This is a genomic window from Arthrobacter sp. Soil_C_60, assembly GCF_057656375.1.
On sequence record NZ_JBDGKM010000011.1, the window covers coordinates 1 to 57,671 of the forward strand.

General features: G+C 63.8%; 50 protein-coding genes and 1 tRNA gene (1 of these 51 running past the window's edge). 38 read left to right on the forward strand and 13 right to left on the reverse strand.

Features of this window, described 5'->3' with window-relative positions; all coding sequences use genetic code 11:
* The first annotated feature begins 322 nt into the window (after window positions 1–322).
* The 11 genes from AC3A4M_RS18645 (at window position 323) to AC3A4M_RS18695 (ending at window position 11,207) form a co-directional block, all read left to right on the forward strand.
* A complete protein-coding gene (locus AC3A4M_RS18645; protein ID WP_498737616.1) occupies window positions 323–1,393 on the forward strand; it encodes a hypothetical protein in 1,071 nt (356 codons plus the stop codon).
* Between the two features lie 158 nt (window positions 1,394–1,551).
* A complete protein-coding gene (locus AC3A4M_RS18650) occupies window positions 1,552–2,349 on the forward strand; it encodes a hypothetical protein (RefSeq protein ID WP_498737617.1) in 798 nt (265 codons plus the stop codon).
* Window positions 2,350–2,353: 4 nt separating this feature from the next.
* Complete coding sequence (locus AC3A4M_RS18655) at window positions 2,354–3,337, forward strand: HAD-IIA family hydrolase (RefSeq protein ID WP_498737619.1); 984 nt, start codon at window positions 2,354–2,356, stop codon at window positions 3,335–3,337.
* A gap of 44 nt (window positions 3,338–3,381) precedes the next feature.
* On the forward strand, window positions 3,382–3,603 hold the full coding sequence (locus AC3A4M_RS18660) for a hypothetical protein (protein ID WP_498737620.1): 222 nt from the start codon (window positions 3,382–3,384) through the stop codon (window positions 3,601–3,603).
* A gap of 7 nt (window positions 3,604–3,610) precedes the next feature.
* Window positions 3,611–4,465, forward strand: coding sequence for a TlyA family RNA methyltransferase (locus AC3A4M_RS18665; protein ID WP_498737622.1), 855 nt, complete (start codon window positions 3,611–3,613; stop codon window positions 4,463–4,465).
* Window positions 4,462–5,454: an NAD kinase gene (locus AC3A4M_RS18670; protein ID WP_498737623.1), complete on the forward strand. Its 993-nt coding sequence runs from the start codon at window positions 4,462–4,464 to the stop codon at window positions 5,452–5,454. The genes AC3A4M_RS18665 and AC3A4M_RS18670 overlap by 4 nt, the downstream gene beginning before the upstream one ends.
* Window positions 5,451–7,175 (forward strand): DNA repair protein RecN, encoded by a 1,725-nt coding sequence (gene recN, locus AC3A4M_RS18675; protein WP_498737625.1) that lies wholly within the window; start codon window positions 5,451–5,453, stop codon window positions 7,173–7,175. The genes AC3A4M_RS18670 and recN overlap by 4 nt, the downstream gene beginning before the upstream one ends.
* Window positions 7,176–7,299: 124 nt before the next feature.
* A complete protein-coding gene (gene pyrG, locus AC3A4M_RS18680; RefSeq protein WP_498737626.1) occupies window positions 7,300–9,006 on the forward strand; it encodes a CTP synthase in 1,707 nt (568 codons plus the stop codon).
* 2 nt (window positions 9,007–9,008) lie between these two features.
* A complete protein-coding gene (locus tag AC3A4M_RS18685) occupies window positions 9,009–9,692 on the forward strand; it encodes an NUDIX domain-containing protein (RefSeq protein WP_498737628.1) in 684 nt (227 codons plus the stop codon).
* Between the two features lie 6 nt (window positions 9,693–9,698).
* On the forward strand, window positions 9,699–10,679 hold the full coding sequence (gene xerD, locus AC3A4M_RS18690) for a site-specific tyrosine recombinase XerD (protein WP_498737630.1): 981 nt from the start codon (window positions 9,699–9,701) through the stop codon (window positions 10,677–10,679).
* Window positions 10,680–10,718: 39 nt separating this feature from the next.
* Entirely contained in the window at window positions 10,719–11,207 is a 489-nt protein-coding gene (locus tag AC3A4M_RS18695; protein ID WP_498731714.1) for an 8-oxo-dGTP diphosphatase, read from the forward strand.
* 92 nt (window positions 11,208–11,299) lie between these two features.
* Here the strand turns inward: AC3A4M_RS18695 and AC3A4M_RS18700 are convergent, their stop codons facing one another.
* Genes AC3A4M_RS18700 through AC3A4M_RS18715 form a run of 4 tightly spaced genes read right to left on the reverse strand, consistent with a single transcriptional unit; the run spans window position 11,300 to window position 15,566 of the window.
* Window positions 11,300–12,442 carry a bifunctional 2-methylcitrate synthase/citrate synthase gene (locus AC3A4M_RS18700; RefSeq protein ID WP_498737631.1) on the reverse strand — a complete coding sequence of 381 codons (1,143 nt, stop codon included), beginning with the start codon at window positions 12,440–12,442 and terminating at the stop codon, window positions 11,300–11,302.
* 30 nt (window positions 12,443–12,472) lie between these two features.
* Window positions 12,473–13,378 carry a methylisocitrate lyase gene (gene prpB / locus AC3A4M_RS18705; protein WP_498636915.1) on the reverse strand — a complete coding sequence of 302 codons (906 nt, stop codon included), beginning with the start codon at window positions 13,376–13,378 and terminating at the stop codon, window positions 12,473–12,475.
* A complete protein-coding gene (locus tag AC3A4M_RS18710; RefSeq protein WP_498737633.1) occupies window positions 13,378–14,913 on the reverse strand; it encodes an MmgE/PrpD family protein in 1,536 nt (511 codons plus the stop codon). Before AC3A4M_RS18710 ends, prpB begins: the two co-directional genes overlap by 1 nt.
* On the reverse strand, window positions 14,910–15,566 hold the full coding sequence (locus tag AC3A4M_RS18715) for a GntR family transcriptional regulator (protein WP_498731720.1): 657 nt from the start codon (window positions 15,564–15,566) through the stop codon (window positions 14,910–14,912). The genes AC3A4M_RS18710 and AC3A4M_RS18715 overlap by 4 nt, the downstream gene beginning before the upstream one ends.
* 167 nt (window positions 15,567–15,733) lie before the next feature.
* Between AC3A4M_RS18715 and AC3A4M_RS18720 the strand changes: the two genes are divergently transcribed.
* Window positions 15,734–17,650 carry a propionyl-CoA synthetase gene (locus AC3A4M_RS18720; protein WP_498737816.1) on the forward strand — a complete coding sequence of 639 codons (1,917 nt, stop codon included), beginning with the start codon at window positions 15,734–15,736 and terminating at the stop codon, window positions 17,648–17,650.
* A 17-nt stretch (window positions 17,651–17,667) separates the two neighbouring features.
* Here AC3A4M_RS18720 and AC3A4M_RS18725 read toward each other — a convergent pair whose 3' ends face one another.
* Window positions 17,668–18,381 carry a response regulator gene (locus AC3A4M_RS18725; protein ID WP_498737635.1) on the reverse strand — a complete coding sequence of 238 codons (714 nt, stop codon included), beginning with the start codon at window positions 18,379–18,381 and terminating at the stop codon, window positions 17,668–17,670.
* Window positions 18,374–20,068, reverse strand: coding sequence for a sensor histidine kinase (locus tag AC3A4M_RS18730; protein WP_498737637.1), 1,695 nt, complete (start codon window positions 20,066–20,068; stop codon window positions 18,374–18,376). The genes AC3A4M_RS18725 and AC3A4M_RS18730 overlap by 8 nt, the downstream gene beginning before the upstream one ends.
* A gap of 124 nt (window positions 20,069–20,192) precedes the next feature.
* On the opposite strand from AC3A4M_RS18730, the gene AC3A4M_RS18735 reads away from it, so the two are divergent.
* The 14 genes from AC3A4M_RS18735 (at window position 20,193) to AC3A4M_RS18800 (ending at window position 32,349) form a co-directional block, all read left to right on the forward strand.
* Window positions 20,193–21,602: a cation:dicarboxylate symporter family transporter gene (locus tag AC3A4M_RS18735; protein WP_498737639.1), complete on the forward strand. Its 1,410-nt coding sequence runs from the start codon at window positions 20,193–20,195 to the stop codon at window positions 21,600–21,602.
* Between the two features lie 263 nt (window positions 21,603–21,865).
* Window positions 21,866–22,753, forward strand: a complete 888-nt coding sequence (locus AC3A4M_RS18740) for a ParA family protein (protein WP_498731725.1) — start codon at window positions 21,866–21,868, stop codon at window positions 22,751–22,753.
* Window positions 22,753–23,673, forward strand: a complete 921-nt coding sequence (locus tag AC3A4M_RS18745; RefSeq protein WP_498737641.1) for a segregation and condensation protein A — start codon at window positions 22,753–22,755, stop codon at window positions 23,671–23,673. Before AC3A4M_RS18740 ends, AC3A4M_RS18745 begins: the two co-directional genes overlap by 1 nt.
* Window positions 23,666–24,298, forward strand: coding sequence for an SMC-Scp complex subunit ScpB (gene scpB, locus AC3A4M_RS18750; RefSeq protein ID WP_498737643.1), 633 nt, complete (start codon window positions 23,666–23,668; stop codon window positions 24,296–24,298). The genes AC3A4M_RS18745 and scpB overlap by 8 nt, the downstream gene beginning before the upstream one ends.
* Window positions 24,299–24,329: 31 nt before the next feature.
* On the forward strand, window positions 24,330–25,442 hold the full coding sequence (locus tag AC3A4M_RS18755; RefSeq protein ID WP_498737645.1) for a pseudouridine synthase: 1,113 nt from the start codon (window positions 24,330–24,332) through the stop codon (window positions 25,440–25,442).
* A 3-nt stretch (window positions 25,443–25,445) separates the two neighbouring features.
* Window positions 25,446–26,564: a prephenate dehydrogenase gene (locus AC3A4M_RS18760; RefSeq protein WP_498737647.1), complete on the forward strand. Its 1,119-nt coding sequence runs from the start codon at window positions 25,446–25,448 to the stop codon at window positions 26,562–26,564.
* Window positions 26,561–27,265, forward strand: coding sequence for a (d)CMP kinase (gene cmk / locus AC3A4M_RS18765; protein WP_498737648.1), 705 nt, complete (start codon window positions 26,561–26,563; stop codon window positions 27,263–27,265). Before AC3A4M_RS18760 ends, cmk begins: the two co-directional genes overlap by 4 nt.
* 126 nt (window positions 27,266–27,391) lie before the next feature.
* The gene (gene der / locus AC3A4M_RS18770) at window positions 27,392–28,948 is read left to right on the forward strand and encodes a ribosome biogenesis GTPase Der (protein WP_498737649.1); all 1,557 of its coding nucleotides are present in this window, start codon (window positions 27,392–27,394) and stop codon (window positions 28,946–28,948) included.
* An 88-nt stretch (window positions 28,949–29,036) separates the two neighbouring features.
* Window positions 29,037–29,110 (forward strand) — tRNA-Pro (locus tag AC3A4M_RS18775).
* Window positions 29,111–29,314: 204 nt separating this feature from the next.
* Window positions 29,315–29,701 (forward strand): glycine cleavage system protein GcvH, encoded by a 387-nt coding sequence (gcvH, locus tag AC3A4M_RS18780; protein WP_498731734.1) that lies wholly within the window; start codon window positions 29,315–29,317, stop codon window positions 29,699–29,701.
* Window positions 29,702–29,783: 82 nt separating this feature from the next.
* Window positions 29,784–30,266, forward strand: coding sequence for an FHA domain-containing protein (locus AC3A4M_RS18785; protein ID WP_498737651.1), 483 nt, complete (start codon window positions 29,784–29,786; stop codon window positions 30,264–30,266).
* A gap of 21 nt (window positions 30,267–30,287) precedes the next feature.
* A complete protein-coding gene (gene ftsR, locus AC3A4M_RS18790) occupies window positions 30,288–31,019 on the forward strand; it encodes a transcriptional regulator FtsR (protein ID WP_498636946.1) in 732 nt (243 codons plus the stop codon).
* Window positions 31,020–31,030: 11 nt separating this feature from the next.
* Window positions 31,031–31,537 carry a bifunctional nuclease family protein gene (locus AC3A4M_RS18795; RefSeq protein ID WP_169994510.1) on the forward strand — a complete coding sequence of 169 codons (507 nt, stop codon included), beginning with the start codon at window positions 31,031–31,033 and terminating at the stop codon, window positions 31,535–31,537.
* 221 nt (window positions 31,538–31,758) lie between these two features.
* Window positions 31,759–32,349, forward strand: coding sequence for a MerR family transcriptional regulator (locus tag AC3A4M_RS18800; protein ID WP_498731736.1), 591 nt, complete (start codon window positions 31,759–31,761; stop codon window positions 32,347–32,349).
* 100 nt (window positions 32,350–32,449) lie between these two features.
* On the opposite strand, the gene AC3A4M_RS18805 is transcribed toward AC3A4M_RS18800, so the two are convergent.
* The gene (locus tag AC3A4M_RS18805) at window positions 32,450–33,289 is read right to left on the reverse strand and encodes a ParA family protein (protein ID WP_498737652.1); all 840 of its coding nucleotides are present in this window, start codon (window positions 33,287–33,289) and stop codon (window positions 32,450–32,452) included.
* 305 nt (window positions 33,290–33,594) lie between these two features.
* On the opposite strand from AC3A4M_RS18805, the gene AC3A4M_RS18810 reads away from it, so the two are divergent.
* Window positions 33,595–37,020 (forward strand): pyruvate carboxylase, encoded by a 3,426-nt coding sequence (locus tag AC3A4M_RS18810; RefSeq protein WP_498737654.1) that lies wholly within the window; start codon window positions 33,595–33,597, stop codon window positions 37,018–37,020.
* A gap of 179 nt (window positions 37,021–37,199) precedes the next feature.
* Window positions 37,200–38,615, forward strand: a complete 1,416-nt coding sequence (locus AC3A4M_RS18815) for a mycothione reductase (protein ID WP_498737656.1) — start codon at window positions 37,200–37,202, stop codon at window positions 38,613–38,615.
* A 26-nt stretch (window positions 38,616–38,641) separates the two neighbouring features.
* Here AC3A4M_RS18815 and AC3A4M_RS18820 read toward each other — a convergent pair whose 3' ends face one another.
* The 3 genes from AC3A4M_RS18820 to AC3A4M_RS18830 all read right to left on the reverse strand — a co-directional run bounded on the left by AC3A4M_RS18820 (window position 38,642) and on the right by AC3A4M_RS18830 (window position 41,882).
* Entirely contained in the window at window positions 38,642–40,456 is a 1,815-nt protein-coding gene (locus AC3A4M_RS18820) for an AMP-dependent synthetase/ligase (RefSeq protein WP_498737658.1), read from the reverse strand.
* Between the two features lie 174 nt (window positions 40,457–40,630).
* The gene (locus AC3A4M_RS18825) at window positions 40,631–41,116 is read right to left on the reverse strand and encodes a hypothetical protein (protein ID WP_498737660.1); all 486 of its coding nucleotides are present in this window, start codon (window positions 41,114–41,116) and stop codon (window positions 40,631–40,633) included.
* A complete protein-coding gene (locus tag AC3A4M_RS18830) occupies window positions 41,109–41,882 on the reverse strand; it encodes an alpha/beta hydrolase (protein WP_498737661.1) in 774 nt (257 codons plus the stop codon). The genes AC3A4M_RS18825 and AC3A4M_RS18830 overlap by 8 nt, the downstream gene beginning before the upstream one ends.
* A 149-nt stretch (window positions 41,883–42,031) precedes the next feature.
* On the opposite strand from AC3A4M_RS18830, the gene AC3A4M_RS18835 reads away from it, so the two are divergent.
* Both AC3A4M_RS18835 and AC3A4M_RS18840 read left to right on the forward strand, forming a co-directional pair.
* A complete protein-coding gene (locus tag AC3A4M_RS18835) occupies window positions 42,032–42,988 on the forward strand; it encodes a lysophospholipid acyltransferase family protein (protein ID WP_498737663.1) in 957 nt (318 codons plus the stop codon).
* A 103-nt stretch (window positions 42,989–43,091) separates the two neighbouring features.
* Window positions 43,092–44,477 carry a class II 3-deoxy-7-phosphoheptulonate synthase gene (locus AC3A4M_RS18840; RefSeq protein WP_498731746.1) on the forward strand — a complete coding sequence of 462 codons (1,386 nt, stop codon included), beginning with the start codon at window positions 43,092–43,094 and terminating at the stop codon, window positions 44,475–44,477.
* A 27-nt stretch (window positions 44,478–44,504) separates the two neighbouring features.
* Here the strand turns inward: AC3A4M_RS18840 and pknB are convergent, their stop codons facing one another.
* Window positions 44,505–46,559, reverse strand: coding sequence for a Stk1 family PASTA domain-containing Ser/Thr kinase (gene pknB / locus AC3A4M_RS18845; RefSeq protein ID WP_498737665.1), 2,055 nt, complete (start codon window positions 46,557–46,559; stop codon window positions 44,505–44,507).
* 103 nt (window positions 46,560–46,662) lie between these two features.
* Window positions 46,663–48,216, reverse strand: coding sequence for a LysM peptidoglycan-binding domain-containing protein (locus AC3A4M_RS18850; RefSeq protein WP_498737667.1), 1,554 nt, complete (start codon window positions 48,214–48,216; stop codon window positions 46,663–46,665).
* 218 nt (window positions 48,217–48,434) lie between these two features.
* Here AC3A4M_RS18850 and AC3A4M_RS18855 point away from each other — a divergent pair, with 218 nt between their 5' ends.
* Window positions 48,435–48,788 (forward strand): Rv2175c family DNA-binding protein, encoded by a 354-nt coding sequence (locus AC3A4M_RS18855; protein ID WP_498731751.1) that lies wholly within the window; start codon window positions 48,435–48,437, stop codon window positions 48,786–48,788.
* A 59-nt stretch (window positions 48,789–48,847) separates the two neighbouring features.
* Here AC3A4M_RS18855 and AC3A4M_RS18860 read toward each other — a convergent pair whose 3' ends face one another.
* Entirely contained in the window at window positions 48,848–49,951 is a 1,104-nt protein-coding gene (locus AC3A4M_RS18860; protein ID WP_498737819.1) for a polyprenyl synthetase family protein, read from the reverse strand.
* Between the two features lie 113 nt (window positions 49,952–50,064).
* On the opposite strand from AC3A4M_RS18860, the gene dinB reads away from it, so the two are divergent.
* From dinB to AC3A4M_RS18895, 7 genes are all read left to right on the forward strand, one after another.
* The gene (gene dinB, locus AC3A4M_RS18865; protein ID WP_498737669.1) at window positions 50,065–51,390 is read left to right on the forward strand and encodes a DNA polymerase IV; all 1,326 of its coding nucleotides are present in this window, start codon (window positions 50,065–50,067) and stop codon (window positions 51,388–51,390) included.
* 182 nt (window positions 51,391–51,572) lie between these two features.
* Window positions 51,573–51,953 carry an SCO2097 family morphological protein gene (locus AC3A4M_RS18870; RefSeq protein ID WP_498731753.1) on the forward strand — a complete coding sequence of 127 codons (381 nt, stop codon included), beginning with the start codon at window positions 51,573–51,575 and terminating at the stop codon, window positions 51,951–51,953.
* 323 nt (window positions 51,954–52,276) lie between these two features.
* Window positions 52,277–52,708: a division/cell wall cluster transcriptional repressor MraZ gene (gene mraZ, locus AC3A4M_RS18875; RefSeq protein ID WP_498732001.1), complete on the forward strand. Its 432-nt coding sequence runs from the start codon at window positions 52,277–52,279 to the stop codon at window positions 52,706–52,708.
* A 199-nt stretch (window positions 52,709–52,907) separates the two neighbouring features.
* Entirely contained in the window at window positions 52,908–53,897 is a 990-nt protein-coding gene (rsmH, locus tag AC3A4M_RS18880; protein ID WP_498731754.1) for a 16S rRNA (cytosine(1402)-N(4))-methyltransferase RsmH, read from the forward strand.
* On the forward strand, window positions 53,894–54,622 hold the full coding sequence (ftsL, locus tag AC3A4M_RS18885) for a cell division protein FtsL (RefSeq protein WP_498737672.1): 729 nt from the start codon (window positions 53,894–53,896) through the stop codon (window positions 54,620–54,622). Before rsmH ends, ftsL begins: the two co-directional genes overlap by 4 nt.
* A gap of 36 nt (window positions 54,623–54,658) precedes the next feature.
* Window positions 54,659–56,437 (forward strand): peptidoglycan D,D-transpeptidase FtsI family protein, encoded by a 1,779-nt coding sequence (locus tag AC3A4M_RS18890; RefSeq protein ID WP_498737674.1) that lies wholly within the window; start codon window positions 54,659–54,661, stop codon window positions 56,435–56,437.
* Window positions 56,437–57,671 carry the 5' portion of a UDP-N-acetylmuramoyl-L-alanyl-D-glutamate--2,6-diaminopimelate ligase gene (locus AC3A4M_RS18895; protein WP_498737676.1) on the forward strand. Its footprint extends 412 nt past the window's final position, so only the first 1,235 of its 1,647 coding nucleotides appear in the window; its start codon is at window positions 56,437–56,439; its stop codon lies beyond the right edge, outside the window. Before AC3A4M_RS18890 ends, AC3A4M_RS18895 begins: the two co-directional genes overlap by 1 nt.

Here is a 57,671-nt window from a genome sequence, read left to right on the forward strand (position 1 = left end):
GGAGAGTAGGTCACCGCCGGACATCTTTTGAGCGTGAAGGGCTCCACCATGACGGTGGAGCCCTTCACCCATTTAAGGCCGTTGACGGAAACCATGCCCGGTCGCTGAAGCCATGGCCCGCCGTCGTAAGTGGTATCACAGCCCAGTCAGCCTGCCGTGTCCATGGTCTGCACTAGACTGGTCTGGTGGCACATGTCGTGCTGCGTTCTGATCAATAGATCAACACAAATCACCAGATAAATAGAGATGGCGGCTGAAGGCTCCTTTGAGGGGTGCCAGGCCCGCACTGAGAGGAGCTCCGGCATGGCTGATTTCCGTGGTCGTGGGGAACGAGACGACAAGGGCGGTGCCGGACGGGGCAACTTCGGCGGCCGCTCAGGATCTGACAAACCTGCTGGACGTGGCGAGGGTCCGCGTCGGGACAGTGAAGCACGCCGGCAAAGCGGCGCCTATCGCGGCACAAGCAATTCGGGTGGAGACCCCCGCGGCTTCCGGGCACGCGACGATCGCCGCGGCGGCAGCGGTGAAGGTGCAGCAGGCCGGGAACGATCCGGTCCTCGCCGTGAGTATGGCGACCGTCCGCGTCAGGACCGTACCGATGGTCCTCGCCGCGAGTACACCGATCGTCCACGCCAAGATCGCGATGACTCTCGTGGGGCTGAAGGTTACAAGCCCCGCCGTGAGTACGGGGACCGTCCGCGTCAGGACCGCACTGACGGTCCGCGGCGGGAGTACACCGATCGTCCGCGTCAGGACCGCACTGACGGTCCGCGGCGGGAGTACACCGATCGTCCGCGTCAGGACCGCGGCGCCCCTCGCGGCTCCGGCCAGGGAGGCGAGGGGTATAAGCCTCGCCGTGAGTACGGGGACCGTCCGCGCCAGGACCGCACCGATGGTCCTCGCCGTGAATACACCGATCGTCCACGCCAAGACCGTGGCGCCGAGGGGTATAAGCCTCGCCGTGAGTACGGCGATCGTCCGCGTCAGGACCGCACCGATGGTCCTCGCCGCGAGTACACCGATCGTCCGCGCCAAGATCGCGATGACTCTCGTGGGGCTGAAGGTTACAAGCCCCGCCGTGAGTACGGGGACCGTCCGCGTCAGGACCGCACCGATGGTCCTCGCCGCGAGTACACCGATCGTCCGCGCCAAGATCGCGATGACTCTCGTGGGGCTGAAGGTTACAAGCCCCGCCGTGAGTACGGGGACCGTCCGCGTCAGGACCGCACCGATGGTCCTCGCCGCGAGTACAGCGACCGTCCGCGCCAGGAACGCGGCGGCCCCCGTGGCTCCGACCGTGGCGCGGCGGGATTCAAGCCGCGCCGCGACGGAGAAGAGCGCTTCGGCGAACGGAAGTATGGGGCTGACAGAGGCGCTGGTCAGCCTCCTCTGAAGAATGCACAGGATCTGCGCAGCTCCAACCGGGCTGATCGTCCGCGCTCTCCCCAGATCGACGATGACGTTACCGGGCAGGAACTGGACCGGGTTATCCGTGCACAGCTGCGAACGCTGGAATCAAAGAGCGCGGAGTGGGTTGCCAAGCACCTGGTGATGGCCGCGCGGCTGATGGACGAGGAGCCCGAGCTCGCGTTCCAGCATGCCCTGGCTGCCAGCCGCCGTGGCGGCCGGATGGCTCCGGTCCGCGAGGCTGTTGGACTGACTGCCTATGCTGCCGGCCACTACGGTGAGGCGCTGCGGGAATTCCGTACCTACCGTCGTATCAGCGGCTCCAATGCACACCTGCCCGTAATGGCAGACTGTGAGCGCGGACTTGGGCGCCCTGACCGTGCCCTCGAGATGATCCGTTCCGAGGAAGCTACGGACCTGGACGCTGCCGGCAAAGTGGAACTGGCGATTGTGGCGTCTGGTGCCCGGATGGATCTGGAGCAGTATGACGCTGCCGTGGCCGCGCTTGAGATTCCGCAGCTCGACAAGAACCGGGCATTCTCATACAGCCCCAGGTTGTTCCGGGCCTACGCGGACGCCCTTGAGGCCGTGAGCCGTGCCGAAGAAGCCGAGCAGTGGCGTCGCCAGGCGCGACTGGCAGAGAGCGCGTTGGGCGTAGGAGAGTTTGCCGAGCCTGAAATCTTCGACCTCGTTGATGAAGATGAGGAGCCGGAAGCCCGGCGTCCACGCGACGTGTCCAGTGGAGACGAAGCGGCTCCGGGTGAGGCAGCAGGCAGCGCCGAACCAGATGAAGTGCCATCAGGTCTCGCGGAAGGCGACACCGCGGGCAACGACGGTCAACCGCGTCTTTCCGAGGCAGCGCTTGAGGACGAAGACCTCCATGAAATCGCGGACCCGGCTACAGGCGAACAGGACGTCAAGCGACCCGGTGACGAAGACTGAACCGATGTTGATTGATGGGTATGACGCTCTGCTCTGCGATCTGGACGGGGTGGTTTACGCCGGTGCCGGTGCCATAGCAGGAGCCACTGAGGCACTCGACAGGTTGCCGGCGGCCGGCGTCAGACTGGGCTATATCACCAACAACGCGTCCCGGTCCTCCGAGCAGGTTGCGGCCCATCTTCGCGAACTGGGCGCGCCGGCACGGGCCGACCAAGTGTTTGGTTCCGCCCGTGCCGGCGCCGCACTGCTGGCAAAGCATGTGGCGCCGCGAGCCAAAGTTCTGGTGACCGGCAGCCGGACCTTGGTCCACGAGATTGAAGCCTTGGGTTTTATCCCCGTGGACTCCGCTGCCCAGCGGCCCGACGCTGTCATCCAGGGCTTTGATCCTGCGGTGAGCTGGCTGGATCTGGCCGAGGCATCGTATGCCATAGCAGCCGGTGCATTCTGGGTAGCCACCAATACGGACCTGACGATTCCCCGCGCCGAGGGGATAGCACCGGGAAACGGGTCGCTGGTGGCTGCCGTCCAGACAGCCACTGGGGCGACGCCGCTGGTGGCGGGTAAGCCTGAGGCGGCTCTCTTTACGACGGCGGCGGAAAGCCTCCAGGCGAAGACACCGCTTGTCGTCGGAGACCGTCTGGACACCGACATCCTTGGCGGCAACAACGCGGGCATGCATACGGCGGCCGTGCTGACCGGCGTCGATACGGTGGAAACGATCCTCGCCGCCCGGACAGCCGAACGGCCGCGCTACCTGCTGGCCAACCTGGGCGATCTGTACCAGCCGTATCCGCAGGTAATTTCTGCCGCTGGAATTTTCACCTGTGGCCGCTCGAGCGCTACGGTCGAGAACGGCGTGGTCCGTTATAGCGGTGACCGCAACGAGCTCGACACCTGGCGGGCCGCCTGCGCCGCATGGTGGAACGCCCACCCTGAAACGCCAGCCGCGTTCTTGCCGGAACTGGCCGCACACACGTCGATAGACTGAAGCAGGCCGGGCGAACAGCCCCTGATGGTGGAAGGAACTGACCGATGGATCCGATGACTGACCCGATCACTTCCGCTGGACAGCCTTCGCCGGAATCAGCCGCTACGCAGTGGCCGGTCTCGGTTGCGTCCACCGAGGACGAGAGCGTGGACGAAATCATCGAGCCGTTGACTTCGCTGCCGCAAGTCCCGATAACCGGACATGCTGCCGTCTTTACCTACATGCATGATGGCCTGCTGGCTGATCTGGATGCTGGAGCAGACTGAGGCAGGAATGACGAGACTGGATCAGGAACTGGTAGCCCGCGGACTGGCAAGATCCCGGACCCATGCCGCAAAGCTTATCTCCGCCGGCTTGGTGAGCCGCGGGGGGAACATCGTACGGAAGGCCTCCGCCGTTGTGGCAGCCGACGACCAGCTGGAGGTGGCGGCAGCGGGCGAGCCTGAATATGTCAGCCGGGCCGGGCACAAACTGGCCGGCGCGCTCCGTGCCTTCCCGGCCGTAGACCCCGAGGGCCGCCGCTGCCTGGACGCCGGGGCGTCCACCGGCGGCTTCACCCAGGTGCTCCTTGAAGCCGGCGCGCGGGAGGTAGCCGCCGTCGACGTCGGCCATGGCCAGATGGTGCCGCAACTGAGCGCCGATGAGCGGGTTCATCTCTTCGAGGGCATGAACGCCCGGTACCTCAACAGTGCCGATATCGGCGGTCCGGTCTCGCTGACGGTTGCGGATCTGTCCTTCATCTCGCTGACCTTGGTGATGGCGGCCCTCAGCGCGGCCACAGAGCCCGACGGCGACATGGTGCTGATGGTGAAGCCCCAATTCGAGGTGGGACGTGAGTCATTGGCGAGCACCGGCGTCGTCAGTTCGGAAGCCGAACGGCGAAGGGCGGTGGAAAAGGTGGTACGCAGCGGGCTGGAGCACGGACTGCACATCAAGGGGCTGGCCCGCAGTCCGCTGCCCGGCCAGGACGGTAATGTTGAGTTCTTCCTGTGGATGAAGGTGCCCGCTATCCGGGCCCCGGCTAGGATCGGAACTGAGCTTGATGCCGCCGTCCGCAATGCCATGGAACAGTATCCGGAACCGCCGGATGCGGAACAGCCCAACAAACTACCGGGAGTAAACGCATGAGCAGACGGATTCTGGTTCTGGCCCACACCGGGCGCCACGACGCTCTGGCCGCCGCCCAGGAAACGTGTGCCCAGCTCCATGCCTCCGGGCTGGTTCCGGTGATGCGGCGCAAAGAAGCGGAGCATATCCGCCAGGTTTATTCCCACCTGGCAGCTCCCCTCGAGATCCTGGACGAAGATGTGAAGCTCAAGGACGTGGACCTGGGCATGGTGCTCGGCGGGGACGGCACCATACTGCGCTCCGCCGAACTGGTCCGGGACTCCGATGTGCCCCTGCTGGGTGTCAACCTGGGCCACGTGGGCTTCCTGGCTGAAAGCGAACGTGCGGACCTTGCCCAGACCGTCCATTGGGTGGTGGAGCGCCAGTACACCGTTGAGGAACGGATGACCATCGACGTGCAGGTCTGGCTGGACAAGCGCAAGATCGGCCACACCTGGGCGCTGAACGAGGCCACCGTGGAAAAGGGGGACCGCCAGCGGATGGTCGAGGTCGTCGTCGAAGTCGACGCGCTGCCCATCAGCTCTTTCGGCTGTGACGGGGTGGTGATGGCCACGCCCACCGGTTCGACGGCGTATGGTTTCTCGGCCGGGGGACCGGTGGTCTGGCCCGAGGTGGAGGCCCTGCTGATGGTCCCGATCAGTGCGCACGCGCTGTTTGCCAAACCGCTGGTGGTGGCCCCGGACTCGGTCATGGCCGTGGAATTGCTGAACCGCACGGATGCCAATGGGGTGCTCTGGTGCGACGGCAGGCGCAGCCTCGACCTGCCGCCCGGTTCCCGTGTCGAGGTAACGCGCTCGGACAAGCCGGTGCGGCTGGCCCGGACCAGGCGCACTCCTTTTGCCGAACGGCTGGTACGCAAGTTCGAGTTGCCGACCAAGGGCTGGCGCGGTCCGGTCAGTGCGGACGAGGCGCAGCCGCAGACAACGCCGCTGGATACCATCCGGACGGTCGAACCGCACCACATCCCGCCCGAGGAGGAGCGTCGATGATTGAGGAAATCCGAATCAGCAACCTCGGTGTCATTACCGAGGCCGTGTTGCCGCTGGGCCCCGGGCTATCCGTAGTCACGGGTGAAACCGGCGCCGGAAAGACCATGGTGGTGACCGCGCTGGGTCTGCTGCTTGGCGCCCGTTCGGACGCCGGGGCGGTGCGCACCGGTGCTTCCTCCGCCGTCGCCGAAGCCGTGGTCCGGCTTGCTCCGGACAGTCCCGCCATCGCCCGCGCGCAGGATGCCGGCGCGGACATTGAAGAGTACGACGGCGAAGCGGAGCTGATGCTCGCCCGTACCGTTAACGCGGACGGCCGCAGCAGGGCGCATGTCGGCGGCCGTTCGGCTCCGGTGGGTACGCTGGCTGAGATCGGCGAACAGCTGGTGGCGGTCCATGGCCAGTCGGAACAGCTGCGGCTGAAGAGCCAGAGCGCCCAGCGGGAGGCCCTGGACAAGTTCGGCGGGCCCAAGCTGGCCAAGGCGCTGACGGCGTTCCGCCAGTCCTACGAGCGCTGGCGGCAGGCGACGGCGGAGCTGCAGTCGCTGCGGACCGAGGCCCGTGAACGGCTGCGCGAAGCGGAGTCCTTGCAACTGGCACTGGAGGAAATCGACGGTATCGACCCGCAGCCTGGTGAGGACCTGGTGCTCAAGGCGGAGGCCACCAAGCTGGCCAACGTGGAGCAGCTGCGCGCTGCCGCACAGCTGGCGCACCAGGCGCTGATCGCGGAGGAATTCGCCGACTCCGGCGATGCCACATCGCTGGTGGACGCGGCGAAACGATCCTTGGAGCAGGTCCAGGCGGATGACCCGGAACTGGGCAAGGCCGCAGGCCGGCTCGCAGAAGTCGGCTACATCCTGGCCGACGTTGCGGCCGATCTGGCCAGCTACTCTGCTTCGCTGGACAACGAAGGGCCGGAACGGCTGGCGGAGCTGGAGGCGCGCCGGGCCAGTCTTGCCGGTCTGGTGCGCAAGTATGCGCCGAGTATCGACGAGGTGCTGGACTGGAGCGCAATCGCCCGCCAGCGCCTGGAAGAGCTGACCGACGATTCCAGCCGGATCGAGGCGCTGGAAGCGGAAATCGCCGCGCTCGAGACCGAACTCACCGAAACCGCCGGCAAGATCACCGCCATGCGCGGCAAGGCCGGCGGCGAACTCGGCCGCAAGGTGGGCAAGGAGCTGGCGGCACTGGCCATGCCGGACGCCGAACTGCATATCCAGCTCGAGCCTGCCGAGGAGCTGGGACCGCACGGGGCGGACAACATCGCGTTCCTGCTGAAGCCGCACCCGGGAGCACCGCCGCGTCCGCTGGGCAAGGGTGCCTCCGGCGGCGAGCTCTCCCGAGTCATGCTCGCCATCGAAGTAGTGTTGGCTGCGGTGGATCCGGTGCCGACGTTTGTCTTCGACGAGGTTGATTCCGGCGTCGGCGGTAAAGCCGCGGTGGAGATCGGGCGGCGGCTGGCCATGCTGGCCAAGTACGTCCAGGTCATCGTGGTTACCCATCTGCCGCAGGTTGCAGCCTTCGCCGACCAGCACATCCGCGTCTACAAAACCTCCGGCGCCGCAGCCAAGAATTCCGAAGGCGTGACGGCCAGCGACGTCACCTTGCTCTCGGATGAAGAGCGGGTGACGGAGCTCGCCCGGATGCTGGCCGGCCAGGAGGAATCCGAGCTGGCCCGTGCCCATGCACAGGAACTGATCGAAGGGGCCAAAGGAAGCCGCTAAGCTGTACGATCGGCTGGAGGAACAGACTCCCGCCGCCGCGATATTGGCGGCGGGCAGCTGAGGCTGTGTCATCCAACACGAACGGGTGGCCGTAGCGGTTCTGGCAGTCGGAGCCGCTGGAAAGGTGATAGGCTCGAATTCCGTGGTGCAGCGAACAAATTCCCGGTTTTCCAAGTCGTCCAAGACGACCAAACATATCTTCGTCACCGGTGGCGTGGCGTCTTCTCTCGGGAAGGGTCTGACAGCTTCCAGCCTCGGACACCTGCTCCGGGCGCGTGGACTCTCCGTGACCATGCAGAAACTGGATCCCTATCTGAACGTGGATCCTGGCACGATGAACCCCTTCCAGCACGGCGAAGTCTTTGTCACCGACGACGGCGCCGAAACGGATCTGGACATCGGACACTATGAGCGTTTCCTGGACGAGAACCTGGACGGGCTGGCCAACGTAACAACGGGCCAGATCTACTCCACGGTCATCGCGAAAGAGCGCCGCGGCGAGTACCTCGGGGACACCGTACAGGTCATTCCCCATATCACCGATGAAATCAAGCGCCGGATGCGCCTGCCCGCCGAGGGCAAGAAGGCGCCGGACGTCATCATCACTGAAATTGGCGGCACCGTCGGCGACATTGAGTCCCAGCCGTTCCTCGAGTCCGCCCGCCAGGTGCGGCAGGATGTCGGGCGCAATAACGTCTTCTTCCTGCATGTCTCGCTGGTGCCCTACATTGGTCCGTCCCAGGAACTGAAGACCAAGCCGACGCAGCACTCTGTGGCGGCGTTGCGCTCCATCGGCATCCAGCCGGATGCCATAGTCATCCGCTCGGACCGCGAAGTCCCGGAGGCCATGCGGGAGAAGATCGGCCGCATGTGCGACGTGGACGCGGATGCCGTGATCGGCTGCCCGGACGCCCCGAGCATTTACGACATCCCGAAGACCCTGCATGCCCAGATGCTCGACGCCTACATCGTCCAGCACCTGGATCTGAAGTTCAAGGACGTGAACTGGACAAAGTGGGATCGGCTGCTGGAGGCCGTCCACAATCCCAAGCACGAGATCGAGATCGCCCTGGTCGGAAAGTACATCGACCTGCCGGACGCCTACCTTTCTGTGACGGAAGCGCTGCGCGCGGGCGGCTTCGCCAATCAAACCAAGGTCAAGATCCGCTGGGTGCCTTCCGATGACTGTGCCACAGCAGAAGGTGCGGCCAGGTCGCTGGCCGGCGTCCACGCCATCTGCGTGCCGGGAGGCTTCGGCATCCGCGGTCTGGAAGGGAAACTGGGCGCGCTGAAATACGCCCGCGAACGCAAGCTGCCGACGCTGGGCCTGTGCCTGGGCCTGCAGTCCATGGTGATGGAATACGCGCGCAACGTGGTCGGTCTGGAGGACGCCTCGTCCACCGAATTCGACCCCGATACCAAGCACCCGGTGATCGCCACGATGGAAGAACAGCTGGAGATCGTCGAGGGCAAGGGCGATCTTGGCGGCACGATGCGGCTGGGGCTTTACGAGGCCGCGCTCAAGGGCGGCTCCGTGGTTGCCGAGACCTACGGCTCCACCAAGGTCAGCGAACGCCACCGCCACCGCTATGAGGTGAACAACAAGTACCGGGAGCAGCTGGAAGCGGCGGGCCTCGTGTTTTCCGGAACGTCGCCTGACGGCAAGCTGGTGGAATTCGTCGAGCTGCCCAAGAAGGTGCACCCGTACTACGTGTCGACCCAGGCGCACCCGGAACTGAGCTCCCGTCCGACGCGGCCGCATCCGCTGTTCGCCGGCCTGGTCGCCGCGGCGCTCAACCACGGCAAGCCGGTCTCGAAAGCCGGAGCCTAGCCATGTCCGACGCCGGTCCGAAGGTGTTTGCCGATCAGCCTGATCCGCGCACGCTTGTTGCTTCCGAGACGCTGTACGAGGGCCGGATCTGGAACGTCGTCAGCGATACCTTCAGTCTCTCCGGCGACGCCGAGGACGTTCTGGTCCGCGACTACATCGCCCACCCGGGTGCGGTAGCCGTCGTGGCCATGGACGACAACGGCCGCATCCTGCTCCTGAAGCAGTACCGGCAGCCGGTCCGGATGTCCCTGTGGGAGATCCCGGCCGGCCTGCTGGATGTTGAGGGCGAGGACTTTGTGGTTGCGGCTGCCCGGGAGCTGGCCGAGGAAGCGGACCTCGCGGCTGGCCGCTGGGACGTGCTGGTGGACTTCTTCAATTCACCGGGCTCGTCGAGCGAAGCCATCCGCATCTACCTGGCCAGAAACCTGACTGAAGTTCCCGAAGCTGACCTGCACACCCGGACGGACGAAGAAGCGGAAATCGAGCACCTGTGGGTGGATCTCGACGACGCCGTGCAAGCCGTGATGGCAGGCCGTCTGCACAATCCGTCGGCCGTGGCCGGCGTCCTGGCTGCCGCCGAAGCATCACGGCGCGGCTTTGAAGGGCTGCGTCCGGCCGACGCACCTTGGCCGGAGCATCCCTCGCAGCGGCACCACCCGGCGCCGGCCGCCGGGACGGGGCAGTGACGTTGCATGGCCGGAAGCGTGCAGGCCGCCACCACGGCCGGTGATCTAGGAACGACGGCGCTGGGCTGCGCCATATCGGACTACCTGCAGCACATGGCCGTTGAACGCGGACTGGCGGCCAATACGGTGGCCGCCTACCGCCGGGACCTGAAGCGGTACTTGCACTTCCTGGAACAGCGGTCGGTCGATGACCCGGCGAAAATCAGCCGGCATGACGTCACTGCGTTCGCGCAGGTTCTCTCCGATGGATCGGACGGCGCGTCGGCCCTGAGCATCCGTTCCGCGGCACGGACCGTCGTGGCGGTGCGCGGCCTGCACAAGTTCTGGAGCCTGGAGGGGATCACCGCCACGGATCCGGCCACCGACGTCCACCCGCCGATGCCGGGCAAACGACTGCCCAAAGCCATCTCGGTCGGCGAAGTTACCCGGATTCTGGAAGCGGTCAGTACCGAAACGCCTACCGGCCAGCGTGACCGTGCGCTGCTCGAATTCCTCTACTCAACCGGCGCGCGGATCAGCGAGGCCGTCGGTCTCGACGTCGATGACGTGAGCGTCGAAACAATCGACGAGGGGCCCGCCGTCGTACGTCTGCTGGGCAAGGGTTCCAAGGAGCGGCTGGTGCCGCTGGGATCCTATGCGGCCAAGGCCGTGGACGACTATCTGGTCCGCGCCCGTCCGGGCATCGCTGTCAAAGGCCGCGGCACACCCGCGCTTTTCCTGAACGCCCGTGGCGGACGGCTGAGCCGGCAGAGCGCATGGACCATCCTGAAAACGGCGGCAGAGAAGGCCGCCATTGGCCGGGACGTCTCGCCGCACACGCTGCGGCATTCATTTGCGACCCACCTGCTTGAAGGCGGCGCGGACGTGCGGGTGGTGCAGGAGCTGCTGGGCCACGCGTCGGTCACCACCACGCAGGTGTACACGCTGGTCAACGCAGACACGTTGCGCGAGGTTTACGCCGCGGCCCATCCCCGGGCGCTGGGTTAGCACGCCTTGCCGGCAGGTCAGGAAGGATAGACTCGGCTCATGACTGAAGTGGCCGTGGCTTTGTGCTTCCTGGTACAGGAAAAGGACGGCGGACTTGCGGTACTGCTGGGCCACAAGAAATCCGGTTTCGGTACCGGCAAGGTCGTCGGGGTCGGCGGAAAGCTTGAGCCGGGGGAGACCGCACCGGAGGCTGCCTGCCGCGAGGTCATGGAAGAGACGGGCGTGACGGTCCGGCAGGAGGACCTGGAACCTGCGGGACGGATCCTGTTCGACTTTCCGTCACAGCCGCTGTGGAACATGGATGCCGCGCTTTTTGTCGCGCGCCGCTGGTCCGGCGAACCGGCAGAATCCGAGGAAATTGTCCCGGAATGGTTCGGGCTGGACGCGCTGCCGCTGGCGCTCATGTGGCACGACGCCGGCACGTGGCTGCCCCTGGCACTCACCGGGGCGATGCCCAACTTCCGCATCGTGCTCAACGACGACAATGAAACCGCGGCCAGGTTCGATCCGCTGGAGCCGCTTTCGTAAAGCCGGCGCTCTGCCGCAAGCCATGGAACTGCCCGCAACGCAGGATGCCCGCCGGAAGTACGGCGGGCATCCTGCGTTGCGGCTGTTCTCGGTCAGAGCGAACGCTGGTCCGGTCCGTTGTACTCGCTCAGCGGGCGGATCAGGGAGTTGGCTTCACGCTGCTCCATGATGTGTGCCGTCCAGCCGGTGATGCGGGCGGCGACGAACAGCGGAGTGAACGTCTGGGTGTCGAAGCCCATCAGGTGGTACGTCGGGCCGGCCGGATAGTCCAGGTTCGGCTTGATGTTCTTCTTCTCGGCCATGGCCGATTCCAACGCCGTGTACAGCTCGGCAAGGTCCGGGCGGTTGTAGTACGCGATCATCTTGTCCAGGGCGGCCTTCATGGTCGGGACGCGCGAGTCGCCCTTCTTGTAGACACGGTGCCCGAACCCCATGATCTTCTTCTTGGTGGCCAGGGCATCCTCCAGCCACGCCTGCGCGCGCCGGGTGATGTCGCCGCCTTCGGTGCCGATCTCTTCGAAGGTGTCCATGACGGCCTCATTGGCGCCGCCGTGGAGCGGGCCCTTGAGCGCGCCGATGGCCCCGGTGACCGCGGAATGAAGATCCGCCAGGGTCGAGGTGATGACGCGCGCCGTGAAGGTCGAGGCGTTGAACGAGTGCTCGGCGTAGAGGATCATCGAGACGTTGAAGGCCTCGATCACCTCAGGTGCAGCTTCCTCGCCGAAGGTCATGTAGAGGAAGTTGGCCGAGTAGTCCAGGTCTTCGCGGGGCTCCACGACGTCCTGGCCGCGCCGTCGGCGCTGGTCATAGGCAACCACGGCGGGGAATGCGGCGAAGAGGTCCTTGGCCTTGGCCAGGTTGGCTTCGGGCGACGAGTCCTCCGAGCGCGGATGCCGTGCCCCGATGACGCTCGCCGCAGTCCGGCACACGTCCATGGGGTGGGACGACGTGGGCAGCATATCGATGACGGACTTGACCACCGGGTCCAGTGACCGCCCCGAGCGCTCGTGTGCGGTGAATTCCGCCAGCTCCGCATTGGTCGGAAGTTCGCCGTGCCAAAGCAGGTAGGCGACCTGCTCGAAACTGCACTGGGCGGCCAGATCCTGGACCGGGTAACCGCGGTAGAGCAGGGAATTGGTGTCCGCGTTGACTTTGGAAATGCGGGTAGTATCGGCGACGACGCCGGCAAGTCCCTTGTGGATCTGCGGTGCTTCTGTGGTTGCTTCGCTGGTCATAGCGACTCCTTTATCAAGACAGCGATGCCGTCAGTGTTGTCCGGGTACCTGGAAGTTGAAGACCGAAGTGTCGAAGTGGTTATAAGCTTCATAATCCACCAATTCGTACAAACGTGCACGGGTCAACATGTTTTCCACGTCCGTTTGCTGCGAACCCTTGGCCTTAATGGTGTCCAAGGTGCGTTCCGCGGCGCCCATGGCACTGCGTAGCAGCGTGACCGGATAGATGACAATGTTGACGCCGGCTGAGGCCAGCTGCTCGGTGGTGAAAAGCTCGCTCTTGCCGAACTCCGTCATGTTTGCCAGCACCGGTACATCCACCGCGTCGCGGATGGCCTGGAACTCCTCCAGGTTGCGCATTGCTTCCGGGAAGATGGCGTCGGCACCGGCGTCGACCAGGGCCTTGGCACGGTCCTGCGCTGCCTCGATGCCGTCCACGGCCCGGATATCGGTCCGGGCCATGATCAGGAAGTTCGGGTCGCGGCGTGCATCGGCCGCGGCGCGGATGCGTTTGGTGGCGGTCTCCAGATCCACCACGTTCTTGCCGTCCAGGTGGCCGCAGCGCTTCGGATTGAACTGGTCCTCGATATGGCAGCCGGCCAGCCCGGCGTTTTCGAGTTCCTGGATGCTGCGGGCCACGTTCATGGGCTCGCCGAAGCCGGTGTCGGCGTCGACGATCGCCGGCAGCTCGGTCATCCGCGCGATCTGTCCTGCCCTGGTAGCCACCTCGGTAAGCGTGGTCAGCCCGATATCGGGCAAGCCCAGGTCGTTGGCCAGAACGGCGCCGGAAATGTAGACGCCGTTGAAGCCCTTCTCCTCGATCAGCCGTGCCGAAAGCGGGTTGAACGCACCGGGGAACTGCTGGATGGTGCCCGAGGCCAGGCCTTCGCGCAGCGCTACGCGCTTCTGCTCGGGGGTGGTTTTCGCGTACAGCATTAGAAAATCCCCTTCGGTCCGGCGCTCAGGTCGATGACGCCGTCTGCCGCTGCAATGTTGAGCTGGTCCAGTTCGCCCGCGCCAAGTTTGGGCAGACGTTCGACGGCGGCGAGGAACCTGTCGATTTCGGCCTCCTCCACCAGGCGGTTGCCGTTCTGGCCGGCAGCCAGCGTGCGCAGTTTGTTGATGTACTGCTCGCGGGCAAACGGGCGCCCACCCAGCGGGTGGGCGTCGGCAACGGCAATCTCATCCACAATGGTGCTGCCGTCCTTGAGCGTAATCTCCACGCGGCCGCCGAAGGCTTTTTCGCTGATGTCCAGCGAATGGTAGCGGCGGGTCCATTCCTGGTCTTCTTCCGTGGCCACCTTGTGCCAGAGGTCCACGGTATCGGCACGTCCGGCTCGCTCCGGGCTGTAGGAATCGACGTGGTGCCACTTTCCGTCCTGCAGCGCAACAGTGAAGATGTACGGGATGGAGTGGTCCAGCGTTTCCCGCGAGGCCTTCGGATCGTACTTCTGCGGGTCGTTCGCACCGGAGCCAATGACATAGTGCGTGTGGTGCGAGGTGTGGATGACGATCTTGTCCACGTTCGCCGGGTCGGTGGCTTCCGGGTGCTCGCCGTGCAGCTTGCGGGCCAGATCGATCAGGGCCTGGGCCTGATATTCGGCGGAGTGCTCCTTGGTGTAGGTATCGAGGATGGCTCGCTTGGCTTCCCCGTCGGCGGGCAGCGGCACCTCGTAGGCGGCCTCGGGTCCGTCCAGCATCCAGGCGATGACGCCGTCTTCGCCTTCGTAGATGGGCACCGGCGAGGTCTGCCCGCGCATGGCCCGGTCAACGGCTTCCACGGCCATCTTGCCGGCGAACGCCGGTGCATGGGCCTTCCACGTGGAGATCTCGCCCTTGCGGGACTGGCGGGTCGCCGTCGTCGTATGCAGTGCCTGGCCCACGGCCTGGAAGATGGTTTCGACGTCGAGACCCAGCAGGGTGCCGATGCCGGCCGCGGCGGACGGGCCGAGGTGGGCGACGTGGTCGATCTTGTGCTTGTGCAGGCAGATCGCCTTCACCAGATCCACCTGGATTTCGTAGCCGGTGGCGATCCCGCGCACGAGGTCGCGGCCGTTGGCGCCGGTGTGCTGTGCGACGGCGAGAATGGGCGGAATGTTATCGCCCGGGTGGGAGTACTCGGCGGCGAGGAAGGTGTCGTGGTAGTCCAATTCGCGCACGGCGACACCGTTGGCCCAGGCAGCCCACTCCGGCGAGGTCTTGCCGGCAACGCCGTAGATCCCTGCCCCGTTGCCGTTCGCCGAGACCGGGTGGCTCATCGCCTGTGAACGGGCCGCCACGATCGGGCCGCGGTTCAGCGACGCAACCGCCACGGAGGCGTTGTCGATAATGCGGTTGATGACCATATCGGTCACGTCGTCGCTGACTTCCACCGGGTCGACGGCGACCTTGGCGATCTTGTAGGCAAGCTGGTCCTGCCGCGGAAGGTTCTCTTCACTGCGGTAGACACGGACTTTGTGGTTGACGGTCATGAGGCTGTCCTCTCGGCTGACGGTTGGGTGGTTTTGAGATGTTCAAGGCTTTGGTAAAGATGTACTGCGGTGGCCGCCGCAGCGAGCTGGCCGTCCCCGGCGGCGATGGCCCCGGCGATGTTGGCGTGCTCCGTGGCTGCTGCCAGCAGGCGTTCGGGATTGTCTTTGGCCAACCGGCGGATCCGGACCAGATGCACCCGCAGGTTCTTCAGCGCCTGCAGCAGGTAGGCGTTGTCGATGGCCTCGTCGATGGCCCGGTCCAGCCGGCCCACGAGAGCGTAGTAGTCATGGCGGGCCGGATCATCTCCGCGCAGCAGCTGGGCCGCCGAGGCGAACTCCTGCTGCAGGCGCTTGAAGACTGCCGGGTCCCCGCGCCGTGCCGCCAGGGACGCGGCCTGGCACTCCAGCGCGGTGCGCAGTTCGAAGAGTTCGGCAGCGGTATCCAGCGAGATGGCCGTGACGACGACGCCGCGGCCGCTGTGCGGGGCAGCCAGGCCTTCGGCAGTCAGCCGTCCCAGCGCTTCACGCAGGGGAGTGCGGGAGACCCCGAGCCGCTCGGCCTGTTCCACTTCCCCGAGGACGGTCCCCGGCGGCAACCGCCACTCGACGATGTCCTCCCGCAAGGCCCAATAGGCACGTTCGCTGGCACGCATTGGCACCTCCCGTTCTGCAGGTTCTGGTGAATTTGAATACAGCACCAGTGTATACACAGCAGGGCGGAAATCAAGGGTAAGCGCGGATTTCTTGGGAGAACCGCGCGAAAATGTATACACCGCTCTTGTTTGCTGCAGGTTTGGGCCGATAGTATGGCGAGCATCACATCGAAGCTTCGAAAGGGATCAGCGTGGACAGCTACCGCACTATGTACGAGGCCAGTTGCGATGAGCCGGAGAAGTTCTGGCTCGATGCAGCCTCGGCCATCCAGTGGGACCAGGCGCCTGCCCAGGCGCTCGACGACGGCAACCCGCCGATCTACCGCTGGTTTCCGGACGGCGAGCTCAACACCAGCGTCAACGCCCTGGACCGCCATGTTGGTGCCGGCCGTGGCGGGGATACCGCGCTGATCTATGATTCGGCGATGCTGGGGCGGCAGCGCAGCTACACCTACCAGGAGTTGCTGTCCGAGGTTGAGCGCTTTGCGGGGGTGCTGCGCGGCCGGGGAGTGGGGCATGGCGACCGGGTCATCATCTATATGCCCATGATTCCCGAGGCCGCCGTGGCCATGTTGGCGGTAGCCCGGCTCGGAGCGATCCATTCGGTGGTGTTCGGTGGGTTTGCGGCACAGGAACTCGCCGCCCGGATTGATGATGCACGCCCCTCCGCCATTGTGACCACCAGCGGCGGAATCGAACCGTCGCGCCGGATCGAGTACCTGCCGGCGGTCGCCGAAGCCATCGAGCTCGCAGGCCACGCCGTTGCCGATGTGATCGTCAAGGCGCGGGAGGATTTCCAGCACAGCGTCGAGGACTTCGCGGCCGCCGGCACGGTATGGCATGACTGGGATGCGCTGGCGGCAACAGCCGAGCCGGCCGGGCCGGTTTCAGTCAAGGCAACCGACCCGCTCTACATTCTCTATACCTCCGGTACCACCGGCGCTCCGAAGGGCGTGGTGCGGGACAACGGCTCCCATGCGGTGGCGATGGCGTGGTCGATGAAGAACATTTACAACGTTGGCCCGGGCAATGTCATGTGGACCGCTTCCGACGTCGGCTGGGTAGTGGGGCACTCCTACATTGTTTATGGACCCCTGATTGCCGGAGCCACCACCGTGCTTTACGAAGGCAAGCCGGTAGGGACCCCGGATGCCGGCGCATTCTGGCGGGTAGTCCAGGACCATCGTGTGGATGTTCTCTTTACCGCCCCCACTGCGCTGCGGGCCATCCGCAAGGCCGATCCGGCCGCGGGGCTGGTCAAGGACTATGACATCTCTTCCCTGCGGACACTGTTTGCGGCGGGGGAGCGGCTTGACCCGGAGACCTATGAGTGGATTTCGGCTGCCCTGCAGGTGCCGGTCATCGACCATTGGTGGCAGACGGAGACCGGCTGGGCCATCGCAGCCAATCCGCTCGGCGTGGAGCAGCTTCCGGTCAAGGCCGGATCGCCCACCGTGCCGGTGCCGGGGTACCGGCTGGAAATCGTCGACGCAGGCGGGCAGCCCGTGCCGCCCGGCACCGAAGGCAACATCGTGCTGCGGCTGCCGCTGCCGCCGGGAACCCTGACAACGCTGTGGGGCAACGACGAGCGGTACATCCGGTCCTACCTGGACATCTTCGACGGTTATTACACCACGGGGGACTCCGGCTACCTGGACGAGGACGGCTATCTGTTCGTTATGGGCCGCACCGACGACGTCATCAACGTCTCGGGCCACCGGCTCTCCACCGGCGCAATGGAACAGGCCGTGGCACGGCACCCGGTCGTGGCCGAATGCGCCGTCGTCGGTATTGCCGATGACCTCAAGGGACAGCGACCCAGCGGATTTGTGGTGCTCAAGGCCGGCAGCGAAATGGCGCAGGACCAGCTTCAGCGGGAACTGGTGGACCTGGTGCGCTCGCAGATCGGGCCGGTCGCGGACTTCAAGGAGATACGGATCGTGGCCGCACTGCCGAAGACGCGGTCAGGCAAGATCCTGCGCAAGACCATGCGGCAGATCGCCGACGGCGAAGCGTATACTGTGCCTTCCACCATCGAGGATCCGCTGGTGATCGACGACCTTGTGCGCCTGCTGCGGTCCTAGCCCGGCGCTCGCCGGCATCACACCCGGCGCCAGGTGTACTCGAATTCCGGCCGTCCCCGCGTGCCGTAGCGGGGAGACCGGACGGCAGCGTTCTGCTCGGCAAGGTGCTCCAGGTACCGGCGTGCGGTCACCCGGGACATGCCGAGCTGTTCGGTGACTTCAACCGCCGAGATGGGGGACTGGCTGCCTTTCAGCAGCGTGATGACGCTTTGCAGGGTCTCTTCGGAAAAACCTTTGGGCAGTGTGGCCGCGGCCGGGGTGCGCAGTGCGGCGAAGGCGCGGTCCACAGCTTCCTGGGTTGTTGCGCTGCCGTGCTGGGCAAGGCTGTCCCGGAACTGCCGGTAGTGATGGAGTTTGTCGCTGAAGGCCGCGAAGGTGAACGGCTTGATCAGGTACTGCGCAATGCCGGAGGCAATGGCCTTGCGGACAATCGGCAGCTCCCGGACCGCAGTTACGGCGATGATTTCCACGGGCAGGCCGGAACCGCGGATTCTGCGCAGGATATCCAGTCCGTGCAGATCCGGCAGGTTCATGTCCAGCAGCACCAGATCGACGGCGACGGCGGACTCCTGCTGCCTTCCGGGGGACAGCCCCAAAAAGGCCAAAGCCTCGGAACCCGTGTGCGCCACACCCGCGAGCTGGAAACCGTCGATCCGCCGGACATACTCCGCATGGGCGGCAGCTGCCACGGATTCGTCTTCGACCACGAGGACGCGGATCGGATCAGGCATGGGTGCCTCCTGTTTCCTCTCCCGCGGCCGGCTGGACCGGATGCAGTGGCAGCGACACGGTGAACACGGCTCCATCCTCATTGTCCACGGTCAGTTGCCCGCCCAATCTCCTAACGGCTTGGCGCACGAGGGCCAGGCCCACGCCGCGGCGCCTGCCGCCGTCGGCCTTGGAGCTGAAGCCAAGGCTGAAAATGCTCTCCAACTCCGATTCCGGAATCCCCGGTCCGCTGTCGTGAACCTCGATCCATAATTCTTCGGCAGTGCTGAGGAAGTCTATCGAGACTTCCCGGTGCTCCGACCCTGAGACTGCGTCAAATGCGTTATCCAGCAGGTTGCCCACGATGGTCACGAGCGCGGCCGGATCGAGCCCGGCACGGGCGCCGGCGGGAACTGTCTCGGCGCCGAAGGCTGTGTCCGCCGTGATGTTGAGCTCGATACCGCGCTCATTGGCCTGGGCTGCCTTGCCCACCAGCAACGCCGAAATGAAGGGTTCGTCGACGGCGGAGACCACCTTGTCCGTCAGCTGCTGCGACTGCTGCAGGTCGCGGGCCGCGAACTCGATCGCATCGCTGTCCCTGCCCAGTTCGATCAGCGACACGATGGTGTGCAGCCTGTTGGAGTGCTCGTGCGTCTGGGCCCGGAGCGCGTCGGTGAGGGTGTGCATGGACTCCAGCTCGCCGGCCAGGGACTGGACCTCGGTCCGGTCGCGCAAGGTCGCCACGGTTCCCAGCGGCGCGGCCGGCTTTGCGGCACGGCTTCCCGCCGCGGCGCCGGCTGCCCGAGTCCGTTGCGGCGGGCGCACGGCAGGGTCCTGGCTGACGACCAGTACCTGGTCATCGGTCACAAGCACCTCCTCCCGCGCAACACGGCCGCTGAGCAGCAGCTCTTTCAGCGGCCCCGGGATCTTCAGGACGGCGATGTCCAGGGCCGGGCCTCCCGGCGGCCTGGGCGGCAGGTTCAGCAGCCGGGCCGCCTGGTCGTTGTAGAGCACCAGCTGTCCGCCGGGATCGACCAGAACCACGCCTTCGCGGACCGAATGCAGGACCGAATCGTAGAAGATGAAAATTCTGGACAGCTGTTCCGGGCCCCAGCCCAAGGTGGCTCGGTTCAGGTAGCGGCTGAGGAGCCACGAAGCCACCGACGACGCCGCCATGACGGCCACGGCAGTGAGGATCACGAAGGGGAGCCGGGCAGCAATGGCCACCGAGACATTGGTGACCGTGACACCGGTGGCCACCATCCCATGGATGGTGCCGTCCTCGTCCTGGATCGGCACAATCGCCCGGACGGAAGGGCCCAGCGTGCCGGCAACGGTTTCGGTCCAGATCTCGCCTCGCAGCGCCTGTTCGGTGCTGCCGATGTACGTTCTGCCTATCTCGGCGGGATCCGGATGGGTGAAGCGGGTGCCGTCGGGGGCCATGATCGTGATGAAGTCCACCGAGGCGTCGTGCATGATGTCGCGCGCATACGGCTGCAGGGCCGAGGTCGGATTGGGTGACTGGACCGCTTCCAGGACAAAGGGGCTGGCCGCGATGGTCACGGCGACGGACCGCATGCGCTGCTCGGCGCGGCTGTAATTCTGGTCCCGTGCGTCGAGGAACAAAACCGTGGCCACCACTGCCGTCAGCACCGTCAGGAAAATGAGCTGGCCGGCGAATATCCGGGCCGCGAGGCTCCAGCTCTTCATGCGTTTTCCTTTCAGTCTGCGAACAGTATGAACGTAATGGTGATGGGAGTCACTGTGACCGGCAACATGGTTTCGAACGCTCCGCCAGCCCCGGCGGCACCTCACCTTCCAAAAGGAGCAACCCATGGCATCGACGCTGAAGGTTCCCCAGACTAAGCCAAAGCCCAAGAAGGAGAAGAAGGACAAGACGCACTTTCTCTACATCGCGGTTATCGTAGCCGTTGTGCTCGGTGCCGTGATCGGGTTGGTCGCCCCTGACTTCGCCCAGTCGCTCAAGCCCATCGGCACCGCATTCATCGGGTTGATCAAGATGATGATCGCCCCGGTCATCTTCTGCACCATTGTGCTCGGCGTTGGTTCGATCGCCAAAGCCGCGACGGTCGGCAAAGTCGGCGGCATGGCCCTGGGCTACTTCATGCTCATGTCCACCTTTGCCCTGGGCCTGGGCCTGGTCGTCGGCAACCTGATCCACCCGGGCGAGGGCCTGGACATTTCGGGCACCGGCTACGAGGTGGAAGCCACCGAGAGCCATGGCACCGTGGACTTCCTGCTGGGGATCATCCCCACCACGCTGCTGTCCTCGCTGACGGCGGGCAACATCCTGCAGACCCTGTTCGTCGCGCTGATCGTCGGTTTCGCGCTGCAGAAGATGGGTCCCACAGGCAAACCGATCCTGCGCGGCATCGGACACATCCAGACGCTCGTGTTCCGTATCCTCATCATGGTCATGTGGCTGGCTCCCATTGGTGCTTTCGGCGCCATTGCAGCCGTGGTCGGCGCCACCGGCGTCCAAGCCATCATCAGCATGGCCACCCTCATGATCGGCTTCTACATCACCTGTGTCCTCTTCATTGCCGTGGTGCTGGGCCTGATCCTGAAGCTGTGCACCGGGGTCAATATCTTCAAGCTGATGAAGTACCTGGGCCGCGAGTACCTGCTGATCTTCTCCACTTCGTCTTCCGAGGCCGCGCTGCCCCGCTTGATCGCAAAGATGGAACACCTGGGCGTTTCCAAGCCCGTGGTCGGCGTGACGGTTCCGACCGGCTACTCCTTCAACCTGGACGGCACCGCCATCTACCTGACCATGGCAGCGCTCTTTGTTGCCACGGCAATGGGCAAGCCGCTTGAGCTCGGGGAGCAGATCTCGCTGCTGGTCTTCATGATCATCGCTTCCAAGGGTGCTGCCGGCGTCACCGGCGCCGGCCTGGCCACCCTGGCCGGCGGGCTGCAGAGCCACCGGCCGGACCTGGTCGACGGCGTCGGCCTCATCGTCGGCATCGACCGCTTTATGTCCGAAGCCCGCGCCCTGACCAACTTCACCGGCAACGCCGTGGCCACCGTGCTAATCGGCACCTGGACCAAGGAAATCGACCGCCCCCGGGTGGACGAGGTCCTGGGCGGACGGCTTCCCTTCGATGAAGAGACGATGAATGCCGACCACATGTCGGAAGAAAATGCCGAGGACCTTCCGGAGCCCGTCCGCGAGGCCGTTGCACCTGCACGCGACTCAGAACTGGCGACCTCCCGCCAGTAGCAGTCCCACGGAACCTGCGAGTCCGGGTTCCATAACGACGGCGGTACGTGCCTTCCCGGCGCGTGCCGCCGTCGGTGTTTCGCCGTCGGTCTCTGGCGGATCCAGCCGTTTCCACAAGGGTCGGGGAGTGTAAACCTTAGACCTCTACTTGAAGCTAAAGGCTCGCCGGTGACGCGTGGCATATTCGGGAAATGACAGCATCGTGACTGTAACCTTGTCTGGAAGAAGAACAGCCGCGAAACGATGGAAGCTGGGATAGATACGTGAGTAGCGAACAGGGTTCGACGACTCTGCAGGAAGCGGAAGACGCGGTCATGGGCCCCACCGGCCGGCCGCTCACTGAATTTCCCGAGCCACCCGTGCTGACTTCACACGGACCTGCCCGGATCATCGCCATGGTCAACCAGAAGGGCGGCGTCGGCAAGACCACGTCGACCATTAATCTGGGTGCCGCGCTGGCCGAGGCGGGGCGGCGTGTCCTGCTGGTGGATTTCGATCCCCAGGGAGCCCTTTCCGCCGGGCTGGGCACAAATCCGCACGAGTTGGACCTCACCGTTTACAACGTGCTGATGGACCGCAAGGCGGACATCCAGGAAGCCATCCAGAGCACCGAATTCGAAAACATCGATCTCCTGCCGGCCAACATCGACCTCTCCGCGGCGGAAGTCCAGTTGGTCAACGAGGTCGCCCGTGAGCAGGTGCTGGACCGGGCGCTGCGCAAGGTCGAAGACGATTACGACGTGATCCTGATCGATTGCCAGCCCTCGCTGGGCCTGCTCACCGTCAACGCCCTCACCGCCGCCCACGGCGTGATCATCCCGCTGATCTGCGAGTTTTTCGCCCTGCGGGCCGTGGCACTGCTGGTGGAGACCATCGAGAAGGTTCAGGACCGGCTGAACCCGCGCCTGCAGATCGACGGCGTACTCGCCACCATGTACGACGCCCGCACCCTGCATAGCCGCGAGGTCATCGGCCGGTTGCTGGAGGCTTTCGGCGACAAGGTCTTTGAGACCGTCATCAAGCGCACCATCAAATTTGCCGACGCCACGGTGGCCGCGGAGCCGATCACCACCTATGCAGGCAACCACGCGGGCGCCGGCGCCTACCGCCAGCTGGCCAGGGAGCTGATCGCCCGCGGCGGCGCACCCTGATGACCGATGCGGGACCGGCGGCGGAAACGCTGGCGGAACCGCAGGCCGAGGGCCGCCCCGGTTTCGAAGTCCGGTTGGACAATTTCAGCGGCCCCTTCGACCTGCTGCTGGGGCTGATCTCCAAACATGAGATGGATATCACCGAGGTCGCGCTGGCCCGCGTCACGGATGAGTTCATTTCCTACCTCCGGCGCGCGCAAGAGTGCGGCCAGGACTGGGCGCTGGACGAAGCCAGCGAATTCCTCGTCATCGCCGCGACGCTGCTGGATCTCAAGGCAGCACGGTTGCTGCCCACTGGCGAAGTGGAAGACGACGAGGACATCGCCCTGCTCGAAGCCAGGGACCTGCTCTTTGCCCGCCTGCTGCAGTACAAGGCGTTCAAACAGATTGCCGCGCTGATGGGCCGCCGGCTCGAGGAAGAAGCCGCCCGCTACCCGCGTCAGGTCAGCCTAGAACCGCAGTTCGCGGCGCTGCTGCCGGAGTTGATCTGGCGGACGTCGCTGGCGGATTTCGCCAAACTGGCGGCCAAGGCGCTGGAGCCGAAAGCACCGAAGCCCACGGAGGTGGGGCTGGCGCACCTGCATGCTCCTGCCGTCAGCGTGAAGGAGCAGGCGGCGATCATCGCGGACCGGCTCCAAGATGGCGGGCCGCTGTCCTTCCGGGCGCTGACCGCGGATGCTGCCGACACAATGGTGGTGGTCGCCCGCTTCCTGGCCCTGCTGGAAATGTTCCGCGACGCAGTCATCGCCTTTGACCAGCCGTCGCCGCTGGGAGATCTGACGGTCCGCTGGACCGGACCCGACAGGGACTGGAGTACCGAACGGCTCAGCGAAGAATACGAAGACATGCCGGCGTCCCCGGCCGTCCCCGGGGACGGACCCGAGCCCGCCGCGGCCGGAGAGGAAGGGCAGGATGACTAACGGAGCCGACCCCGCGCCGCTGGCCGCCGACGAATCCGGCGCCGACCTGCAGTCCCTCCCCGGCGGACCTCGTGCTGCCCTCGAAGCGGTACTGATGGTCATCGACGAGCCGGCCACCGACGTTGAACTTGCCACCGCCCTGGGCCTGCCGGTGGCCGCAGTCCGGACGCTGCTGGAGGAGCTCCAAAGGGATTACGACGGCGGGGGCTCGCCTGACGGGGCACCCCGGGGATTCGAACTGCGCAGCATTGCCGGCGGCTGGCGGATCTTCTCACGCAGTGATTTTGCCGACATCGTATCCGGCTTCATTCTGGAGGGACAGACTGCCCGTTTGACCCAGGCCGCGCTGGAGACGCTGGCCGTGATTGCCTACCGCCAGCCAGTGTCCAGGGCACGGGTTTCGGCGATCCGCGGAGTGAATGTGGACTCGGTGGTGCGGACCCTCGTCCAGCGTGGTCTGATTGAGGATGCGGGCACGGATCCGGAGACAGGAAGCCTTCTGTACAAGACCACCTCGTATTTTCTGGAAAGATTGGGTATAGGAAATGTTTCCGAGCTGCCCAAACTGGCACCGCATCTGCCGGGGCTGGAAAATTTGGCAGACATCGACGACTCCGATATCTAAGACTGACTCTCGCTAGTTCTAAGGACAGACCATGACACAGGCGCCCCGATCCGGTTCCGGCCGCAACAACCCACGCGGCGGCGGCAAGGGCCCCCGGCAGTCAGGCAAACCCGGTGGCGGTTTCTCCGGCGGCGCCGGCAAGGGCCGCTCCGGGAAGTCCTTCGGCAAGCCGCAGGACGGACCCCAGGCCGGCAAACCGCGCCCGGGCCAGTCCGCCGGCGCCAAGCCGGGCTCAGCCGCAGGCCGCAAGCCCGGTGCACCCGCGGGCCGCAAGCCCGGCCCCAACGCCGCGTCCGCCGGGCCGCGCCCCTACGGCAAGGAGCGTTTCGGCCAGAACCTCGGTCCAGTGAACAACCGCCCGAAGAAGGCCAAGACGCCCAGAACCGGACACGGCGAGACCTCCGATCAGCATGATCCGCAGGGCGTGCGGCTGCAGAAGGTGCTCGCCGGTGCCGGCGTTGCCTCGCGCCGCGTCTGCGAAGACATGATCGAAGCCGGCCGCGTGGAGGTCGACGGCGTTGTCGTCACCGAGCTGGGTGTGCGTGTAGACCCGGCCACGGCGGTCATCCACGTGGACGGCATGCGGATCCAGACGGACGAGTCACTGGTGTACTACGTCTTCAACAAGCCCAAGGGTGTTGTCTCGACCATGGAGGATCCGGAAGGCCGCCCCTGCGTCAGCGACTACTTGAAGAAGAACAAGGACCAGCGCCTGTTCCACGTAGGCCGGCTGGACCAGGCCACCGAGGGTCTACTGCTGCTGACCAACGACGGCGAACTGGCCAACCGCCTGACGCACCCGTCCTACGAGGTGCCCAAGACCTACCTGGTCCAGGTGCGCGGCCCGATGGCCCACGGCATCGGTGCCCAGATGAAGGACGGCATCGAGCTCGAAGACGGCGTAGCCAAGGTTGATTCCTTCCGGCTGGTGGATTCGACCCCGGGGCACGTTCTGGTGGAGGTTGTGCTGCACTCGGGCAAGAACCGGGTTGTGCGCCGGCTTTTCGACGCCGTTGGACATCCGGTGGTGCGGCTGGTCCGCACCCAGGTGGGTCCGATCAGGCTGAACGACCAGCGGCAGGGCAGCATCCGCGCCCTAGGCAGGACGGAAATCGGTCACCTGCTGGCAACGGTAGGGATGTAGAGCTTGAATCCTGCACACCTACAGGCCACCCATCTCTCGGGTCCGGTTCTGGTCATCGGCACCGGTCTGCTCGGCGCCAGCATCGGACTCGGACTGCGCGCCCGCTCCGTCGACGTCGTGCTCTCGGATCCCTCGCCCTCGGCGCAGGCCGTGGCCCAGGACATCGGCGCCGGACGGGCTTTGGATCCGGGGGAGGAGTTGTCCCCGCAGCTTGTCGTCGTGGCGTCCCCTCCGGACGTGACCGCCCGCGTGGTTTCGCAGGCGTTGCGGGACTATCCGTCCGCCGTCGTTGTTGATATTGCCAGCGTGAAGGCCTCCGTACTCACCGAACTGCAGCAGGACCCGGCACTCGGAGCCGCGGATCTTGCGCGCTATATTGGCACGCATCCGATGGCCGGACGGGAGAAGTCCGGCCCGGTGGCGGCGCGCGGCGAACTGTTCACCTCAATGCCGTGGGTGCTGTGCCCCAACGAGCAGACCAGTGCCGCAGCATTGAAGACGGCGCAGGCGCTGGCCATCGATCTTGGCGCCGTGGTCTCGAAGATGTCCGTGGATGAACATGATGCCTCGGTGGCGCTAATCTCCCACCTGCCGCAGGTGATGTCCTCGCTGCTGGCCAGCCGGCTGCAGGACACGGAACCGCATGCCCTCTCCCTTGCCGGGCAAGGGCTGCGTGACGTCACGCGCATCGCCGCCAGCGACCCCGCCCTCTGGGTACAGATCCTGGGCGCCAACGCCGCGAAGCTGGTCAAGATCCTCTACGGCGTGCGTGAGGACCTGAACCGGCTGATCGGCACCTTGGAGCATCCGGAGGCTACCGGCGCGCGGCTGGATCTCGCGCAGTTGATCAGCGAAGGCAACGCCGGCCAGTCCCGGATTCCGGGCAAGCACGGCGCGCCGCCGCAGTCGTTCGCCTGGCTGACCGTGCTGGTTGATGACCGGCCCGGGCAGATCGCACAGCTGCTGACGGAGATCGGCGAGGTGGGCATCAACCTGGAGGATCTGCGGCTGGACCACTCCTCCGGACAGGACGTGGGCATGGTGGAAATTTCCGTCCTGCCCAGCAGACGGCAGGAACTGATCGACTACTTGGATTCGCACGGATGGAAGGTACTGCAATGAGTTCGGCTGCTACGGATATGAGGCACTACCGGTTGGGGAAACCACTGGTGGTGGCCATCGACGGGCCGTCCGGTTCGGGCAAATCCAGCGTCAGCCGGGAAACTGCCCGCCGGCTGCATGCGGCGTACCTGGACACCGGCGCCATGTACCGGGCGGTGACCTGGCATTGCCTGGATACCGGTGTGGACCTGCAGGAAGCCGCTTCCGTCGAGAAGGCCAGCCGCGAAGTGGACCTGGAGATCAGCACGGATCCCGACCATGAACTGGTCAGCGTCGGTGGCACCGATGTGACCTTGGCCATCCGCGAACCCAGCATCTCCTCGGCGGTCAGCGCCGTGGCCACCACTCTGGGTGCCCGGGCCGAGCTCATCCGCCGCCAGCAGCAGATCATCGCGGACTCAGGAAGGCGGATCGTCGCCGAAGGCCGCGACATTACCACCGTGGTGGCCCCTGACGCCGAGGCCCGCATCCTGCTCACCGCCAGTGAAGAAGCCCGGCTGCGCCGCCGCGGTATCCAGCTTGGCGGAACCCAGAGCGATGCGCAGCTGCAGGAACAGGTCCTGACCCGGGACGCAAAGGATTCAACGGTAGTCAACTTCCACGAAGCCGCCGACGGCGTGTTCACCGTGGATTCCTCCGACCTGGACTTCGAGGAAACCGTCGAAGCCGTTCTCGCCGCGGTCCGCAGCGCCGCGCACTGATCTGCACGAAATCCGGTCCTCACGGCGGCCCTGTGGACATACACCGTCACGGTTGAATCTGCCAGCATGTTTCAATGGACACTGCGGCAGAACCGATCTACATGCATTAACAGAAGGACAGCGACCATGAGCGCCACACAATCCGGCAACGGGCCCACCGGAGACGGATACACCGGCAGCGAGTACGAGCCCGCCGGCGAAGACAACATCGCCGAGCGTCTCGAGGCAATCGACGACGCCGAGGCCGAGCAACGCGCGCAGTCGCTGCGTGCCGGGTTGGCGGACTATGAGCTGGACGAAGAGGACGCCGCCCTGCTGGCCGGAATGGACCAGGACGTCGACGAGGATGCGCCAAAGCGCGTAGATCCCGTCCTCGCCATCCTCGGCCGCCCGAATGTGGGTAAATCGACCCTGGTCAACCGTATTTTGGGCCGCCGCGAGGCCGTCGTGGAGGACACCCCCGGTGTTACTCGCGACCGCGTGACCTACGCCGCACAGTGGAGCGGCCGCAATTTCACCCTCGTCGACACCGGCGGTTGGGAGCACGATGCCAGGGGCATCCATGCCCGGGTGGCCGAGCAGGCCGAGGTTGCCGCAGACATGGCCGACGCCGTGCTGCTGGTCGTAGATGCCAACGTCGGCGCAACGGCCACGGATGAGTCCGTGGTCCGCATGCTCCGGCGCAAGAAGAAGCCCGTCATCCTGGTCGCCAACAAGGTCGACGACATGGCCCAGGAAGCCGACGCCTCCACTCTGTGGGGACTGGGCTTCGGGGAGCCGTACCCGGTGTCGGCACTGCACGGCCGCGGCACCGCCGACATGCTCGATGCCGTCATGAAAGTCCTGCCTGAGTTCTCCGCATATGGTGGACTGGAACGCACCGGTGGCCCGCGCCGCGTGGCCCTGATCGGCCGGCCGAATGTGGGCAAGTCTTCGTTGCTGAACAAGCTGGCCGGCAGCGAACGCGTTGTGGTGGATCCGCAGGCCGGCACCACCCGCGACCCAGTAGACGAGATGATCGAGCTCGGCGGACGGACCTGGCGGTTCGTGGACACCGCGGGCATCCGGCGCCGCGTCCACATGCAGCAAGGCGCGGACTTCTACGCCTCGCTGCGGACGCAGTCCGCGTTGGAGAAGGCGGAGGTCGCCGTCGTTCTTCTGGCGGTGGACGAGGTGCTCAGCGAGCAGGACGTCCGCATCCTGCAGTTGGCCATCGACTCAGGCCGGGCCTTGGTGTTGGCGTTCAACAAATGGGATCTGCTCGACGACGAACGACGCCGCTACCTGGAACGCGAAATCGAGCAGGACCTGGCGCACGTCGACTGGGCGCCGCGCGTCAATATCTCCGCCAAGACCGGATGGCACAAGGACCGCTTGGTTCCAGCCCTCGACACGGCTTTGGAATCGTGGGACAGGCGCATCCCGACCGGACGGCTCAATGCGTTCCTCGGCGAGCTGGTCGCCGCCCATCCGCACCCTGTGCGCGGCGGCAAGCAGCCCCGGATCCTCTTCGGTACCCAGGCCTCGAGCCGCCCGCCGAAGTTTGTGCTGTTCACCACTGGGTTCCTGGATCCCGGCTACCGCCGCTTCATCACCCGCCGCCTGCGCGAGACGTTCGGCTTCGAAGGCACGCCGATCGACGTCGCCATGCGTGTGCGCGAAAAGCGCAGCCGTCAGCGTTAAGTAACGAGGGCCACGGGTGGTAATCGCAGGCCAAAATATGCTGTAAGGTATTTGAGGTAGTTCAGCCGGGCAGGCCCCGGCGGGACGACGGGTTGTGGCGCAGCTTGGTAGCGCACTTGACTGGGGGTCAAGGGGTCGCAGGTTCAAATCCTGTCAACCCGACAGTAAGTAAAAGTCCCGGTGATCGATGATCACCGGGACTTTTTTCATCCGTGCGCAGGCTCCGGTGGTGAGCGGCGGTGCGTGCCGACATGTGTCGCCTCTGGCTGTCGGAGGGCGAATTTCTGTGCCTATACTTTCAGCTGTGGCCCGTTGCCGTCGGCAGCACCGGCCCAGAGGATCCAGCGGCGCAAGAAAGGCATTTACATGAGCAATGTCCCAGCAGACCTTCACTACACCGCCGAACACGAGTGGGTGACCGCTGCCGGCACCGACGGTGTTGTCCGTATCGGCATTACGGATTTTGCCCAGGACGCACTGGGTGACGTCGTCTACGTGCAGGTTCCGGAAACCGGAACCACGATCACCGCCAACGACGTTGTGGGCGAGGTCGAATCCACGAAGAGCGTCAGTGACATCTATGCTCCTGTCACCGGCGAAGTAGTGGCTTCCAATGACGCGCTGGAATCAGATCCGGCCCTGATCAACTCCGATCCCTACGGTGAAGGTTGGCTGATGGAAATACGGCTCGCTGATGCCTCGGCAACCGAATCGCTGCTCAGTGCTTCGGAGTACGAACAGCAGGTAGGCTAGAGCTACCGGTACCGTAGTTTTTTGAACGGTCAACCGGTCACTGACCGGTTGACCGCTATTTTTTGCAGGGGAGGACGTTTTAATGGTGGGCGAAGAGCACAATGCAAGAGGCACCGGACATGACCAAGGTGCTTCGGAGGCTTCTGCCGAGACCACTTCCATCAGTCTGCCCCCGCAGGCAAAGACTTACCTGCCGACACCACAACTGACCACGGAAGAGGAAGCTGCAGTTTTGGCACTGCCGGCCGGTTCGGCCCTGCTGATCGCCCATAGCGGCCCCAACCACGGCGCCCGCTTCCTGCTCGATCAGGACGTAACGACCGCTGGCCGGCACCCGGACGCGGACATCTTTCTCGACGACGTGACCGTATCCCGCAAGCATGTCGAGTTCCGCCGCACCGGTGAAGGATTCACCGTGGTGGACTCCGGCAGCCTGAACGGCACGTACGTCAACAATGACCGCGTCGACAGCTTGGCGCTGCGGACCGGTAACGAGGTGCAGATCGGAAAGTTCCGGTTGACCTACTACGCCGGCAGCGGGGCCGCTGGGAAGGGCCAGGACTAGGCGGTGCCCGCATCGCAACCTATACGGCGTCCGCTCGGCACCGGGAGGGACACGTTCCGCAGCAGCGTCCTCAACATCGGGGAAGTGCTGCAGGAACTGAATGCGGAATTTCCCCAGATCAGCGCCTCCAAAATCAGGTTCCTGGAAGAAAAGGGCCTCATTTCCCCGCAACGGACGCCGGCGGGATACCGCAAGTACACGAGCCAGGATGTGGAGCGTCTTCGCTTCGTGCTGGCTCTGCAGCGGGACCAGTATCTCCCGCTCAAGGTCATCAAGGACTACGTTGACGCGATCGACCGGGGGGAGCGGCCCGAGGCATTGCCTGGCGGCATGTCGCTGACCCCGCGCATGGTTTCCGGCCGGCTGGCCGAAGAGCTCAACGGGCGGGCGCGGTCCTTGACCTTGGCGGAGCTGCGCGATGCGGCCGGTGCTTCGACGGCACTGGTCCAGGAGCTGGTCAGCTTCGGACTTATCCAGGCCGCGGATTCCCGTTATGACGAGCACGCCCTTAAGGTTGTCAAGGCCTGCGTGCAACTCGAAGCCCACGGCATAGAGCCGCGGCACCTGAGGCCCTTTCGGACTGCGGCGGACCGCGAACTCGGTCTCGTGGAGCGTGCCGTGGCTCCCATCTCGTCACGGCGGGATGTGGCCTCAAAAGCACGGGCGGCCGAAACCGCCAAGGAAATCAGCGATCTTTGCCTGAACCTGCACAGCGCCTTGGTCAATGGACATATCGCGCGAATGGACCGCTGATCGGAGGAGCCATGCTCGAAGTCGAGGTTGTCGGGGTGCGGATTGAACTGCCCTCCAATCAGCCGCTGGTCCTGCTCAAGGAAACCGAGGGCGAACGCCACATCCCGATTTGGATCGGGGCGCCCGAGGCCAGCGCCATAGCTTTTGCCCAGCAGGGCATTAAGCCTCCGCGCCCCATGACGCACGATCTGCTGTGCAGTGTTGTCCAGGAGCTCGACAGGACGATCACCGAGGTGCGGCTTGTCTCCGTTCAGGACACCGTTTTCTACGCGGAGTTGGTGTTCGACGGCGGCAAAACAGTCAGCTCCAGGGCGTCGGACGCCATCGCTGTGGCTCTGCGCGTTCCCTGCCCGATCTACTGTGCGGAAGAGGTCATGGAGGAAGCCGGCGTACAGATTGCCGAGGCTTCCGAGGAGGAAGAAGGCGAAGCCGGACCCGCTGAGGAAAATGCTGAATCGCAGTTGCGCGAGTTCCGTGAGTTCCTGGCCGATGTCGAGCCGGAGGATTTCGAGAAATAATGCCGGGGCATGCCACGGCAGGACGCGGAATTCCGCGATTCCAACCGACACGCCGGATTCTAAAAAGCCAACGTCTTTGACCGAAGCGCCCAGCCGTTCTAACGTCGAAGCATACAGTTCCCATTGCATGGCCGGATAACTCAGGGCAGACTTAGACCAAACCCTGAGAGTGTCGGCGGTGCCGACTTCCCCCTAGGGAACTTTCGACAAGGAGGGTTCACGTGAGTCCTAAAGGTGATGCGGGCGAGTTGTCGCACGCCGTAACGCCGGGTGCCGCGATTCCCGCTAGTGCACAGGGTTTGCTGTTCACCGAGGACCTGCCGGTTCTGGATGAAGACGCCGGCTACCGTGGCCCAACGGCCTGTAAGGCCGCAGGAATCACTTACCGGCAGCTGGACTACTGGGCCCGCACCGGCTTGGTGGAGCCGGCGGTACGCGGGGCTTCGGGCTCCGGCTCGCAGCGGCTCTATAGCTTTCGGGACATTCTGGTACTGAAGGTAGTCAAGCGTCTGTTGGACACAGGGGTTTCTCTGCAACAGATCCGTACCGCCGTGGAACACCTGCGGGAGCGCGGCGTGGAAGACCTGGCCCAGATCACGTTGATGAGTGACGGTGCGAGCGTATACGAATGCACGTCTGCGGACGAGGTTATAGATCTGGTGCAGGGCGGCCAGGGTGTGTTCGGCATAGCGGTCGGACGTGTGTGGCGCGAAGTCGAGGGCAGCCTTGCCGAACTGCCCAGCGAACACGTTGCAGAACAGGATTTCCCCGAGGACGAACTGAGCCGGCGCCGGGTCCGCAAAATCAGTTAACGCCGACAAGCCGGGCGGCACGCACACGGTGTGCTCGGAAGACTACGAAAGAAGGGCACCCGTCCGGGTGCCCTTCTTTCGTGTGCGTGGGAAGGGCCGGTCAGCTGGGAGTCCGGCGCAGGACGCGGTTGCGCATGCGACCGGAGTCCGTCAGGTTCTTCAGCAGCTCGTCGAATAGGCCCGCGGCTTGGCGCGCTGACTCCCCGGGCCAGTGGTGAATGGCGTGAGCGGCACCCTGGATCTGCTGCCAGTTGGCCTGCTCAGCAATGGTAGGAGCCAGTAGCAACTCGCCGAACATGGATTTCATCTCGGCCAGACGGAACGTGTGTTCATTCGAACCGGAGCGTACGCGGTTGGCGACCACTCCCGCCGTCGTGAGATTGGGCGCGTATTCGTCGCGGAATAATTCAATGGCCCGCATAGTGCGTTCCGTTCCGGCAACGGAGAAGAGGCTCGGTTCGGCAACCAGCAGCACGCGGTTGCTTGCCGTCCATGCCATGCGCGTGAGGCCGTTGAGGGAGGGCGGGCAGTCAATGAGCACCAGCGAGTACCCTTCAACCCGGGAGAGGACCGTGGAGAGCCGGCGCAGGTCCCGGCGGCCGAGGTCGGGCCGGTCGTAAATTCCGGTGAATGCAGAGCCGACGGCGACGTCGAGAATTCGCCGGCCCACCGCATGCTGGCCGTTGGCGGCAGCGGTGGCGACCCAGCCGCTGGGGGCAACGTTCGCCGCCAGATCCGCCTTGCGAGCGTTTTTTAGCAGGCTGCCGATATCCGTCTGGCGCGAAGGCCGGACGCCGAGACCCGTGGTCGCGTCGGCGTGCGGATCCAGATCTACGACCAGTGTGGGAATTCCTGCCGCCAGTGCCGCGGATGCCAGGCCCAAAGTAACCGACGTTTTTCCGACGCCGCCCTTGAGACTACTGATGCTCACTACTTGCACGTGTTAAACCAATACCTAACATGTCTTGTCATGACGGCTGCCCGCTGCTGGTGAACCAGTCGGGACCGGCCGAGAACCAAAAATCCCTCCACCATCATATGTTGCCTGCCCGTCGATAAAGGATTCCGGCACCTGTCCCGCCTGTCGGCTCCGCCGGAGATGGTCCGGGTTCGCCGGGTTCCCGCTATCATTACGTTCCAAGTGGGTGCATTTCGTGATGTGCGCAACACTTACTTGCCATGCGCAATAGCAGTACTTGAGACTTGCACCACAACCCCGATCGATCGCAATGACGCAGGAGCGACATGTTCTCAAAAATCCTGGTGGCCAACCGTGGTGAAATCGCCATCCGTGCCTTCCGCGCTGCCTATGAGCTGGGCGCAAAGACTGTGGCGGTTTTCCCTTACGAGGACCGGAATTCGATCCACCGCCAGAAGGCCGATGAGGCATATCTGATCGGCCAGCAGGGACACCCGGTACGGGCATACCTTGACGTCAACGAGCTTATCCGTGTTGCAAAGGAATCCGGTTGCGACGCGATCTACCCCGGCTACGGCTTCCTGTCCGAGAACCCGGATCTGGCCCGTGCGGCCGCCGGCGCTGGAATCACCTTTGTCGGTCCGAAGGCCGATGTCCTCGAGCTTGCCGGTCACAAGGTCCACGCCCTGGACGCTGCCCGGAAGGCAGGGATTCCGGTGCTGAAGTCCTCTGCGCCGACTGCGGATAAAGATCAGCTGCTGGCAGCGGCCGATGAAATCGGCTTCCCCATTTTCGTTAAGGCCGTCGCCGGTGGTGGCGGCCGTGGCATGCGCCGTGTCGACACCCGTGACGCACTGCCGGAGGCCCTCTCGGCCGCCATGCGCGAGGCTGACACGGCCTTCGGCGATCCGACCATGTTCCTGGAACAGGCTGTGCTGCGCCCTCGGCACATTGAGGTACAGATCCTCGCCGACGGCGAGGGCAACGTCATGCACTTGTTCGAGCGGGACTGCTCACTGCAGCGCCGCCACCAGAAGGTTGTGGAGATCGCTCCGGCGCCGAACCTGGACGAGAATATCCGCCAGGCTCTCTACCGGGATGCGGTGAAGTTTGCTACGGCGCTGAATTACACCAATGCCGGTACGGTCGAGTTCCTCGTGGATACCGTGGGCGAGCGTGCGGGCCAGCATGTGTTTATCGAGATGAACCCGCGGATCCAGGTTGAGCACACTGTTACAGAAGAAATCACGGATGTGGACCTGGTCCAGGCACAGCTGCGCATTGCCTCCGGTGAGACGCTCGCGGACATCGGTCTGAGCCAGGATACGGTGACGATCAAGGGCGCCGCACTGCAGTCCCGTATCACCACGGAAGATCCGTCGAACGGCTTCAGGCCCGACGTCGGAAAAATCACCGGTTACCGCTCTGCGGGCGGCGCCGGCGTACGGCTCGACGGCGGCACCGTTTATGCGGGTGCCGAAATCAGCCCCCACTTCGACTCCATGCTGGTCAAGCTGACTTGCCGCGGCCGCGACTACGCCACGGCTGTCGCCCGCTCGCGACGGGCACTGGCGGAGTTCCGCATCCGCGGCGTCTCCACGAACATTCCGTTCCTGCAGGCCGTCCTCAGTGACCCGGAGTTCGTCGCCGGGAATGTTGCGACCTCCTTTATCGACGAACGCCCGGAACTGCTTCAGGCACGGGTCTCCGCAGACCGCGGAACGAAGCTGCTGACCTGGCTGGCCGATGTGACAGTCAACCAGCCCAATGGTGCGCTGACGGCGAAGACCGCCCCGGTGGACAAGCTTCCCCAGGTCGCCCGCGAAGCTCTCGAATCCACTTCCGCGCTGCCGGTGATCCCGGCCAAGGGAACCCGGCAGTCGCTCCAAGAACTCGGTCCGGAGAAGTTCGCCGCGGCCCTGCGCGCGCAGCAAGCTGTTGCGGTCACCGACACCACTTTCCGCGACGCCCACCAGTCGCTGCTGGCTACCCGCGTGCGTACCCGGGACCTGGTCTCGGCCGGGCCGGCGATCTCCACACTGACCCCAGAGCTGTTCTCCGTGGAGGCTTGGGGCGGCGCAACGTACGACGTGGCCCTGCGCTTCCTCGGCGAGGACCCGTGGGAACGGCTGGCCGCCCTGCGCAAGGCTATTCCGAACATCTGCCTGCAGATGCTGCTGCGCGGACGCAACACCGTCGGCTACACGCCCTACCCGGAGGAAGTCACCGCCGCCTTCGTGAAGGAAGCAGCAGCAACCGGCATCGACATTTTCCGGATCTTCGACGCCCTGAACGACGTCTCGCAAATGGAACCGGCCATCCGCGCGGTACGCGAGACGGGGACCGCCGTGGCTGAGGTGGCCCTCTGCTACACCGGAGACCTGATGGACCCGGCGGAGGACCTCTACACACTCGACTACTATCTGGATCTTGCCCAGCGCATCGTCGATGCCGGCGCGCACATCCTCGCCATTAAGGACATGGCCGGACTGTTGCGTCCTGCGGCAGCCAGGAAACTGGTGACGGCACTGCGCGAGCGTTTCGATCTGCCTGTTCACCTGCACACGCACGATACGGCAGGCGGCCAACTGGCTACCCTGCTCGCGGCCGTGGAAGCGGGCGTGGATGCCGTCGACGTCGCCAGTGCAGCCATGGCCGGCACCACCAGCCAGCCCTCGGCCTCCGCACTGGTCGCCGCCCTGGCGAACACGGAACGAGACACCGGTCTGGACCTTGGGGCCGTAGGCTCGCTTGAACCGTACTGGGAAGCGGTCCGACGCGTATACGCCCCCTTCGAATCCGGGCTGCCCGGCCCCACGGGCCGGGTTTACCAGCATGAGATTCCGGGGGGACAGCTTTCCAATCTGCGCCAGCAGGCCATCGCGCTTGGACTGGGTGAGCAGTTCGAAGACATTGAGGACATGTACTCGGCGGCGGACCGTATCCTCGGTCGACTGGTCAAGGTCACTCCGTCATCGAAGGTCGTCGGTGACCTGGCTCTCCAGCTTGTGGGCTCCGGCGTGGACCCGGCCGATTTTGCCGAGAATCCGCAGAACTACGACATTCCGGACTCTGTTATTGGGTTCCTCTCCGGCGAGCTCGGCGATCCTCCCGGCGGCTGGCCGGAGCCGTTCCGGACCAAGGCACTGCAGGGCCGGAAGATCAAGGTCCGCGACGTCGAACTCAGTGCCGAGGACTCGGCCGCGCTCCAAGCCGATTCCGCGACCCGGCGCAGCACTTTGAACAGGCTGCTCTTCGCCGGTCCCGCAAAGGACTTCGAATCGACCCGCGAGACATACGGTGACGTATCTGTGCTCGATACCCGCGACTACCTCTACGGACTGCAGCGCGGCACCGAGCACGTTATCGAACTCGAGAAGGGCGTGCGCCTCATCGCGACGCTCGGTGCAATTTCCGAGCCGGATGAGAAGGGCATGCGAACGGTTCACTGCACGCTCAATGGCCAGCAACGTAACGTTGCTGTGCGGGACCGGAGTGTCGAATCCCAGGCAAAGGTTGCCGAAAAGGCGGATCCGAACGTTCCGGGCCAGGTTGCCGCGCCCTTCGCCGGTGCTGTCACTGTGACAGCCAAGGTGGGCGACGCAATCGCGGTGGGCGACACCATTGCCACCATTGAAGCCATGAAGATGGAAGCAGGCATCACCAGCCCGGTTGCCGGAACGGTGAAGCGGCTGGCGATCTCCTCCGTGGAGCAGGTCCAGGGCGGTGACCTGCTGCTCGTCATTGAGTAGTAGCTGATATGTAGGTTCCGTCAAGAGGCGGCTCCCGGCTTTTGGTTCCGGGAGCCGCTCTTTGCTGGTCGGATGGAGCGGGCGCACGGGACTTCCCGGCGATAATGGCCGCCCGGACGGGCCGGGAGCCGATGCCGCTTACGGCGCCCGGCCCTCTATGTCGTCTAAAGTGGTTGTTCGTGACTTACTTCGATTTGGCCATCATCGGCTCCGGTTCCGGCAACTCCCTGATAACTCCTTACTGGGACGACAAGAAGGTGGCCATAATCGATGGCGGCACGTTCGGCGGAACGTGCCTGAATGTCGGTTGCATTCCGACCAAGATGTTCGTCTACCCGGCGCAGCTGGCTTCCGCGGCAAAGGAAGCGGCTGCGCTGGGCGTGGACATGGCGGTCAAGGACGTGCGTTGGCAGGAGGTCCGGGACCGTGTCTTCGGCCGGATCGATGCCATCTCCGAAGGCGGGCGGCGCTACCGTGACGAGGAACTGGACAATGTCACGCTGTATCCGGAATACGCGAAGTTCACCGGGCCGAAAACCCTGGTGACGGCAAGCGGTCAAAGCATCGAGGCCGAGCACATCGTTATCGCGGCCGGTTCGCGTGCCCACCTGCCGGATGTTCCCGGTATTGATCTGCCGCAAGTGCATACCTCCGACACTGTCATGCGGATCGATCAATTGCCGGCGCGAGTACTCATCGTCGGCGGCGGTTTCATTGCAGCCGAATTCGCCGCAGTTTTCTCTGGCTTTGGTTCTGAGGTAACGCAAATCAACCGGTCGGCTCCCTTGCTGAAGTCCGAGGACCGGATTGTTTCGGAGCGCTTCACCGCCGCGGCTGCTGCGCAATGGAATCTGAAACTCGGCTGGACGCTTTCGCGGATCGAGGAGGCGGGGCCAAGGGTACGTGCCACCATCGCTGGCACCGACGGCGGTGAAGCTGTTGTGGACGCTGACATTGTCCTGGTGGCGACCGGAAGGCTGACCAATGCCGATTCCCTGGATGTTCAGGCTGCCGGTTTCGACCTGGAGGAAGACGGTCGGCTTGCCGTCGATGAATTCCGACGCGTGCTCGCCGACGGCAGTCCCGCCGAGGGCATCTGGGCCTTGGGGGATGTCAGCAGTTCTTACCAACTCAAGCACGTCGCGAACTACGAAGCACGGGTGGTTGCTCATAACCTTGAGCATCCCGAAGGCCTGCGCCGCAGCGACCACCGGTTCGTACCATCTGCAGTCTTCACCCGTCCGCAGATTGCCAGCGTCGGTTTGACTGAGGAACAGGCGCGGCAGGATGCCGAGGTAAGCGGCGCCCAAATTGTCACCGTCATCCAGGAGTATGGAACCACGGCCTACGGGTGGGCGATGGAAGACTCAACCGGATTCGTCAAGCTCATCGCCGACAAGGCCACAGGACGGTTGCTCGGCGCCCACATCATGGGCCATGAGGCCTCTATCCTGATCCAGCCCCTGATCCAGGCGATGTCGTTCGGCCTGGACGCGTACACCATGGCGCGCGGGCAGTACTGGATCCACCCGGCCCTGACTGAAGTCGTTGAAAATGCTCTGCTGGCGCTGGGGACGGACGCACCGTCCACCTAGCGCCAGCAGGCCGGCTTCGGCCCTGGCTAGCGCCGGGAACCCGCTGGCGCGTAGATTTCTTCTACTATGGCTGCATAGTCCTGCATCACCTGTGCGCGCTTGATCTTCATTGACGGTGTCAGGTGTCCCGAAGCTTCGGTAAAGTCCGTGGGAACTACCCTGAAGGCTTTGATCGCTTCGGCTTGGGACACCGACTGGTTGGCATGGTCAATCAGCGACTGGATTTCGGCCCGGACCTTTTCGTGTTCAGCCGCTTCGGCGACCGTAGTACCGGCCGGCAGCCCGTGGCGCTCCAGCCAGCCGGGAAGAGCCTCTTCATCCAAGGTGATGAGCGCCGCAATGAACGGCCTTTGGTCGCCGACCACCACGCACTGGGACACCAGGGCATCGGCGCGGATCTGGTCTTCCAGCAGTGCCGGGATGACGTTCTTCCCGCCGGCGGTAACGATAATTTCCTTTTTGCGGCCGGTGATTTTGAGGAAGCCGTCGTCATCCAGTTCACCGATATCACCGGTGCGCAGCCAGCCGTCGTCGAAGGTTTCTTCGGTCAGGTCCGGACGGTTGAAGTAGCCGCGCATGACGCAAATACCCTTGGTGAGGATCTCGCCGTCGTCGGCAATCTTGACCGCGTTGCCCGGCAGGGGAGCCCCTACCGTACCGATCTTCACGAGGCTGGGAGTGTTGACGGATATGGGCGCCGTGGTTTCCGTCAAACCATATCCTTCCAGGACCAGGAGCCCGATGCCGTGGAAAAAGTGGCCGAGCCGTTCGCCCAGTGGACCGCCGCCGGAAACCGCGTACTCGACGCGCCCGCCCATGGCCTCACGGATTTTATGGAACACGAGCTTGTCGAAGAGCTTGTGCTTCAAGCTCAGCATTAAGGGAACTTTGCCGGCCTGCTCCGCCTTGGACCAGGCGATCGCCGTGTCCGCGGCGGCGTGGAAAATCTTGCCCTTGCCGCCGTCCTCGGCCTTGAGCATGGAACTGTTGTAAACCTTTTCGAAAACCCTGGGCACCGCGAGGATGAAGGTGGGGCGGTAGCTCTGCAGATCCGGCAGCAGGTTCTTGACGTCCGGCGTGTGGGCTACGGTGGCACCGCAAGTAACGCAGAGGACCGAGATGAAGCGCGCGAAGACGTGGGCCAGCGGCAGGAACATGATGGTCCGGGCCCCCTCATGGGCAACGGCCGGCAGCGCTGCAGCCCCGCTTGCTGAAAGCTCCACGAAGTTGCCATGGGTCAGTTCGCATCCCTTGGGCCGGCCCGTGGTGCCGGAAGTATAGATAATGGTCGCCAGGTCATCCAGCCCAGCAAGTCCGCGCCGCTCCTCGATGACGCTGTCGTCGAGATCCGCACCGGCAGCGCGCAGGGCATCCAGACCCGTGCCGTCCAGCTGCCAGACGTGCTTGACGGCATCCAGTGACTCATTCGAAACCGCTTGGCGGACGACGTTCTCGTGCGAAGCGCTTTCGACAAAAGCACCGACGGCACCGGAATCGCCCAGAATCCAGGCAACCTGGCTGGGGGATGATGTCTCATAGATGGGCACGGAAACGCAGCCCGCAAACCAGATGGCAAAGTCCACCAGCGACCATTCATAGCGGGTACGCGCCATAATCCCCACGCGGTCCCCGGGAGCTATCCCGCTGGCAGCCATTCCCTTGGCCAGCAACACAACGTCGGCGAGGAATTCGGTGGCGCGGATATCCTGCCATGTGCCGGAAGCATCCTTGCGGGAAAACAATGCGGGGTTGGAGGCTTTCCCAGCCTGCTTGACCACGAGATCCGTGATGTTCGAGTTTCGGGGAACATCCACCATGGCAGGGACGCTGTATTCGCGCACATCGACTCCTTTATTGTCAGCAAACCACCCCAACGGGTTTCCCTTTAGCCTATAACCTAAATCACATTGCTGTACTCGCTGGTAACCTACGAATCGATAACGGAGCGCCGCCCGGCTGGGTGCTGCAACGATTCCAGCGCCTTCGGTCACCCTACCTGCGGTGCCTGGGGCTTTTCAGACCTGCGCACCGTCGTCGCCGCTGTCCCTCTCGCCGGGCAGCCTCGAGACGAGGTACGCGCCGGCAGCAATGATCATGACGATCAAACCGACGACGGCGGCAAAGGGCGCGCTGCGCCAGAACATGGCCATGAGCAGCAAGGCCAAGGGTCCGCCGACGGCTCCGCACCAAGCCAGCACCAGCAGAGGTTCGCCCGTGCCCAGGGGCGCAGGCTCGGGCGGTACAAACTCGTCGTCCTCAGGCTCGGGCGTGTAGTAGTCCCTGGGGCCCGTGGCGGGCATGGCGCCTTCAGGCAGGTTTTCTGCCGGAAAGTTGGGGCCGGACAAGCCCGTTGAGGGTTGATTACCGGCGTCAGCAGGCTCTGGATTGTCCTGACCTGGAATGTTCTTGTCCTGCGGATCCGGCGCTGCTTCGGCTGACTCGAGCCGGGCGACAAGATCCTGCCAGACAGCATCGTCCTGCGACGGTTCGCGGTCAGACATTCGTGGCGTTCCTTTCGCCGGCATTTTCCAGGATGAACCGGGCCGAGTGATCAAAGATCTGTTCAGCATCATTATCCATGGTCGCCACGTGGTAGCTGTTGCCAAGCTCCACGATCGTCAGGCGCCGGGAGCCGATCTGCCTGCGGATCAGCGCGGTGCTGGACTCCGGGACTACATGGTCTACGGTAGAGCGGAAAATCAGCGCCGGAGCGTCCACTCGTGGCAGCGAGGCGGTGGTATTGGCAAAGAGCCGGCTCAACTGGTGCACAGCGGCCAAAGGCGTACGGGCATACGCCTGTTCATCCTGCCCGGGCTTGCTGATGTCGTTTGCGATGGCGGGGGTGGACCTGACGATGTACTTGAGTACGCCGGCAAACCGGGCCACAGGGTTGGCAAACGTGAGCCCCGGGTTGACCGCAACGACACCGGCGACCGGACGGTACGCCGCCAACCGCAGGGCCAGCGCGCCGCCCATGGAAAGACCTGCGGCGAAGACCGTGCTGCGTTCGCGCGCGAGTTCGTCGTATGCCTGCTCGACCGCGCCGTACCAGCGCTCCCATGGGGTCTTGGCCAATTCCTGCCAGGTCGTGCCGTGCCCGGGGAGCAGCGGCAGCCGAACGGCGAATCCCGCCTCGGCCAGATATTCGCCCCAGTTCTGCAAGCTGCGGGGAGACCCGGTGAACCCGTGGCTGAGCACCACGCCGATCCGTGAATTAGGACCGTGGCCATTGCTCGCAAAGGGCCGGGGCGGCTCCAAGGTGGTCATGACACTATGTTGTCATCTGGTACCTATAATCTTCTATCCGCCCTCGCCGGGACGGGGGAGTCGACGCGGGCTGCGGATTACCTAGAGTAGAGTCACAAACGGAAATCGAAGAGACCGGCGCTGCGCTCGGCTCAACCGGAAGGGCTCACGTGTTCTATTGGGTGATGAAGACAATCTTCATTGGACCGGTGGTCCGGCTCCTGTTCCGCCCATGGATCAAGGGCCTCGATAACATTCCAGATGGTCCGGCAATCCTGGCCAGCAACCACATGTCCTTTTCCGACTCGATCTTCCTGCCGCTGGCCGTGCCCAGGCCTGTGGTGTTCCTGGCGAAATCCGAGTACTTCAACGGTCGTGGACTAAAAGGCAGGATGACAGCTGCCTTCTTCCGGCTTACCAACCAGTTGCCGATGGACCGCTCAGGCGGAGCCGCGTCGGCGTCGTCGTTGTCAGGGGGAGCGGATGTCCTGAACGCGGGCGGACTGCTCGGCATTTACCCGGAAGGCACACGCAGTCCTGACGGCCGGCTCTACCGGGGCAAAACCGGCGTCGCCAAACTGGTTCTGAGCACCGGAGTGCCAGTGGTCCCGGTCGCCATGATCGGTACCGACAAGGTCCAGCCAATCGGCCGTCGCATCCCGAACATCCGACGGGTCGGAACGATTATTGGGAAGCCGCTGGACTTTTCAAGATACAAAGGCCTGGAGAACGACCGCTTCATTCAGCGTTCCGTCACAGACGAAATCATGTACGAGATCATGCGGCTCTCCGGCCAGGAATACGTTGACGTGTATGCCAACACGGTGAAGGCGCAGCAGGCAGCGCGCAAGTCCGCCAAGACCGGGCAGGAGCAGCGTAAGGCTGAAGCCGTGGGTGCTGTCGGCGAGGCTCTGCAGAAGCCGGGCACAGTCAAGGCACCGGGTGCCATCACGATCATCGGTAATCCGGAATCCCTTGCCAAGACACCCGATGCCGCACATACAGAGCGTGCGCCCAGTGCGCAGCCAGATACCGATGCCGCATCCTCTGGCGCAACGGACATAGCCGGCAGTGACGACTCCGGGCAGTCCGGCGGGGGCCGGAAACCGCGCAAGCCCGGGTCCTGAGCCGGGGCAGGCCAAGCTAGAACAATGCCGTCAATGTGACTCATTCGGCCGCACGCATTACGGCCGGGCAGAAACGGGAGTTCAAGGGGTCTAGCATTGATGTGTGACTGAACTTAGTGCATCTGCCCCTGTATCCACTCCGCAGCCCGGTGCCGCCGAATATCCCGGCCTGGATGCCTGGCGTGATCTGCCTGTTGTCCAACAGCCAACGTGGCAGGACAGCAAGGTGTACGAGTCGTCTCTAGCGGAGCTGTCCACCCTTCCGCCGCTGGTATTTGCCGGGGAAGTGGATGTGCTGCGCGGACGGCTGGCCGAAGCCGCCGAAGGCAGGGCCTTCCTCCTGCAGGGCGGCGACTGTGCCGAAACATTCGAAGGCGCTACCGCGGATAAGATCAGTGCCCGCGTGCGCACCATCCTGCAGATGGCAGTGGTCCTGACCTACGGTGCTTCCCTGCCCGTGATCAAGATGGGCCGGATGGCAGGACAGTTCGCAAAGCCACGGTCTTCCAACGATGAAACCCGGGACGGTGTGACGCTGCCGGCCTACCGCGGCGACATGGTCAACGGCTTCGACTTTACCCCCGAGACCCGCGGCCACGACGCGTCACGGCTCGTTCGTGCGTACCACACGTCCGCCTCCACCTTGAACCTGATCCGCGCCTTCACCCAGGGCGGCTTTGCCGACCTTCGGCTGGTGCACCACTGGAACAAGGGATTCACCGCCAACCCTGCTCATTCGCGGTATGAGTCCCTGGCCCGCGAAATCGACCGAGCCGTGAGGTTCATGGATGCCTGCGGTGCAGATTTCGAGGCGCTCAAGCGGGTGGAATTCTTTGCCAGCCATGAAGCCCTGGTGCTCGATTACGAACGTGCCCTGACGCGGATCGATTCCCGCACCGGCCTGCCCTACGACACCTCCGGCCACTTCCTCTGGATCGGTGAGAGAACCCGCCAGATCGACGGCGCCCACGTGGACTTCCTGTCACGGGTCCGCAACCCCATTGGCGTGAAGCTTGGCCCCACCTCTACTGCGGATGACGCCCTGCGGCTGATCGACAAACTGGATCCGGAGCGTGAACCGGGCCGGCTGACCTTCATCACCAGAATGGGCGCCGGTAATATCCGGGAGAAGCTTCCCCCGCTGGTGGAAAAAGTTACGGCCAGCGGTGCCAAAGTTCTGTGGGTGACCGATCCTATGCATGGCAACACCGTGACTTCGCCGAACGGTTACAAGACCCGCAACTTCGACGACGTCATCGATGAGGTCCGTGGCTTCTTCGAGGTGCACAAGGGCCTGGGCACCTTTCCGGGCGGCATGCACATGGAGATGACGGGCGACGACGTTGCCGAGTGCCTGGGAGGTGCGGATCCTATCGATCAGGACGCGTTCCTGGACCGGTACGAATCGGTGTGCGATCCGCGCCTGAACCACATGCAGTCCCTGGAAATGGCGTTTCTTGTAGCGGGAGCGTTGTCCAAGCGCTCCTGATTCCTGCCGTAAGGCTCCGCCGTCCGCTCAGACTACGGTCAGCGTGATGACGGAGCCTTCGGGTACGGACTCGTCCACGGGATCCTGCACCCGTACCGTGCCGAAGAATCCGCCTAGGATCTCGTTGATCTCGACTTCGAAACCCAGCTCTTCGAGCTGACGCCGGGCATCGTCTGCCTGCTGGCCAACGAGGTTGGGAACGTGCACCATGCGGGGGCCCTTTGACAGCGTCAACGTCACGGTGTCGCCGCGGATGACATTGCCTTGTGCCGGATTCTGTGCGGCAATGTTCCCCTCGGGAATCTCCCGATGGAATTGAGCCTCCGGAGCGAATTCGACAGTCAGGCCGGCATCCTCTAGAGCCGCGGTGGCCTCGTCCCGGGACAATCGGGTGACGTCGGGTACGGCAAACGGCTCTGGTCCCTTGGATACCGTCAGATCCACCGGGGTGTTTCGGCGCAGCTGCTCCTCGGCTGCAGGCTGCTGTCCGATGACTTCGCCGGACGGAACCTCTTCGTCGAAGGCTTCGGTGACATCGCCGGCGGCCAGATTCGCCCTGGCCAGTTCAGCCTGGGCCTGTTCGACGGTCATTCCGGTAACGGACGGTACAGGGAATAGCTGGGGACCTTTGGAGACGAGCAGCGTCAGCATTTCAAACCGCCGGATCTGCTCCGGGGCCCGTGGATCGGTTCCGATCGCCACACCGGCTTCGAGCTCCTCGTTGAAGGCTTCCTCAATCCGGAAGTTCAGATCCTGAGCCTGCAGTATGGACTGGGCCTCGCTGACAGGCTTGCCTGAGACTCCCGGAATTTCCACTGGTGCTCCCGGCCCCAGGCCGAAGAACCATCCGGCGGTCGCGACAAGTACCGCGAGGATTCCCAGCACGATTGCCCACAGCAGGCCCCGTCTGCGGGGATGCCTGCGCAGGGATTGCTCGGGTCGCCGTGCCTGCCGGGACAGCTCCTTCGCGCGGGCTTTCGCCTCACGTTTCGTCAGCGGTGCAGCCGTATCGGAGACATCGGAAGAATCTGTCGCTTGCCCGTAGCCGTTTCCGGCATTCATCGCAGCCTGCGGCCGGGTCAAGGCCTGTGTGTGCTGGTATGACGGCGCAATCACTGTGGTCCGGTTGTCGTCCTGGCTGATGACTTCGGTCGGCGGGCTTGCCGGGTTGGGCATGCTCTGTTCAACCAGCGTGGGCGCGCTGCCGGACGAACTTGCCTTCGGCGAGTCAAGGTCGGCGTCGCTCAGCGTGGTACGGATATGTCGCAGCTCCCCTAGGAGAGCGCCGGCATCGACCGGTCGCTGTTCGGGGTCGGACGAAGTGCACCATAGCACCAGTTCATCAAGGTCCTTGGCCAGGCCGGGCACCAGCGTGGACGGTGCGGGCACGGTGGAGTTCACATGCTGGAAGGCGACATGAATGGGAACTTCGCCGGTAAAGGGCTGCCGGCCGGTGAGCATCTCGAAGAGCATGATGCCTGCCGAATAGATGTCGCTGCGCGCATCCGCAGGAGCTCCCGTCACCAGTTCCGGCGCCAGGTACGCCACGGTTCCGATCAGGGTCCCCGTGTTCGAGGTGGTGGACACCGCACGTGCAAGCCCGAAGTCACCGATCTTGATCCGGCCATCGGAGGACATCAGCACGTTCTCGGGTTTCACATCCCGATGGACAAGGTCCGCTTCATGCGCAGCCGCCAGCCCCTCGATGACCGGATCCAGCAATGCCAGGGCCAGCCGCGGAGTCAAAGCACCCTTGTCATTGAGGACATCGCGCAACGTATGCCCCGGGACATATTCCATCGCCAGGTAGGCAACGTGGCCGTCGAACCCCTGGTCCAGGACACCGACCACGTGGGGGTGCGAGAGCTTTGCGGCAGACTTGGCCTCTCGGACGAATCGTTCCAGGAAACTCGTGTCCTCGGCCAAGTGCGGATACATGATTTTCAACGCCACATGCCGGTCCAGGCGGGTGTCGGTGGCCAGATAGACGGTGGACATGCCCCCTCGTGCGAGGCGCGAAAGAATCAGGTATCGCCCGTCCACTGTTGCGCCGACCATTGCATCCGTAACCCGTTCCTGCACTCTTCGATCCTAAGTCCTAACACGGCGAGGGCCCGGATCAACATGGATCCGGACCCTCGCCGCTACCGCGGGCAGCCCCGTGGGCGCACCCGCGGTGCTGCTATTAGAAATTCTTCATGTGCGCCTTAATGGCTTTCACATACGTTTTGGTGTCGTCGAACATGCCATGGGTCTTGACCGAGTACTGGCCCTGGTAATACGACGCAATCGCGTCGTCGAGATCATCGCTGGTCCGGACGAGCGAGCGGATGATGGCCACGCCGGCAGTGGCGTTGTCGTAGGGATCCAGGAGGTTCAGTTTCCGGCCAACCAGATCCGAGGCCCAATCGCCTGAGGACGGAATCACCTGCATGGCGCCGATGGCATTGGCAGGGGAGACCGCGGTCTGCTGGAAACCGGACTCCTGGTAGGCATGGGCCAAGGCAAGGGCCGGATCAACGCCCATGCTGCGTGCCGTGTCCGCAATGATGGCCTTCATCTGCGACTGGCTGGGCTGCGGGGTGGAGAGCAGCAGGCGCTTGTTCTCGTTGGCCTTCGCGACCACTGCCTCCGGGTACGAGTAATGGAGGAAGGTGCTGGGCACCAATGGTTCAGCCGATGCCGCGTTCACATCCGCCCCGCTGCTGCCGGCACCCGAGACCTTGATCTTCTGGCCCGGGTAGATGACCGACGTCGATTTCAGCCCGCTCGACTGCAGAAGCTTGCTCAGCGTGATGTTGTGCTTGATCGCAATGCCGTACAGCGTATCGCCGGCCTTGACCGTGTAGGAGGAACCGGAGCCCGAGGCCGTCGTCGAGGAGGTCTTGGCGGTCTGCACGGTGGCGGCTGAACCGCTGACCTTGATCTTCTGGCCCGGGTAAATGGTGGAAGTGGCCTTGAGGCCGTTGAGCGAGAGGATCTTGCTCAGGCCCATGTTGTGGCGGGCGGCAATCCCGGACAACGTATCGCCCGACTTGACGGTGTAGGATCCACCGGAGCCCGACGACGTCTTTGCCGACGAAGGCTTGGCGGTGGTCGTCGAGGATGCAGCGGAACCGCTGACCTTGATCTTCTGGCCCGGATAAATGATGGAGCTGGCCTTGAGGCCGTTGAGCGAGAGGATCTTGCTCAGGCCCATGTTGTGGCGGGCGGCAATCCCGGACAACGTATCGCCCGACTTCACGGTGTAGGACCCACCGGAGGATGAGGAGGAACCTGATGATGACTTGGTGGCTCCGGATGAAGCGCTGCCCGAGAGTTTGATCTTCTGGCCCGGATAGATGATCGAACTGGGCTTCAAGCCGTTGAGGCTGAGAACTTTCGAAGTGCCCAGGCCGTAGCGAGCGGCGATTCCACTGATCGTCTCGCCCGACTTGACGGTATGGGCTGACGGCGTGGGCTTCAGTGCTGGACGCAATGTGGACGGAAGCTGGAGGGCAACATCAGAAGCCGGAACAATCCGGGACAGCTGCACGGGGAGGTCCGGGCCTGCCAGCTTGGGCTGCAGCGCCATGCGGGGAGCCTGCTCCGCCGCTTGGGCCGGAAGCGCAAAAGCAGCGGAGGAAAGTACGACGGCGGGAATCGCCGCGGTGGCCGCGGCGGTCAGCAGCTTGCGGGAAGGCTGGGCTGCAGTCCGTCCCTGGGCGCGGCTGCTGGAGAACGGGCGCTGGTCAGTCATGGACATTCCTCATCAGTGGTCAGCGGCATGTGCCGTAGGCCCGTAGGCTGTTGAACGAGTTACGAGTGTTTCAGTTGTTATCAATGTGAAACTTGTGACTTGAGTGAATCTACACTAATTCCGCATAACACAAAAGCGAAATTTGGAGCATGGATATCTGAGGCGGCGTGTCGACTTCGGAAGTGGTTTGAATGGCCCGCTCATGGCACGCTTATTACGTGAGTGAACTCGAAAAATTAATTACCGAATGGTTGCCGTTGCCCGATGTGGCCGAACGTCTCGACGTGTCAATCAAGAAGGTCCACAGCCTTATTGATGAAGGAGCCGTGATTGCCGTTCGGGTAGGGGAGAGGAATATCCGGTCCATTCCCGCTGCATTCATTGTCGAGGATCAGATCCTTGACAGCCTTAAGGGCACGATTGCTGTTCTCGGGGATTCAGGCTTTAGCGACGAGGCCATACTGCGCTGGCTCTTTACCGTCGATGAATCACTCCCGGGCCGACCGATCGACGCACTGCGCGAGGGCCGCAAGACCGAGATCCGGCGCCGCGCCCAAGCTCTCGCTTGGTAGGGCATGCTGGCCGGACCAGCGGCTGGGCCGGCGCGCTCGGCTGGGCGTAATTCTAACTACTAGGCGGTGCGCCGCACCGCGCGGTCGGCGAGGTATTGCAGTGCCTCGCCGACAACGGGGTCCACGGGGAGCAGTTCCAGGGCACCAAAAGCAGCATCGCTGAGTTCAGCGATCATCGCTTCAACTGATCCGAGGGCTCCCGATTGTTCGATGATCCCGCGGAGCCCGTCGATTTCGGCTCCCGTGAGATCCGGTGATCCCAGATGCTTTTCGAGGTAGTCACGCTCCGAAGCGCTGCATCTGTTGAGTGTCAATCCGATCAATACGGTCCGCTTGCCTTCACGGAGATCGTCGCCGGCGGGCTTGCCTGTTGTTTCAGGGTCGCCAAAGACGCCCAGGACGTCATCGCGGATCTGGAATGCTTCTCCCAATGGAAGCCCGAATGCAGAATAACGGCGGATCAGTTCCGAGTCGCCTCCAGCTAAGGCGCCCCCCAGGCAGAGCGGATGCTCCGTTGAATACTTGGCGGACTTATAACGAAGAATCTTCAGCGCCCGGTCCACCGCGTGCTCCCGCGGCCGGCCGGGACCGGCTACTTCTTCAAGTACATCCAGGTACTGACCGGCCATCACCTCGGCTCGCATTCTGTTGAAGATCTTCCGGGCAGTTGTTCCGGAGGCGCCCTCCGAACCGATTCCGGCGAAGACTTCTTCGCTGAAGGACAAACAAAGGTCGCCCGCGAGGATAGCGGCGGCTTCGCCGTAACGTTCTGCATCCAGGGACCACCCGCGCTGGCGATGCCGGAGTTCAAAGCCACGATGAACACTCGGTTTTCCCCTTCTAGTGTCCGAACGGTCGATGATGTCGTCATGAATCAATGCCGCAGCCTGGAAAAGTTCAATGGCGATACCCGCTTGAACTGCCTGTCCGGCCAACTCGGCACCTCCGGCTCCACGCCATCCCCAATACGCGAGCAAGGCACGCAACCGTTTTCCGCCATCCGCCAGAACCGCGACGGCATCTATCAGCTCAGCGGCGTCCTCGGAGATCTCCTGTAACTGCGCCCGTTGTTCACCGAGAAACTCCTGCAACCCCGTGACGAGGCTGCTCTGGAATTTCTCCTGCTCGGCTATCGAACGGTTTCTGTTGACGGACGTCTCCATGTTCACCGGCTTTCCTCAGAAAGGGGTGAACCGGGCCGGTGATATTGCAGCAAGACATACTCCTCGACGGGCAGGCGGGTACCTGACCAGTCTAGCCACGGTAAAGCGCCGTCATGCCCAGCGGAACTTACCATAGAGAGGTGAGCGAGGTACGGCAACAGAACTGCCCCATAATGCATGTCGACATGGACGCGTTTTTCGTCGCCGTCGAACTCCTAGAGCGTCCCGAGCTGGTCGGTCGGCCGGTGATTGTCGGATCGCCGTCGGGAAGGTCGGTTGTGCTCTCAGCTTCGTACGAAGCAAGGAAGCACGGCGTTCGGTCCGCAATGCCAATGTCGCGTGCCCAGCGCCTGAGCCCGCATTCCGTGATTATCGAACCGCATCAGTACAAGTACCACCGGGTGTCCGAAAAGGTGATGGAAATTTTCCGGAACATCACCCCCGAAGTCGAGCAACTGAGTGTCGACGAAGCATTTCTCGATGTCAGCGGTTCGATCCGCAGACTGGGCCAACCGCTGGAGATCGGTGCGCTCATCCGGCAGACCATCCGGTCGGAGTTGGGTATTACGGCCACGGTCGGGATTGCCTCGAGCAAGTTCGTGGCGAAGATCGCGTCCACCCATGCCAAACCTGATGGTTTGCTGCTGATTCCGCAGGAGCGCACGGTCGAGTTCCTGCACACGCTACCGGTGGGGGCACTGTGGGGCGTGGGGGCGAAAACCGGCGACATCCTGGCCAGGCTCGGCATCCATACGGTCGCGGATCTGGCCCACACACCCCAGCAGACACTGCGTCGGGTTCTCGGAACGACCGGGGATCATGTGTATCGGCTGGCCTGGGGGATCGACGACCGGAAAGTGACACCGGCAAGGCTGGAGAAGAGTGTCGGCGCCGAAGAGACCTTTGCCGACGATGTCTCGGACACTGCGCAGCTACAGCGCGAACTGTTGCGCCTTGCGCACCGTACCGCAGTGCGGCTGAGGGCGTCCGGAATGCAATGCAGGGGAGTGGCGCTGAAACTTCGCTACGCGGACTTCACTACCTTGAGCAGGTCCCGGCGCCTCGCGGAGCCCGCCGACAGCGCCCATCAGCTGTATGCGGCGGCTGTGGCACAGCTTGCCGGTTTGGGCGAGCGGCCGATGCCTGTTCGGCTGATAGGCCTGCGTGCAGAACAGCTGGAACCAACGGCCGGCGCGGGGCAGCAGCTGACCATTGACGGCACCGAGGATAACTGGCGGATCGCTGAGGAGGCACTGGACAAGGTGAATTTGAAGTTCGGCCGTGGCGGGGTCATGCCGGCCGCCTTGTTGCCGTCAGCCCAACGGGGTATCAAGCCTGGTCGGAATCAAGTTTCTAGCGGTGATGCAGGCGGCGAAACGCAGTCTGCAAAGAGTGGCCGGAAGCACCCGGAGACAGGCCGGAAGGACGAGGGGACCTGATAAACCGTCATGAGCGCTGGATAAGCCGTCAATAAGGACATGCAGCTTTCGAATGGACCGTTTGCAATCTATCCTTAGTAGTAAGGAAATGAAGTTTTTACGGGAAGTTCGAGGAACTCTTTTCCCAGCACGTCCGTTTCATAGATACGCGGACTACGGGGGACAGGAAGAAGGAGGTTCAGATGCCACTCTCAGAGCATGAACAGCGGCTGCTGGATCAGCTGGAGCAGCAACTGCATGCGGATGACCCCAAATTTGCCAGCCATATGGAGTCGGCCTCGGGGCGGTCGCTGTCAACGAGGCACATTGTTGTTGGCTCGCTGATCGCGGTGGCGGGCATTCTGGTGCTGTTGATTGGTATCTCCAACCAAATCATTGCCTTGGGTGTTCTGGGATTCATAGTGATGGGGGCCGGTGTTTATTGGGCGACCAGCAGGCGCTCAGGAGGGGGTAAGGATGCTTCCTCCACGGCCGGCAAGTCTGCCCCGCCATCCAAGGGAGGATTTATGTCCAACCTGGAGAACCGGTGGGACGAACGCCGCCAGGGCGAGGACCGTCAATGACGACATCGCCATGAGGACCACTTAACAGCCAGCCTCCTTGCTCCACTTTCCTCCACGCGGCGGAAACCAGAGCTAAAAGAAAGACCCGTCCAGGACGGGTCTTTTCTTATTTAACCGCTTCTGGCGCTCCTGCGCACCAACTCGGGCCAATTCCCTCCACATTCACCATTCCTTGAACTGGCGCGGAATACAGACCAAGAGAAATACCCTCATCTGCGCTTTTTGTGTTGACTGTGGTGAATTGTGGAGTAAAGTGGAGGACATCAGAGGGTAGTGGTGAACGCAGGAGGTTGACTAACTCCTTTATCGGCAAGGCGGTGGCGATGTTCCTTGGAACACATACGCCGCGGTTGGATGAAAAGGGGCGGTTGATTCTCCCGGCCAAGTTCCGTGAGGAACTGTCCGATGGACTCGTGCTCACACGGGGACAAGAGCGTTGTATCTACGTCTTCAGTCAGCGGGAATTCGAACGGGTGCATGAAGAAATGCGCAAAGCACCCATATCGTCACGGCAGGCTCGTGACTACATTCGGGTTTTCCTGTCCGGAGCTTCTGATGAGGTACCTGATAAGCAAGGCCGGGTTACGATTCCATCCGCGCTTCGTGCTTATGCGGGCCTGGACCGGGAACTCGCCGTTATCGGCGCCGGAACGCGTGCAGAAATCTGGGACGCTCAGGCTTGGAACGAGTACCTGACGGAGAAGGAAACCGCTTTCTCCGAAACAGATGAAGATGCAATACCTGGAATCTTCTGACCTTGGTTGGATACAGCACTACCGCCGGATTCTTGAATGAGATCTCCAGCCGCCCAGCACGACCACCTGAATCACCTTCCCCGGAATCAGGCGAGACGCTAGGCGCGGATGGGGATCTGGTCCAAGAATCAATCGGTTTAAAGGACTTGCAGGAAGCAGAAGAACCCAGGGAACAAAAACAACCGGAGGAGCAGGCTGGATGAGCGAGGACCGCCCGACAGAGGACCGTCACGTCCCCGTGCTGCGCGACCGCTGCATCAACCTCCTAGCTCCGGCAATCGAGAAGGCCATTGAATCCACCGGACGTGCCGTTGTCGTTGACGCCACCCTGGGCATGGGCGGCCATTCCGAGGCGCTGCTCCGGAGGTACGGACAGCTGCACCTGATCGGCATCGACCGGGACGAGCAGGCTCTGGGACTCGCGGGCAGGCGGCTGGCTGAATTCGGCAGCAGGACAGACTTGGTGCACGCCGTCTATGACGAGATTGCCGACGTCGTCCGTGATCTTGGCATGGACACCGTGGACGGGGTGCTCTTTGACCTGGGCGTCTCTTCGATGCAGCTCGACGAACGGGACCGCGGCTTCGCCTATTCCTACGACGCGCCGCTGGACATGCGCATGGACACCAGCCGGGGACGGACCGCGGCAGACGTAGTAAATACCTACAGCCAGGACGAGCTGGTCCGCATCATCCGCAAGTGGGGCGAAGAGAAGTTCGCCGGCAGGATCGCCTCGGCCATTGTGGCAGCCCGTGATGAAGCTCCTCTCGAAACGACGGGACAACTGGTGGACGCAATCCGCAAAGTGGTCCCGGCTTCGGCGGCACGAACCGGCGGGCACCCGGCGAAGAGGACCTTCCAGGCGCTGCGGATCGAAGTCAACGAAGAGCTGGAGGTGCTTGAACGCGCCATCCCGGCTGCATTGGACGTGCTGGGTATGGGCGGCCGGGTAGTGGTCATGTCCTACCACTCCCTGGAAGACAAGATCGTCAAGGGTTTTTTCGCCTCCGGCTCGCGGTCGTCGGCTCCCGTCGGGTTCCCAGTGGAGCTGGAGGAGCACAAGGCCCAGTTGAAAACTTTGACCAAGGGCACCGAGGTGCCGACTGAAGCAGAGATCGCAGAAAACCCGCGGGCGGCTTCGGCCAGATTGCGGGCGGTAGAACGGATTCGGAACAGGAGCTCCTCATGAGTGCAACAGCTCGGAACACCAGGCCGGCAGTTCAACCCATGGTGGAGGGCAGCACGGCCCGGGACGCCCAGTATGCCGGCGCGCTGCCTGAACGGAGCGCGGCGCCCCGCACGCCGCTGTCGGTGGTACCTTCCGGACCGGCCCGCAAACGTGTGCCTTTTGCCGTGTTCTGCTTCGTCGTGCTCGTTGCCGCCCTCGGGTGTGTGCTGGTACTCAATATCTCCGTGTCCGGGGGACAGTACGACATCGTGAAGCTGCGCGGCGAACAGGTTGCCTTGGCCCAGCAGAACGAAAAACTGACACAGCAGTTGGAAAACCGCCAGGCTCCACAGAATCTGGCAGCGGAGGCTGCACAATTGGGAATGGTGGTTTCGCCTTCTGTCGGTTCCATTGATTTGGAGACGATGAAGGTCAGCGGGGACCCGCAGGCGGCAAAGGAAGGTTCTGCGCCGTCACAGTTGGTGGAGCGTCCGGAACTTCCGGCGCAGGCGCTGACGCCCACTGAAGCCGCTGAAGCCGAGGCGGGAGCTGAAACGGGAGCCGAGGCTCCGGTTGAGGCCGAAGCTCCGGCAGCAGCGGAAAAGGCAGCTGAGGCAGAACAGCCGCCGGCCGAGCCGAAGCGGGCAGCCGAACAGCCGTCAGCCGGCGGCAGTGAGAAGACATTCAGCCCCGAGGAGCTGAACGGCGGAACCATCCCGGCACCGAAGCAAAAAACAGGGCAGTAACAACGAATTGCCCGGTGAGACGAACGAGGATCCCTAGTGGCAAGAACCAAGGCCCAAGTCCAAAGCAACCGGCGGGCCGAAGTGACGGCCCGAAGGCTCCGCGCAGGACTCGCCGTGGTGCTGGTCCTGCTGGTTATCCTCGGCGGACGTCTTTTCCAGCTGCAGGGCCTCGATACCGCCGGCATGGCTCAAGCTGCAATCGACAAGCGCCTGCGTACTTCGGAAATACCCGCCTTGCGAGGCGAAATCCTTGACGCCGAAGGGACCGTGCTGGCCCGAAGTGTGCAACGTTTCGACATCGTCGTGGACCAGCGCCTGGTCGAGGATTTCCAACGGTTCAACCAGGAAACCCGCCAGGTCGAAGATGTGCAGATCGAGGGCGAAATTGAGAATCTCGCGGCCATCCTGGGGCAGGACGTCGCCACGGTGCGGGACGCCGTCGTCGGTGATAAGCCGTTCAACTATGTAGCAAAATCGGTCACGCCTGAAATCCAGGAGAAAGTCGAGAATTTGGCCTTCCCCGGCCTGCAGTCGCGCGAGACCACTACCAGGACCTATCCGGTGGGCGAGGTGGCAGGCTCGGTAGTCGGCTTCCTGGGGTCCGACGGCACCCCGCTCGAAGGCATTGAAGCCACGCAGCAGGAAGTGCTCGCCGGCACCCCTGGTGAGCGCACCTTCGAAATCGGGGCGGACGGAATCCGAATCCCGGTGGCCACCAACGAAGAAGTACCTGCCCAGGACGGCCAGAGTGTCAGGCTCACCCTGAACTCGGACCTGCAGTGGTATGCCCAGGAGGCCATCGCCGAGCAAGTCAAGGAATACGACGCCGAGTACGGAACCATCGTTGTGATGAACGCCAAGACCGGTGACATCATTGCGCTGGCCGATTCCACCACGCTGGATCCCAATGATCCCGGGGCGACACCGGACGGCCAGCGCCAATCCTACGCCGCGACGAAGGCCTTCGAGCCCGGCTCGACGACAAAGATGATCACGATGGCCGCCGCTATCGAAGAAGGCATCACGACGCCGATTACCAAATATAAGATTCCGCCCGAGTACACCGTCAACGGACAGACGTTCATCGATGCCCGGCCGCACGATGCCAAAACGATGACCACGGCGGGCATCCTCGCGAATTCCTGGAACACGGGCACGGTGATGATCGGGGAACAGCTGACCAGGCAGCAGCGCTACGACTACCTGCGCAGGTTCGGGGTCGGCCACAAGTTCGACATCGGCCTCCACGGGACCACCGCGGGCCTGCTGGCACCACCGGAGACTTGGGACGGCCGGCAGGAATTCACAGTCCTCTTCGGCCAGGGCCTGGCGCAGACCGCCCTGCATACCGCCGTCGCCTTCGCCACCATTGCGAACGACGGCGTCAGGATGGAACCGCGGCTGATCGACGCCTATATCGACCCCGACGGTACCGAACACCCCGTGGCCAAGGAGGAAGTTGGGCGGGCCGTCTCCTCCGAGACAGCGGACCAGGTCCAGGACATGCTGGAGACCGACTCGCACGTGGCCAGTGGCTTGCCGGGTAATATCGAGGACTACCGCATCGGTGTGAAGACGGGTACGGCCGAGGCGCCGTCCGACGAGGGTGGGTTCAGTGGCTATACGATTTCCTATGCAGGCATCGCTCCCATGGAGGACCCTGAGTATGTTGTCGTGGCGACCATCCAGCGGCCGGAGGGCGGCGTATTCTCGCTGACCGCCGGTCCGGTTTTCAAAAAGGTTATGAGCCAGGTGCTCAATACCTACAATGTGCCGCCGTCCACCACCAAGCCGGTTAAACTTCCGCTCGAGTAATGATTCTGGAGAACTTTGTGAGCACCACCCCCCGACAGCCGCACAGGTCTGCCTCGCCTATGCGGCCGGAATTTGTCGAGCCCGTCACGCTACAGGAACTGCAGCTGGTCCTGGCGGACGCCGGATTGCCGGTCATGGCGTCGGCTGCAGGAACAGACTGGGACACTGCCGTGAGCGGGCTTTCGATCGACTCGCGCGCCGTGGAGCCGGGGGACCTCTACATCGGTTTGCCGGGAGCCAACCGGCACGGGGCCGAGTTCGCTGCGCAAGTTGCCGCAGCGGGTGCGGCGGCAATTCTTACGGACGACGCCGGAACCCAGTTGCTCGCGGGGCAAGACCTGGGCACGGTGCCGGTGTTGGCAGCCCCGGACCTGCGCGCCCTCGTTGGACCACTATCGGCCAGGGTCTACAACAGCCAGCCCGCAGGTACCCGGCCGAGCCTCTTCGCCGTCACCGGTACCAACGGAAAAACAACCACCACGTACTTCGTGAACTCCCTGCTGAAGGCACTGGACCAATCCACCGGCCTGATCGGGACAATCGAAATCACCGTGGGCAGTGAAGCGATTCCCAGTGCACTCACTACGCCCGAGTCCCCGGAAGTCCACGGCATCCTCGGCCTGATGCGCGAACGGGGTCTGGATGCGGCAGCGATGGAAGTGTCCTCACACGCCATCTCCTACCGGCGGGTGGACGGAGTGCGCTTTGACGTGGCAGGATTCACGAACCTCACGCAGGACCATCTCGATCTGCACGGCAGCATGGACGAGTATTTCCAGACGAAGGCCGAGCTTTTCACCCCCCATCGGGTCCGCCGCGCCGTAGTCTGCGTGGATGATCCCTGGGGGCGGCGGCTGGCCGAAAGTTCCGACGTACCCACCGTCTCGCTCAGTACCACCGGCGCGCCTGCGGACTGGCGGGTTCAGTCCATTCAGCGCGCAGGGCTGGGACACAGGTTCGAGCTGCACGGCCCGGACGGGGTGCTGCGGCTGCATACCGGCCTGCCGGGGGACTTCAACGTGTCCAACGCTGCCCTGGCGGCAGTCATGGTGCTGGCCTCCGGTGTTGACGTTCAACGTCTCCAGACAGCGCTGGATGCGAGGGATCCGTTCACAGTAGATGTTCCCGGACGAATGCAGCTGATCAGCGAGCAGCCGGCAGGAATTGTTGATTTTGCCCACAATCCCGACGCACTGGAGCGCACTCTCGCGTCCGTGCGGCGGCCCGAAGCAGG

Coding starts and splice junctions, on each gene's coding strand:
- AC3A4M_RS18850 (WP_498737667.1), bottom strand. CDS start 48,216: ATGACTGACCAGCGCCCGTTCTCCAGCAGCCGCGCCCAGGGACGGACT.
- AC3A4M_RS18810 (WP_498737654.1), top strand. CDS start 33,595: ATGTTCTCAAAAATCCTGGTGGCCAACCGTGGTGAAATCGCCATCCGT.
- AC3A4M_RS18825 (WP_498737660.1), bottom strand. CDS start 41,116: ATGTCTGACCGCGAACCGTCGCAGGACGATGCTGTCTGGCAGGATCTT.
- AC3A4M_RS18710 (WP_498737633.1), bottom strand. CDS start 14,913: ATGACCGTCAACCACAAAGTCCGTGTCTACCGCAGTGAAGAGAACCTT.
- AC3A4M_RS18830 (WP_498737661.1), bottom strand. CDS start 41,882: ATGACCACCTTGGAGCCGCCCCGGCCCTTTGCGAGCAATGGCCACGGT.
- AC3A4M_RS18655 (WP_498737619.1), top strand. CDS start 2,354: ATGTTGATTGATGGGTATGACGCTCTGCTCTGCGATCTGGACGGGGTG.
- AC3A4M_RS18735 (WP_498737639.1), top strand. CDS start 20,193: ATGGCATCGACGCTGAAGGTTCCCCAGACTAAGCCAAAGCCCAAGAAG.
- ftsL (WP_498737672.1), top strand. CDS start 53,894: ATGAGTGCAACAGCTCGGAACACCAGGCCGGCAGTTCAACCCATGGTG.
- AC3A4M_RS18700 (WP_498737631.1), bottom strand. CDS start 12,442: ATGACCAGCGAAGCAACCACAGAAGCACCGCAGATCCACAAGGGACTT.
- mraZ (WP_498732001.1), top strand. CDS start 52,277: ATGTTCCTTGGAACACATACGCCGCGGTTGGATGAAAAGGGGCGGTTG.
- xerD (WP_498737630.1), top strand. CDS start 9,699: ATGGCCGGAAGCGTGCAGGCCGCCACCACGGCCGGTGATCTAGGAACG.
- AC3A4M_RS18745 (WP_498737641.1), top strand. CDS start 22,753: ATGACCGATGCGGGACCGGCGGCGGAAACGCTGGCGGAACCGCAGGCC.
- AC3A4M_RS18695 (WP_498731714.1), top strand. CDS start 10,719: ATGACTGAAGTGGCCGTGGCTTTGTGCTTCCTGGTACAGGAAAAGGAC.
- AC3A4M_RS18860 (WP_498737819.1), bottom strand. CDS start 49,951: ATGGAGACGTCCGTCAACAGAAACCGTTCGATAGCCGAGCAGGAGAAA.
- AC3A4M_RS18670 (WP_498737623.1), top strand. CDS start 4,462: ATGAGCAGACGGATTCTGGTTCTGGCCCACACCGGGCGCCACGACGCT.
- AC3A4M_RS18725 (WP_498737635.1), bottom strand. CDS start 18,381: ATGCCTGATCCGATCCGCGTCCTCGTGGTCGAAGACGAATCCGTGGCA.
- der (WP_498737649.1), top strand. CDS start 27,392: ATGAGCGCCACACAATCCGGCAACGGGCCCACCGGAGACGGATACACC.
- cmk (WP_498737648.1), top strand. CDS start 26,561: ATGAGTTCGGCTGCTACGGATATGAGGCACTACCGGTTGGGGAAACCA.
- prpB (WP_498636915.1), bottom strand. CDS start 13,378: ATGCTGTACGCGAAAACCACCCCCGAGCAGAAGCGCGTAGCGCTGCGC.
- gcvH (WP_498731734.1), top strand. CDS start 29,315: ATGAGCAATGTCCCAGCAGACCTTCACTACACCGCCGAACACGAGTGG.
- AC3A4M_RS18650 (WP_498737617.1), top strand. CDS start 1,552: ATGGCCGCGCGGCTGATGGACGAGGAGCCCGAGCTCGCGTTCCAGCAT.
- AC3A4M_RS18665 (WP_498737622.1), top strand. CDS start 3,611: ATGACGAGACTGGATCAGGAACTGGTAGCCCGCGGACTGGCAAGATCC.
- AC3A4M_RS18730 (WP_498737637.1), bottom strand. CDS start 20,068: ATGAAGAGCTGGAGCCTCGCGGCCCGGATATTCGCCGGCCAGCTCATT.
- recN (WP_498737625.1), top strand. CDS start 5,451: ATGATTGAGGAAATCCGAATCAGCAACCTCGGTGTCATTACCGAGGCC.
- rsmH (WP_498731754.1), top strand. CDS start 52,908: ATGAGCGAGGACCGCCCGACAGAGGACCGTCACGTCCCCGTGCTGCGC.
- AC3A4M_RS18870 (WP_498731753.1), top strand. CDS start 51,573: ATGCCACTCTCAGAGCATGAACAGCGGCTGCTGGATCAGCTGGAGCAG.
- AC3A4M_RS18785 (WP_498737651.1), top strand. CDS start 29,784: ATGGTGGGCGAAGAGCACAATGCAAGAGGCACCGGACATGACCAAGGT.
- scpB (WP_498737643.1), top strand. CDS start 23,666: ATGACTAACGGAGCCGACCCCGCGCCGCTGGCCGCCGACGAATCCGGC.
- dinB (WP_498737669.1), top strand. CDS start 50,065: ATGCCCAGCGGAACTTACCATAGAGAGGTGAGCGAGGTACGGCAACAG.
- AC3A4M_RS18685 (WP_498737628.1), top strand. CDS start 9,009: ATGTCCGACGCCGGTCCGAAGGTGTTTGCCGATCAGCCTGATCCGCGC.
- AC3A4M_RS18795 (WP_169994510.1), top strand. CDS start 31,031: ATGCTCGAAGTCGAGGTTGTCGGGGTGCGGATTGAACTGCCCTCCAAT.
- AC3A4M_RS18755 (WP_498737645.1), top strand. CDS start 24,330: ATGACACAGGCGCCCCGATCCGGTTCCGGCCGCAACAACCCACGCGGC.
- AC3A4M_RS18715 (WP_498731720.1), bottom strand. CDS start 15,566: ATGCGTGCCAGCGAACGTGCCTATTGGGCCTTGCGGGAGGACATCGTC.
- AC3A4M_RS18660 (WP_498737620.1), top strand. CDS start 3,382: ATGGATCCGATGACTGACCCGATCACTTCCGCTGGACAGCCTTCGCCG.